Genomic DNA, 57,671 nt, shown 5'->3' with positions numbered 1-57,671 from the left:
TAAATCCGCGTTTTGCTGGTAGTACCCCATGCCCATCAAGCTAACGCTGATGTATGGTTAGAGTAGAGCTATTTCTATAAGACAACCATCCACGTTACTGAAAAAAAGGCATGCCAAATAATCCTGAAACAGGCTATTTTTTAAAAATTACGCTGCCTTCTTTTGGCACGTGGTATACTGATAGACAACACCCAAAATATCAAAGACTGTTTTTTTCTCGTATCGGTGAGATTTTCGCCCGTTTTTCTGTAGGAGGGCAAACAGGTGAAACAGGACCTTTGATAGCTCTTGGGTGCCTTTTTGTATCGATTGAAACAGTAATACAAAATAATCTTTAATGACATAAATGGCTTTATATTCGCTGAGTTCTTGTTTTTTCTTGGTGAGAAGTAGCTGCCGCATTTGAAACATGGTGGAAGAACAAAGGAGGATGGCAATTAGTTGACCATAGAGATGACATTCTAATCGCTCTTTTTTAATCTCTTTACAATGATCGATTTCAAAGAAGAATTTCCATGTTTTAAAGAGTAATTCGATTTGCCAACGTAATGAGTAAAGATCGTACGTGTTCCGTTGGAACATCTTCGGGTGATGCATTGGTTATGTATATATTCATCGCACTGAGTCGTTTACTCCGTTCCTTCATAATAATCCCTTTCTTTTTCTCCTTTAACTCTTGATTTTTCCACCGTTTTCTGGTTTGTTCTTCTGTCAGTCGATGGATAATGACTCTAGCTGGCAACTTCTGATACTGTCCAATGTAAACGTCAGAGATCTCATTGGTTTGCCCCGGTTTTAATTGATTCATAACCTCTTCCAAATCCAATAGAATATACTCTGTTTGCTTTTTGACCGTTCCATTTTTGAAGTATTCAGGTTCAGGATTCTTCAGAAAAATTCGAGTGTTTAATTTTAAGCGAGAGATATAATAGGCTTCGTTCTCATCCATTTGATGGAGATCATTCAGGTCGAAATAACCTAAATCACGTATACATAAATCACCGGGTTGTACTGTTTGTAAGCAAGTAGAACCGTAGGTTCGATCATTTTGTTTACCTGGTCCTGAATGAATGTGCATAAATTGGCCACTAAGAAGATCATATTCTAATTGAATTTTGACACCAGCTGTATGGCTACTCCCTCCAGATCCTTGGTAAGTTGAGGCAAACACATCTGGAAAGTTCGTTGCAATTCCTGAGAAAACAGAGTAAGTTCATTTAAAACCTCACTACACATAAAAAACACATCCTTTCCATGATATTACAGAAAGAATAACGTTTTTTTCGTTTGGGAGATAATGATTTGCCTTAGCTAGATAGGCATGGGGCGGTACCCCTATAGGCATATGTTAAGGCAAATCCAATAAAAAAAACCCAATTTCTCAGTATTAAAATTTGAGAAATTGGGTTTTTTATATTGGTAGGACCCAAAATTGTTTAAACCTATTACTTTGTATTAAAAGAAATTTTGATTTTTCATCGTAAAATAATAAACAAGAGTTAAAATAGCTAAAATCGAAAAGTTATAAAAGCTAAACCTTATAAGGTACATTTTACTTTTTTGTGGATCTCTCTTAATAAAAAGTTTAAATGAAATTACACTTGCGAGGGAAGCAACAATCGTACCAAGTCCACCTAAATTCACACCTACTAATAAAGGCTGCCAATTCACGGAGAATTTTGATAAAAAGATCGCAGCTGGTACATTGCTTATCAGTTGGCTTAAAATTATGGAACTGAAAAAGATAGATGTAGGACTTTTGAGATTTTCGCTTGCAAATGTGTGCACTACCTTTAATTCCGATATGTTTCCTATAAATATAAAAAAACATATAAAAGTAATAAGCAATAAATAATCAATTTTCTTCAATAATTTTATATCAAGTATACATGCGGTTCCCAATGCGATGATGAACGCAAGTTTGTAGCTTAAAACCCCTAGTATGGATGCAGATATGATGCCAAATAGAATTCCCCATACTGTTGCCTTTTTTTTATTTTTTATAGGAATATACGGAAGTTCCATTTCCAGTGTTTTACTATTCAATCTTTGATTAAGAAAGAATAACAGAATAATTCCAAGAACCACTAATAGAAGGATTGTTGTAAAAAATTGTATGGGCCTTATTCCGTAGTTAGTAAATATGAAAAGATTTTGAGGATTGCCCATAGGAGTTAGGCTGCTTCCGATGTTAGCCGCAATTGTCTCTAGTATAATAGTATCTAACATAGAAGTTTGTATAATCTTACTAATTATAAGTGTTAATGGTACAAATGTTATTAATGCCACATCATTCGTTACAAGCATGGAACTAAAAAAGCATAATAAAATTAGGATTGCTGAAACACTTTTACTATTATGACATTTACTCAGTATAGCAATGGCGAACTTATCCAATAGTTTAAGATCTTCCAGAGCCTTAACTACGAGCATAAGATTAAATAAACTGACTAATACTTTAAAATTAATATATTCTAGTTTTGGTGCATGGAATAAACAGCTTACGATTGCTAACAAGATTGATATGGTAAATACAATGTCTTTTTTTAAAATTCCAAATTTCAAGTTAACTTTTTTTTCGTTCTTCACATAAATATATTCTTTCATCAATCCCCCTCCAGTACTATCTATTCTACTACATTCCCCAGTTTCTTGCATTTGAAACCTCAATTCACCCGAAAAACACCATACTTTCCATGAAATTACAGAAAAAATAACGTTTTTTATGTGTCCCGAGGTTTCAAATGAACTTACTCTCTTTTCTCAGGAATTACAACGATCTTTGCCCCCATAAGCTCTCCAACTTGTCATTGGTAAAATGGAATCAAACATGGCTGGTTCCCCCCTTGCAAAGTAATCTTTCAGAAACTTTAATTTCAAAACAGATAAAACTTAATTTTACTTTCCTGTACAACTACTCCGTTTAAGCCACATACATTATTTCGGAATGTCATACATTGATTAAAAGCGTACTTTGCGACAAGGGTTAAGCATATCCTGCATGAAATATTAGACATTAACTTGGCAACATTATTACAACCCTTTGTTATTTTTGAACTTGAGCCCTGAAAAAGTCTTAAATGATAAGGACGTGATAGGAATGAGCAGAGAAAAGAAGTTCATCCGACGGGGAAAGGAACCCGAACTGACTGGACCGGCTACGCCAGGAATCGTGTCGCTTGCTTCGCTGCTCCCAATGATTGAAAGAGTGCTGTGAATCGAGGCCCTTGATCACCTGATAGTGAATGCCGATGCCGAATTGAAAAGTGGCGTAACTTTTGGAAGACCGAAATCTATTATTACAGAAGAGTTTAAACAAGCTTATCATCGATGGAAATGGGGAGAGGTGACAGCTGTGAAGGCGATGAAAGAAATAGGAGTTAAAAAGACAACATTTTATAAGTTAGTTAATGAGTATGAAAAAAATTGAAAAGTACCATATATATAAAATAGAAAGAAAAGCCTTTGCTTAACGAAAGCAAAAGCTTCTATTAATAGGGAATATTTTATCATTATTACAAGTTTATAAATTTATAAACTACTTACCATCAAATATTTTGACTTAACATAAGAAGTGTAGCTTATTTTCTTTTTTGTTATTGATATATCATATAGTCCAGAAATTGTCGGTATCAGTTGCCCCCGAATTGACGAAATTAATGTCCAGACACATATTGAAAAAAGGGGAGAATCACGATAATTCTCCCTCAATGGCCAGTTTGACCATGTGATCATCAATTATGCGAAATCCATTCTGTGCTCCATATAATAAACAATGAGTACATAACTTATTTATGGGCCTTGCGGCGCCCCCTGAAAAACGATGAATTTCTTCTAAAGCTCCGTCAGAAAAGACTTGCTGGTCTACTCCTGCATAATGAAGGTGCTTTGCCAAATACTCACCAACCTGAGTACGATATTAATGTCCCAATCAGAACTGAATGTCGATTCTTTGACGTTTCGCTGCGAATGATTGGAGTTTTAGACGATCCCATAATTCACTTTGCCCAACAAGAATATGGGATAATGAGAGTACTTGAAATTTTCCCTTATCAAGTCGATCTCCAAACCTTCGAATAGTGGTTGTTTTGCCTGTACCACAATCATCGGTTAAAACCATAAACAACTATCTTTCTTGCACTATAGGAGAATCACACTTCAAGATCCATAGTAATAATTTTTTGGCTTATCCTTTACCAACTTTCAATCCAACTTGTATATAATTAGCAGTATTTTCGTTACCAAAATGTTACCATTAATCCTCTAACTTGAATAATTCAGATAAGAGACTTAAGACTGAATGGACCGATAACCTCGGTATGTAATGTTTTACGCCTTACAGACCGTAGATTCCTGTTTCATTGCGAGAAGCCGCTGTACCAAAAGAACCTAAAATCTCTAAAGACAAGTAAATAATGGATAAAAAGAATCGTTATTCAACAGCTTATTGAATTTCGCCTTGTTTATTTTTCCTCCAACTCGCCACAATATTGACTTATTAGCTTAACAGCCCTAGTTTGGCTGATATTTAGTTCTTTTGCAACCTTTCTAGAGCTTTTTTGTGTTTTATAGGATTGGATCACCAGCGTTTTCTTCACATGTTCAATCGCTTGATCAAGTTCAGAAGGGAAGATGTACTGCGTTTTCGGTTTAATATTTTTTAAGATTAAATCAGGTAAGGCATTTTTTTGAATGATTGAATCACTCGTGACAACCAGTCTCTCCATGACATTTTCAAGCTGGCGGATGTTTCCTGGCCAGGAATACCAATAAAATAGGTCCAAACACTCCTGTGAGATAATTTTATTCATTTCATATTTTTTATTAAATTTATATAAAAAATTATAGGTTAACGGAATAATATCCTCCCTGCGCTCGCGCAATGGCGGCAGCTGGATATCAATAATATTAAGACGGTAAAATAAATCCTCTCGAAACAAGTTCTTTCCCACCATCTCAATTAAATCGCGGTTGGTTGCAGCGATGATCCGAACATCTACTTTTTTCATTTCGTGTCCGCCAATTGGAAGGAACTGTTTTTCTTGAATGACCTGAAGAAGCTTTGCCTGAAGCGATAAAGGCATCTCGCCAATTTCATCGAGAAATAATGTGCCTTGATTTGCAATTTCAAGCAAGCCTTTTTTTCCATACTTACTTGCGCCTGTAAATGCGCCTTCTGTATAGCCGAAAAGCTCTGATTCTAGTAAATCCTCAGGTAAAGCAGCACAGTTAATTTTTAAAAACGTTTTGTCTTGTCGCCGACTTATATCATGAATGTAATGAGCTAAAACCCCTTTACCTGTTCCTGATTCACCTTGGATTAAAATGGTTGAATCAACTTTCGCAATTTTTTCGCAAACTTTTAAGATATTTTTCATCTTTTCACAGTTTGTGATTGGGGTAGAGCTGGTATTGTTATTTGAAGATGAATTATCTTCTTTTTCCTTTTTAATACTTTTATAGTTTTGTAACTCCTGTGAGGTCGTCACGACAAGTTCGATTTCGTTTTGGTCATTTAGAATAGGGACAGCAGTTGTTAAAAGTTCCGCCCCAAGATAAGTTGTTTGCTTCATACTGACAGGTTTTTTTTCTTTGAATACTAAAGGGACTATGGAAGGTTTCCAATACCCTTTTTCAAATAATTCATCGTTATATTTCCCCACAACCTCTTCCGGTTTTAAACCGTAATGTTTTTCACAGACGCTATTAACGAAAACGATTCGTTGTTCAGAGTCGATTACAAAAATTTCGTCTGATGAATTATCAAGAATTTTTTTTAATGTCTCAACAGTGATTTCGAAGGGACTTTGTGTTCCAGAAACCATTTTAGGATTCCTCCATTAACTAGGTGAGTTAGTATTAATTCAAATGAGTTATTATCAACTCGATTTTTGAACGAAATTTGAACAAATTTCGAAAGAAAAGCGACAATATTCAAATTAATTTAGCTATTTAAAGTTTGGCATGATACTTGCATTAATTAAAAGTGAGTTTAGTTAAAAGTATCTTTCTGAGTTAATTAAACAAAATATTCATTATCTTGTAAACGCTTAATTTTTACTATTGTCACGTTGCATTTAAGAATTACAAAAGTGAATCGAAAATGATTCATATTAATAATCTGTTTTTTAGGGGGGATGGCTTTCGCATATACAAAATTGGTTTTTAGATAATAATTTTTAAATATACTATTTTACCCATTAGGAGGAAAAACGAAATGGCTACTTATAATGAAGTTCAAAATAAAGCAAATCGAACATTTGAAAGAACATTAACTTATGATTTATATACTGATCCAAAAGTACATCAGCAAGAAATAGAAGATGTTTTTGCAAAATCGTGGCAATTAGTTGGACATGTAAGTCAATTAGAAAAACCGGGACAGTTTTTCACCACTGATGTAGCGGGTGAGCCGATTATAGTTACACGGGGAACGGATGAATTAATTCGTGCATTTTATAATGTTTGTCCGCACCGTGCGACAAAGTTGGAGAAAAATGAGACCGGTCAAAAGAAAATTCTACAATGCAGCTACCATGGCTGGACATTCCATTTAAATGGAGCATTGAATAAAGCTCCTAACTTTACAGGTGAAGACGCCCACTGTGTCAGCGACCGTTGTTTAAAACCTGTAAGAATGGAAATCTTGGAGTCATTAATTTTTGTAAACCTTGATGATAATGCAAAATCTCTCAGTGAAACATATGGTGATTTCTTTGACCGTCTGGGCAAATTCCCATTCATGGGAGAACTGAAAAGAATTAATCAGAAAACGCGTGTCATTAAAGCAAACTGGAAAGCGTTCATTGACAACTATTTAGAGTGTGATCACTGCCATGTGGCCCACCCAAGCTTTGTTGCCACCTTGGATATGAAAAACTACCAAATTGTTACCTGCCAAAACTATTCCGTTCAAGGGTCAGTTGTAAAGCCGGATAAAAAAATGGGAACAACTGACTTAAATGAAGCGGAAATGCAAGGTGGGGAGTTCTATTGGTTATGGCCAAACCTAATGGTTACGATTTACCCAGGTCCGGGAAATATGGCCACTATTCAGATGATTCCAATTGACCATGAAACCACTTTAGGAGTTTACACTTATTACTTTAAAGATGAAAACTTATCACAAGAAGAAAAAGATTTGGTTGCATTTGCGGAGCAAGTGAGACAGGAAGATGTTGAATTAGTAGAATTAGAGCAAATTGGATTCCGTTCCCGTGCCTTTAACCAAGGAGTATATTCTCAATCTGAAAAGGCAATTGTTCAATTCCACGAAATGGTATTGGAGGCGTTAGGGCGATGACAAATTTAAAGGTTGCAGAAAAAAAGCATTTATTTATTAATGGCCGTGATGTAGAGGCTGACACCTATGCGCCGCTTTACTCTCCATATTCAGATGAAATCATCGTCGAGATTGCCATGGCAGATGAACAGTTAACAAAAGAGGCGATAAAAACAGCACAGAAAGCGTTTCAAGTGATTTCAAAAATGCCAGCATTTGAGAGGTCAGCAATTTTAGAAAAAATGGTAGAATTATTGAAAGAAAGAGCAGACGAAGCCGCAGAAGTAATCGCTATCGAATCAGCGAAGCCGATTTCTTTTGCCAAAGGGGAAGTATCAAGAACAATTGAAACCTATAAATTTGCGGCCGAAGAAGCAAAAAGGATTCATGGCGAAACGATCCCTTTTGATGCTGCACCAGGCGGTGTCGGAAGGATCGGTTATACCGTTCGCAATCCAATTGGGGTGATCGGGGCAATTACACCTTTTAATTTTCCTATGAATCTCGTAGCCCATAAAGTAGGACCGGCGATTGCCTCAGGGAATACAATCGTGTTAAAACCTGCTTCACAGACTCCTTTATCCGCTCTATACATCGCTGAGCTTTTTAAAGAAGCCGGCCTGCCGGATGGGGTATTGAATGTCGTAACCGGATCAGGGTCAGTAGTGGGTGAGACGATTATAAAGGATGACCGTGTGCAAATGATTACCTTTACCGGAAGTCCAGCGGTCGGAATTGGAATCCGCAATAAAGCGGGCCTAAAGAAAACCACTTTAGAGCTTGGGTCAAATGCAGCGGTAATTTTAGATAAGGATACAAATATTGATCAGGTCATTGACCGCTGTATTTTGGGAGCTTTCTCAAATCAAGGCCAGGTTTGTATTTCCTTGCAGCGCGTTTATGCCCATGAAGAGGTATATGATCAATTTGTTGAAAAATTCGTTAAAGCATCAAAGAAATTAAAGGTTGGTAATCCATTAGATCCGGAAACCTATATTTCTTCGTTAATTTCCAAAAAGGAAACGGAACGGGCTTTAAGTTGGATTGAAGAAGCAAAACAAAATGAGGCAGTGGTTTTAGCTGGGGGAAAACTAAAAGATGGTATTTTAGAGCCAACCGTAATCGTTAATGTTGACCCGATGTTAAAAGTATCTTGCCAAGAGGTATTTGCTCCAGTTGTGATTGTAAATAAAGTAAAAACAGTTGAAGAAGCAATTGAATACGTGAACAATTCAAGATACGGTCTGCAAGCAGGTGTCTATACAAAAAATATTGATCGCGCGCTATTTGCAACTGAGGCTCTTGAAGTTGGAGCTGTAATGATCAATGATATTCCAACGTTCCGTGTTGACCATATGCCTTACGGTGGTGTTAAGGAGAGTGGAACGGGCCGTGAAGGAATCAAATATGCAGTAGAGGAAATGACGGAATTAAAATTAGTTGTATGGAACAGAGGAGAAAAATAATGAGCACCTATAAAATTGCCGTTATTCCTGGAGATGGGATTGGACAAGAAGTTCTCCAGGAAGGAATAAAGGTTTTAAATAAAATAGCCGAATTGGACAATTCTCTCCAGTTCGAATACACATACTTTCCATGGGGTTGTGAGTATTACACTAAGCATGGTGTGATGATGGATGAAGATGGGATTGAAAAATTGCAAACATTTGATGCGATTTTCCTCGGTGCTGTTGGTTATCCAGGAGTTCCTGATCATATTTCATTATGGGATTTACTTCTAAAGATTAGAAAAGGCTTTGACCAATACATTAATATACGTCCAATCAAGTTAATAAAAGGTGCAACATGCCCATTGAAGGACGTGAAACGGGAAGAAGTGGATATGCTGTTTATCCGTGAAAATAGTGAAGGTGAATATGCAGGTGCAGGAGATTGGTTATTTAAAGGCCAGGAGAACGAAGTTGTCCTGCAAACAGGTGTCTTTTCCCGAAAAGGAACGGAACGTGTCATCCGCTATGCGTTTGAAACGGCTAAAAGGGAAGGTAAATCTCTAACGAGCATTAGTAAAGGAAACGCCTTGAATTATTCAATGGTTTTCTGGGATCAGATCTTTGCTGAAGTGAGCAAGGAGTACCCGGATGTGAAAACAGCGTCCTATCTCGTAGATGCTGCAGCGATGCTAATGATTACCGATCCTAAGCGATTTGAAGTCGTGGTTACTTCAAATTTATTTGGTGATATTTTAACCGATTTAGGTGCGGCCTTGGCCGGGGGGATTGGGCTTGCAGCAGGGGCGAATATCAATCCGGAGAGAAAATATCCATCGATGTTTGAACCGATTCACGGATCTGCCCCAGATATTGCGGGTAAAGGCCTGGCCAATCCTTTGGCGGCGATTTGGTCTGCCAGCCAGCTGCTAGACTTTTTAGGATATGAACATTATGGGAAACTCGTGCTGAAGGCTATCGAGGAAGTGCTTGTGGAAGGGAAGGTATTAACCCATGATATGAAGGGAAAAGCCACTACTTCCGAAGTCGGGGATCGCGCAGCAGAGATTATTCAATCGCTTGCTTCAATAAAGGCTTAATGTTCATTTCTATTTGGAGGAAAATGGTAACGAAATTTATCGATTTTATCCCCTTCTTTTCGGTTTTTCAATTAAAAGAAGGGGGACTTTTCCAAGTTGAATTATCAGATAATGCGGAAGCTGAACAATTAAAGCCACAATCGAAATGTTAAATTCTGAAAATTGCAAAATTAAAAAAGAAAAAGCAAGTAACAGGACAACAGAACAACCAACAACAGCAACACCAAACTTCACAACCAAACGCGGAGTTAGACAGAACACGGGTTGCAACACTTCCACAAAATGGTACAACTGCACTCAAATAAAACATGAGAAAAATGAGAGGTAGGGGCTATTAATGAAAGTAGAACAACGTAGTATTGATTATATACCGGACTCGGAACGGCACGGCAAAGCACGGGATTTATTTAATATTTGGTTTAGTGGTAACATGCAGCTTACACCGGTTATTACCGGAGCTGTTGCCATATCACTTGGTCTGAACGTATTCTGGGCGCTCACTGCGGTGATTCTAGGCAACTTGATTGGCGGATTGTTTATGGCGACACACTCTGCCCAAGGCCCGAAGCTTGGCATACCTCAAATGATTCAAAGCAGAGCACAATTTGGTGTCATCGGCGCTATCTTGCCATTGATACTCGTCATGGTAATGTACATCGGATCAGTATATTATAGTGGTTTACTCGGTGCACAGGCCATCCATAGTGCTTTCCCTGCAGTTCCCGTATGGCTTGCAATGGTCGTACTTAACGGTGTCACTTTGATTGTCACAACTTATGGATATGACCTTATCCATGCAATTGAGAAATATTTCGCAATTATCTTTGCGATCGTTTTCATCGTTATCACTGTCGAAGCTTTACGACTTCCGTTGCCCGCACATAGTTGGTCGGTTTCCGGTTTTAAAGTTGGGCCGTTTTTGATGGCACTAAGTGTTTGCACCACTTGGTTGTTGACATACGCACCATACGTCGCCGATTACTCTCGGTACTTACCAAGCAACACATCGCCACGAGCAACGTTTGGCTGGACATATGCAGGTGGTGTTCTCGGGACAGGATGGACGATGGCGCTGGGCGTCATCCTTATCGCATCTTCCTCCAAGTTCGGGATTGATCCGACTGGATTTCTTGCAAACTTGGTCGGTCACAGTTTGGCACCGATCGTCTATATCGTCATCGTTCTAGGGATCCTTGGTGTTAACGTGCTGAACCTCTACTGTGCATTCATGGCGACTGTTACATCAATTGAGCCTTTCACGAAAATCAAAGTGACACCATCCAAACGGTTTGCCATCCTGGCAATCTGCACGATAATTGCAACATGTATCGGCATCGTTGGTCAAGGCAACCTTGTGACCATCATGAATGATTTCATGTTATTGCTTCAGTACATCATGGTGCCGTGGAGTGCGATCAACTTAGTCGATTACTACCTCCTTCGTCGTGGGAATTATAGTATCAAAGATATTTTTGATGTAAACGGCAAATACGGAAAATTCAACTGGACTTGTATTGGCACATACCTTATCAGCGTCGTGGCACAAATTCCCTTCATGAATGTCGAGGGAATATATGAAGGACCCATATCGAAAGCCATCGGTCACGCTGACATTTCATGGTCCGTTGCCTTAATCTTACCAGCCGTCCTCTACTATTACGGGATGAAAGCCAAATTGACAGCGACAGGTGAACTTCAAGAAATTGAGCGCATCTATGCGGCAAAAAAAATTGTCAATCATTAACCTGGGTGCTCTGCCACTACCCCAAAAATAGTACTGAAAAACTTTTTGCGCTGATAAGAGACGACTTTTAAAATGCTCATTCATATTTCAGCATTTTTATTGTCACATTTTATAAATTTCAATGAAATATTAAATAGAGTATTTCTTGGTATGGTTCCGCTTGTATAACGATTACATTAGGTCAATATATGTGGCCGCACAGCATCGGACTTGGCTTTGTGAAAAAAATTGGCAATGACTTGCTTCCAACTTAGTTAGTATGCGTGATTGGGGCTGCAGGATTGCTTGCTGCCCCTATTTCTTGTTTTTTACTGATCCTGAAAGTAGCAACGCTTCTTTCAAAAAATATTTATTAACAAATGAAGCCGAATAACAATGAATAAATAGAAACGGAAACGAGCCAGTAACCATTAAAATATACTATTTTCCCCTGAGGCTTATCGACTTTTGTGATTGTATTTTTTGGTCAGAACAAGTTTTAAAACAAAACCGCAAGAAAGTGGGGGTTATAATGAAACCGTTTCAAATTATAGTTGAAAAAAACGTCCCGTGTATGATGCGCGATGGCGTTATTCTTTATGCGGATATTTACCGGCCCAATAGGGAAGGGAAATTTCCGGTTTTGGTAACAAGACTTCCTTACAGTAAAGATCATCCGTATTACTCCCACCGCTATTTGGATACGAACCGTCTTGTTGAAAATGAATTTGTCGTTATAATTCAAGATGTGAGAGGCCGCTTTCAGTCAGAGGGAGAATTTCGCTCCTTCAGACAGGAAGCTGATGATGGATATGATACGATAGAATGGGCAGCATCACTTCCTTATTCAATAGGTAAAGTAGGCATGTTCGGTTTGTCGTATTATGGATATACACAACTCTTGGCTGCAACGAAAAAGCCACCACATTTGGCGGCCATTTTCCCTGCTATGACGTTGAATGATCAAAGAACCGGTGTTTCTTACCGTAATGGCGCTTACCTGCCGGGGTTAACGGAAACCTGGACACTCGAATCGATCGTGCCAGATTTATTGAGGCGAAAATACGCTAAACCCGAGGAAAGAAAGGAAGCCATGCGAAAGCTTGCCGATTATCTTAATAGAATGGGAGATTTATACCGGTTTACCCCGGTTAATAAATGGCCTCCATTAATGGAACTGGAAGTTGCCGGCTATTTTTTTGAGGAATTGTCCCATCCGCCTGAAGATGAAGATTACTGGAAGCAGTCGAGCATTGCCGATAAATATGAAGACTTGCAGATTCCGGCCTATCATTTAGGCGGCTGGTATGATTGCTTTATCGGTCCGACCTTAACGAATTATATGGAAATGGCTAAAGCAGGACATCATCAGAAGCTGATTGTCGGGCCATGGGGGCATGGATATTTTGCCTCCGTCCAGGGAGAATCCTACTTTGGCGTCCATGCATCGGGTGATTGGATTGATCTCGAACAAGATATAACTGATCTCCATATACGCTGGTTTAATCATTGGTTAAAAGGAATCGATACCGGTTTGGAAACAGAACCTCCGGTTAAAATTTTTGTCATGGGCATCAACCAATGGCGTGATGAACTTGAATGGCCGCTTAAACGTACCCAATACACCAATTTCTATTTGCATAGCTGTGGGAAAGCCAATACGAAAAACGGTGCTGGCTTACTTTTGATGATTCCTCCTGTAGATGAGAATCCGGATTCCTTTATATATGATCCTAAAAATCCTGTACCAACAAAAGGAGGACGTACCTTGTTTGCTGGCCCGTTGACAATGGGACCGTTTAATCAACGCGAGATTGAGGAACGGCTAGATGTGCTCGTCTATTCGACTGAGCCTTTAACCGATTCAGTGGAAGTAACAGGTCCTGTGAAAATGAAGCTGTGGGCTTCTTCCGATGCTAAGGATACAGATTTTACAGCAAAGCTCGTCGATAAGGCGCCGAATGGCAAGGCATTGATTTTAGCAGAAGGAATAGTGAATTCCAAATATCGGAACGGTTTCCGTCCTGAAAAAGAATTGAAGGGTGAAGTGGTTGAGTTTGATATCGATCTTTGGGCAATAAGCAATGTGTTTCTCACAGGTCATCGAATCACACTTGAAATATCTTCGAGCAGTTTTCCTCAATATTTACCTAATCCAAATACGGGAGAATCCTTAAATGAGAGCAGTAAAACAATAAAGGCAAAACAAACCATTTATCATAATGAACAATATCCTTCACATCTAATTTTACCAATTGTTCCAATGAAGAAATCTTAACAGAGACAAAGAGGGTGTTATTTAAATAATTTCGAATAAACAAAATATCAGATTCAATTTCCCGAACCTCAAATATTTTTTTTCTGCCTGAACAAGGATGTCCACGATCAATTAGTAATATGCGGGTAAACGGCGGATTCCCTTACATTACTGTCAATGATGGGGATTATTTAAAAAATGGGGAGCTTTTACTTAAATCATGCGTATGAAGGAATAGAACTGAACTTTTCTACTTTTATATAATTCTACTTGTTCTTTTAAAGTAGTAGGAGGCATCATATAGGGAGATTATTTTCGGATTCCGATTTAATTTTCTCCTTGAAATAAAATGACCCCACTTGGTCCGCATTGTTAAGAGGCGTGTGGGGTTCTGTTAAATTAATCTTATCTTTCAGTTCAAATACTGTCAAGAAGTTCATCCATTAGGCTTTACTTGCCCCTGCTGACGAACTGCTTTCATATTTAAAAAATTAGTTCTGGAAAAATAGTTACAAATCGAAGCTGTAATCAAGGCAACTAACGGGGCTTTGCTCAGCAAGCTGCGCTGATAATGGGACGAAAGTAAATGTGATCAAAAATAATCGACAAATACTCGATATCAGCAATGTGCGACGTCCTACAATTACCGAGAAGTACACCTATTATTATGAAGCAAAAGAACAATCCAACTCTGGCGAAGAACTTACAGCTGCCATCGTAGAAATTTTTCATAAAAGCCGCCAGAACTATGGTATTCGTAAAATTAAACATGAATTAAAAAAACTAGGTATGGTTGCATCTAGGTGACTTATTGGAAGAATTATGAAAGAGATAGCGTTGTGCGTGTGGTTAAGTCAAAAAGTAGCGAGTACTTCCTTGCCTCAGCTATGTAGTTCTTTAGAATCTTTAACAGGTGTCTTGATAAGTCCTGAGGGACTTAATCAACGATTTAATCCTTCGGCTGTCAAACTTCTACAAGCAACAATATTTATTTGTATTGGTCCGCCAATAATCGCAGGCATTTGCAGCATCCTTTTCATTTAATTTTCTATTTTACCATACGATAGACTATTCTTTTACAACTGTCCTTGTTCTCCTTTCAGAAGAAAAGTTGCCGAATATGTATAATATCCTACAAAAAAGTCAATAGGGGTTAGCCACCATCACCATCAAGCTAAGGCGAGTTTGTATCCTCATAACTAAAAAAACAATGGCGCACTTTCCCTTAATAAGCTAAATCCGAAAAGGATAAGGTAAAAGTGTGCCCACTACCCCAAAAATCCTTTGAATTTGGACTATCACCCGTTAAGGCACTTTGCATATAGTGATTTTGGGAATCATACCTCTTCCAGCTACCAATTTTATATAAGGGCTCTATATAAATAGTTCACTGGGGGCTAACTTCTTACACTATGGACCCTCATTTTCTTTCTAAATTTATGTGATTATCATTTTTAACGTAAACAATAAATGGATTTAATCTTTTGAGGGGGAAAAGGAAATAAACCTTAAAAATGGAAATAGAAAAAAGTAAATTTACCTGTGTGAGGGATAGACATGAAAATTGAAGAACAACAACAATACTGTGAAGATTTGTTGGAATGGTGTAATAACATTTATTATCAATGGGAAAGTATGAAACCGAGGTTTTCAAAACTTTTTGATTTAAAAAGCTTAGAAGAATGGGAAGAGTCATGCGGCAAATTAAAAATGAAATTACAGGATGATATAAAAGCGGACCTCGATGATTATCAGACAGCTAAAAACCTATATGAACAATGGGAGCAGCTAGACAAAGAAGCTCATGCTTATAAAGAAATAGACGTTGAATCTGAAAGATGGATGAAAAATGAAGAACAACAACATTACCGTAAGGATTTGTTGGAATGGTGTAATGATATATATCATCAATGGGAAAGTATGAAACCGAGGTATTCAAAATTATTAGATTTAAAAAGCTTAGAAGAATTGGAAGGGGCATACCGTAAATTAAAAGAGAAATTACAGGATGATGTTAAAGCAGACTTCGGTGATTTTCGGACAATTGAAAGCCCCTACAGAGAAGCTCACGCTGATTATCAAGAAGAGATTGAAGTTGAATCTGATAATGTGATGAAAATTGAAGAACAGCAACAATACCGTGAAGATTTGTTGGAATGGTGTAATAACATTTATTATCACTGGGAAAGTATGAAACCGAAGTTTTCAAACCTCTTTGATATAAAAAGCTTAGAGGAATGGGAAGGGGCATGCCGTGAATTAAAAGACAAATTACAGTATGATTTAGAATCAGACTTCGATGACTATCAGACAGCTATTAAACTATATGAACAGTGGGAACAGCTACACAGAGAAATACTTGCTTATCAAGAAGAGACTGAAGTTTAAATTTAATGTGAGAAAGTATATTTAAGTATTTCATCGCCTACTAGGGTGGCGGAACTCCAAATTTACAAGGAGAACTTACTATTTTTTAATATAACCATAACTAAATTGCAGAAGCCCAGCCTCTATTGCTTAATGTACAGGTAATGGGCTTCTTCTTCATCGAAATTTAATTTAGCCTCTTCACCAGCTATCAAGACGTCTTCAACTGCTAACCTGCTTCATTAGTGGAAAAAGCAACTTATATTAAATAACCATAAATGAATAATTTTTTTAAAAAAAGCAACTCTAAATAAAAAAAGTAAAAAGGAAGTTTACATATGTTAATGAAAAATAAGTGGTTATTTAATATTACAATGGTATTACTCTCATGGATATCAATATCTTTTTTGGATTGGCGAAGTATAAAGAGATTTTTCCCAACCTTTATCTTTGTATTTTTAATAAATTGTATTGATGTTCCGATTGGAAAAAAACGTAAATGGTGGTTTTTCTATAATAAACCACATTCTTTTTTTCATAATGAATTTCCTTTTTTAATAGGTCCAATGTTGGCGGTGGCTTTATGGTCATTAAAATGGACATACGGCCATTTCAAAAACTTCATTATGCTAAATGCTCTTTTCCAATTAATATTTACATTTTTAGCTAAAAGCTTATTTCCAAAGATAAAATTATTTAAATTAGTTCGACTTAATGCATTTCAATTCTTCCTTTACTTCTTTTACAAGGCTTTTTTCTTATATGGATTTCAATACATTTTTGAAAATAAAAAGAGATTAACATAAACCATTAAAAGATAAAAGAACAAATGGTTATTACGATCAAACAAGTAAGAAAAATATAAATGCAAATTTACAAAAACTTTCATATCAATAATAACAAAAGGACCGAGATTCGGTCCTTTAATTGTTTAGCTATTAATTTATAACTCGTACTACCACGCCTTTGAAATGTTGCGACCAATATACATTGGACATACTTGCAACTGCAACACCTGTAGAGCTTTGTGAACCAATGAAGTTTCCTCCGCCAATATAAATTCCGACATGGCTATTTGATGCATAAGTATCAAAGAACACAAGGTCACCAGGCCTCATTTGACTTGCAGGTACACGTACTCCATTTCCAAGCATTGCGCCTGTATTCCAACCTAAATTTACACCTGCTTGAGCATATGCCCAATGCACAAAACCGGAACAGTCGAAAAAGCCGTTTGTAATATCGGATACTGTTCTGCCGCCGCCGAAAACGTAGACAGATCTGCCAATATATTTATACCCTGCTTGAATTACAGTGCTGATACTGCCGCTTGATGGAGCAGCAGGAGCGCTTGCGAATGAACTTATAGCTGCATCTGCAGAATGTTGTTCTTGAGCCATTAAATTTGCAAGCTGATTATAGCCATCCTGTTGCTTTTGTTGAAGAGTTGCCTGGTTAGCCTCCTGTTGTACTTTTTGGTCAGTAAGCTCTGCCTTCATTCCATCCAAATTAGATTTCAACGAAGTAAGATCTGCAAGCACTTTTTGCACAGATGCCTGTTTTTGTTCTAAAGCTTGTTTATCTGTTTCCTGTTGGGTTAACAGGTTATTATCAGCTTCTACCAACTGTGCCACTGCCCCAACCCGGTCAACAAAATCTCTAAAGCTTGAAGCATCCATTAAGACATTGATATAACTGACATTGCCGCCCGTCTCCTGAAAGGACTGAGCCCTCTTTTTTAACACATCATTTCGTTGTTCTATTTTAACTTGAAGAGCGGATATTTGTGTCTGAAGCTGGTTGACTTCATTATTTTTATCAGTTATTTCCTTCTCTGCAGCAGCTATTTTTTTATTATTTTCAGTAATAGCCTGGTTAACACGATCCATTTGTTGTTTAACAGCAGCAAGTCCGACTTTAGCTTGTGAAATATTTAAATTGGCTTGAGAAATACTTTGTTGTGTATCGGCTTTTACCGTTGGAATTGAAATTGGGCCACCTAAGCCAAGCATGATGGTCGTACTTAAAATTGCAAGCTTCTTTTTCAAAAATTTTCCCTGCTTTCTACTTGCCAAACTACTATACTCTCAATCTCAGAAAGGACAATATTCAACATAATTTGACGTAATTTTATGTATTCTAGCTGAATTAGCATCGAACAGTAAATTTCATGCAAAATTTTTAAATTTTTTTGTTTTTCTAAAGTATAACATCACTATTTGTCAAATAAATAATAGGAATATTTCATTTGAATTACAACAATTTTAATAGAAAAACAGTCTTAGTAGAAAACGTTTAAATCTCCTTTCCTTGTACAACAAACAGGAAATAAAGAATAAATTGAAAAATCCTTCTTGAAATAAACCAGCTAATGTTTGTCAACATTTTTTAATAAAAAATTAAAATACTTCATGCTATACTAAAAAAGCGAATGCCACCAGTTTTTTTGGGTGATTAACCGTATGCATTTTGGAGACGTTCATTTTAACTTTAGACCTTCAGATAGAGTACGAGATAGGGAGAGTTAGTTTTAAGGAATTTGTTGTTTGCTATACTTTAGAGAATGATATTAAACGAGAGAAAATAGAGAAAAATCTGGATGTTCAGATGGAAGAGGTTGTACTAGAAATATTAGAAAAGATCGAACAGCGTAAGTACTTTATTTTGAAAGGCGATTAAGGGGATTATTGGATCATTACTTCTTTAATCCGTTATATACGTGTTTTGAATGAAAAGTAATGGTCTAAATATCAACTCATCAATCAGTGATAAGTAAGTGATAAAAGATTCTTATTTTAAATCAACTTTAAGTAACTTACACATGGGAGAGAAGATGAATGTCAGAAGAAACGTATCGTTATCGTCAGGAACGAAAACAAGCTGAAAACATAAGACAAAATCAACAAAGAAGTAATAAATCGCCAAAAAAAGGATCCTTATTGAAAAAAGTGTTAATTGCCTGTTTGCTGCTTGGAGTTGTTTCAACAGGAGCAGGAGCTATTACGTTCGCTGCTATGATTAAGGATGCGCCTAAATTAGATTCTTCAAAACTAGTAGATCCGCTTTCGACGAAATTTTATGATAAAAATGGAAACTTGCTCTATGAATACGGGAAGGAAAAGCGAACAAAAATTACGTATAATCAAGTTCCAAAAGTGTTGGAACAAGCATTTATTGCCACGGAAGACGCACATTTTTATGAACACCATGGCATTGATATAAAAGGAACTGCTAGAGCAATATTCGAGAATATTACAGGGCATTTCGGAGCCCAAGGCGGGAGTACGATTACACAGCAGGTGATTAAAAATTCATTTTTGTCACCTCAGAAAACATTAAAGCGAAAAATACAGGAATGGAGTCTCGCCTATCAGCTGGAACAAAAGTATTCCAAGCAAGAAATTTTAATGATGTATTTAAATAAGATCTACCTTGGAGACGGGTCCTACGGAGTGGCTGCTGCCGCGAAAAGCTACTACGGAATCGATGCAAATAATCTAAATAAATTGACGCTTCCTGAGGCTGCTATGTTGGCAGGGCTCCCACAAAGTCCAAGTAATTACGATCCTACCAAACCAGAAGACAAAAAAGCTGCAACCGATCGCCGAAATCTTGTCTTAAGCTCTATGCAAAAACAGGGTTATATTACGGAGAAACAAATGCAGGATGCAATGAAAGTTCCAATAACGGAAGGGCTTGTGCCGAAAATCAGTCAGCAAGTTATGCCCTATGAAGCGTTTTTGGATGCTGCTGTAAAAGAAGTGGAAGGAAAACTTAAGAATGTAGACATTAGCACTGACGGCTTATCTATTTATACGACTTTGGATCCGAAAGAACAGGATTATGCGGACAAAATGCTGAACACAAATAATATTATTGCTTATCCCAATCCTAAGTTTCAGGGAGCCTTCGTATTCCTAGATACAAAAACGGGTGAAGTAAGGGCAATTGGAAGCGGTCGAAATGATTATAAAGCAGCATTTCGAGGTAACAACTTTGCGATCGATATCAATCGCCAGCCGGGTTCATCTTTTAAACCGATTTTTGATTATGGTCCTGCCATTGAAAATTTAAAATGGTCGACTGCTCACCAAATTAATGACCAGGAGACTACGTATACAAATGGTCAACCTATTTCAAACTGGGATCATCAATATCACGGAATGTTGTCCATCCGAACGGCACTCCAATATTCTTATAATATTCCTGCTCTTCTAACGTTACGAGAAGTAGGAATGGAGAAGGCAAAGAGTTTTGCAGAACATCTCGGAATAACTTTTAAAAACAACCAAGTGTATGAATCAAACGCGATTGGAAGCAATACGGTTAATCCTTTAGAGATGGCAGGAGCCTACAGCGCCTTTGGAAATAACGGAGTATACAATACACCTCATTTTGTCCAAAAAGTTGTCTTTCCAAATGGCAAAGTTGTGAGCTTTACACCGCAGCCAAAACGTGTTATGCATGATTACACAGCCTATATGGTGTCGTCTATGTTATGGACAGTCGTAAACTCTGGTACCGGTACGACAGCAAATGTCCCTGGATTAAATGTTGTCGGAAAAACGGGTACAACCAATTTTGACGACAAGACCAGTGCGCAATTTGGATACCCATCCAACGCGACTAACGATAGCTGGTTTGCGGGTTATACTCCGCAATACACGATGGCTGTTTGGACCGGCTATGTGCAAAATGGTCAAGGCAACTATATGATTGGAGATACTACGAAAATCTCGCAACTAATGTTTAAAGCAATGATGCAAGCATTTGGAACAGACTCAACCAGCTTTCAGCAGCCAAGCGACGTTTATAGTGTGAATAATGAACTGTACATTAAAGGCGGAATTCCTGACGATGTTCCAAACCAGAATAACGAAAACCAGTCTAATTATATTCAAAATAACAACAATCAGAATAATGATATCCAGAATAACGACAATCAGAATAAAGACAACCAGAATAATGGAAATGTGATGAATCCTCCTGATAAACGTGGAAATAAAGCGAAAGAGAAACATAATCATGGTTAAAGATGGATATTTTCCTTACCATCGTTCCTCTTTCATGACAGGGTTATTTAACATACTAAGACATTAGTTAATCTGAAAATCTCGTTAGTTCAAAAGGAGACTTTTACAGATTGCATACTAATATGAGCGTACGATGATTATATGAAATAGAAGAGAAGGTGCTTGTTCAACTACCGGGTGCTTGAGTTTAAAAAAGGGGCTGCGGCGGCACCTGCATAATAAATGGTTTGCCGGCTACTTTTCTTACCATCAACCTAAATATGCACTAGTTGCGGTTAATTAGGATGTGACTGGCAATGAAAAAGGGGCTTAGCAGTTGTTTTCCGAAATGGTTAAAATGCTTTATGAAAGGTATCAGTAAATAAAGATAAGGTACCAAAATATGGAATATTGTGATAAAATACTTCAAATTTTTCACCACACATGGTAGAATGTTGAAATCCTCAGTTTTGGGAGAGTGGTTATTTTGTATAATTTTCAAAGCAATTCACGTGCAACGTCCAGAGCAAAAAGAAAAAAAACCAATATCATTTTAAACGGATCAATTGTAATCGTACTTATACTTATTGTATTTGTTTCATATTCGATTTTTTCGTCGGGAGATAACAAGGCAGCATCCCAAAAAAGTGTTCAAGCCTCATCCGAAAAACAATCAGTTCACAACATAAAGAAGGATAAGCCAGCTGCGAAAAAGAGTTCAACAAGCAATCAAACAAATAACGACTCATCGTCCCAAGATCAAACTCAAAATGATCAAACGAATAGTGATACAGCATCAGCAGGCAATTCATCCTCATCTTCTTTGGGTAGTTCGCAGTCAAGTTCAACAACATCACCAGCACCGGAAACACCGGCACAAACGGGTCAGCAGCATGTTACAAGCTATGATTCAAGTTCTCAAGATTGGCAGGAGATGCTGCAGACAATCTCTTCTGCTGCTGGAATAGATCAAAGCAAGATGACTGTATGGTTTTTAGGGAGCGACAAAAGCAACCCAGGCGGCTCAGTCGGGACTGTATCAGCAAAAGCAAAAGGCTCGCAAAAATATCGTGTGTATCTCCAATGGGATGGATCAGGCTATAAAGCAACAAAAGTTGAACCAGCTTCATAAAAAGGAAAATAGGATGTACCTAAGGGACATCCTCAGGCTGTCGAGAAACACTCGACAGCCTTTTATTTCGCTTGTTTTCTTTAATAATTTACTGCGTTAATTTGTTATAATATATATATATTACGGATTTACTTTTGAGTTAAACGTTTGTTTGCCGTCTTTGTATTCCAGAATAACCGCCGATTTGATCGGGTCATGGTTTTGGTCAAGTGTTACGTTTCCGGAAACGAGCGAAAGATTTTTCGTTTCAGAAAGTGCCTTTTGAATTTTCTGCGGATCGCTTGAGCCGGCACGTTTGATGGCATCCGCAATAAAATAAGCGGAATCATATCCGAGTGCGGCAAAAGCGTCAGGTGACTTTCCGCCGTATTTTGCCTGGAAGGCTTTCACAAAGCCTTGAACCTTCGAATCAGAGTCACCGGAAGAATAGTGATTAGTAATATAGGTGTTATTTAAAGGAGCGGCACCAGCAATATCAACAAGCTTAGGTGAATCCCAGCCATCTCCGCCCATAAATGGAATATTCAAGCCAATCTCGCGAGCCTGCTTTAAAATTAGTCCCACTTCTTCATAATATCCAGGAAGGAAAACAAAATCAGGATGCTGGGATTTAATCCTGGTAAGCGTAGCATGGAAATCAGTGTCTTTTGCCACATACGCTTCTTCAGAAACAATTGTTCCGCCGTTTTTCTTAAAGGCAGTTTTAAAAGCATCCGAAAGACCTTTTGAATAGTCACTCGAGCTGTCAATCAGAACAGCGGCGTTTTTAACTTTCAAGGTCTTATTTGCAAAGTTTGCAGCAACGGTACCTTGGAATGGGTCAATAAAGCACGCACGGAATACATAATCATTTACTTTGCCGCCCTTGACCGTTACCGCCGGGTTGGTTGCCGTCGGAGACAATAACGGAATTTTATTATCATCCGCAATTTGAACTTGCGCTAGCGTGTTGGTGCTGGTAGCGGAACCGATGATGGCAGAAACTTTATCCTGACTGACCAATTTGATTGTACCGTTTGTGGCTTCAGCCGCATCCGATTTATTGTCGACTTTCACTAACTCCAATTTCTTACCGTTTACCCCATTTTTATTGATTTCTTCTAATGCCAATTGAAGACCTTCGTCAACGGATTGACCAAACGAAGCCGTACCGCCTGATAATTCAAGGTTCGCTCCAATTTTAATCGTAGATGATGAATCGCTGTTGCCATTGCCTCCGGCGCTGCCACTCGATGAAGAACTACAGCCAGATATGACGCCTGCGGCAATCAAAAGCGAAGCCATGATACCTGTCATTTTTTTCTTGTTCATGTGTTACCCCCTATTATTTTCTGTTTATTTTGATTCTTCTGTAAATATTGTACACAATTTTAATAGGGCATGTCTAGAGAAAATGGAAACTCTCAAAAATTCAAAAAAACAAATTGAGGAATTGCTCTATTTTTAGGAGATATAAAAAACAGAGGGTTGTTTATAAATATCGGGTTTCGTTACCTATCACAAAAATTAAAACGTAATGTAAAATGACTATTGAATTGTATATCGATTTGATAGTCATTTTTTGTTGCTATAGAGCCATTTATATGTGTTTTTTGTTAGAATTTGTATAGCAAATTATTGAAGAAGGAATTAAGAGCTTAAGAGTTATAGTGTTGGCTAATAAGGCAAGAATTATTGCTAGATTTAACCAATAGCGGAACAGGGAATATATTTAGTATGAGATATTTTAAAGTTATCAGATTAGCCTCTAAAATAACAGAAAGATTAAAATCGTATTAGTAGGTTATATTAAAGAAATAATATTGTTTCTTTGATGGGGGCTTTAAAATGAATTATTTTGAAGTATTATATGATACCTTTAAACCTTTTTTAGATGATGAAAAAAAACCATTGAATACATTAGAAGTAAGTAATATATGGTTATATGCAGGAATGGGTACAAATACATTACGGCTTGAAGAGGTTTGGATTAACTCAATCCAAGATAATGAATTGAAAGAAAAAGTTAAGGATGTATTCCTTGTTCATAAAGAAATTGTAAAAGAGTTGAATGAGTTTCTCTTGAATGAAGGTATACCATTACCGAAACCTAGTGCACCTAAGCCAATAGGTGATTATAAAGGTATTCCGGAAGGGGTGAAGTTTACTGACGAAGAAATCGCTAATTTATTATCTTATAACCTTCTAGTTGCTATGATGCATGGAATGAGAGTAATGACGGAATCAATTCGTGCAGATGTGGGGTTTATGCTCTCAAAGTTTTTAATTAAGCATTTAACTATTTCAATACCATTAAAACAACTTATGCTAGAACGAAATTGGATTCAAGAAGCTCCACCGTATATAAATAATGCTAAGTGATAAATCCTTGTTGTACGAACGGGTGCAAGAATTAAACAAAGCAACGCTTAATTTCACCCTTGAAAAAACCACCTATTTTCGTGAAGGTTTGTTATTTTTACTACTTAATTAAATTTTAGATTGTGAATAATTGGTACTAAAACTAACGGATGTTTAAGTTAAAGAATAAATATCTTCTATGTCTATTTTAAGACGCCCTTTGTATATTTACATCTGTTCATTTAAAATACCAAAATTGTTTGATCAAAAAAACTGTTATATCAACCAATTTTTAAGGTAACAAAATTCCTTGTTCGGTAAGTTCCGACCCTTAGGTGTACGAATTGGACACTGTTTAAAAGTTGCACCTTAAAACAGAACTATTAATAAAAGGGGGAGGGCTTATTTAACTTCCCTTAAGCCCTTCCCTTCATGAATCTCTTGAATACCTTCCTCACAAACTCCATATGAACGCCAGGAACAAGTTTCACACACAATTTGAATATCGGAGGGGACGACAAACTTTTGGATGCATGACTCAATGTCCTCCCAATTCAGAATCTGTCCGATTTTAAGCTCCATTTTCTCTAAAATAGCGGCATCTCTTTCATAAATATTGTCGTCTTGGCAGTGGTATTTACCTGAGTTGGGGTATTTTTCACACAATTGATCAGGTCCCTTTACAAGTTGAATTAATGTCTTGGGGTTATCTCTCAAGGTTTGATGCAAACGCGTCATATTTTCCACGTATTCTTCGGAATAGCCCATTCCCCGATAGCCCAGAAGGCAAAAAAGATGATGACCTCGCAGCTTATACATAATTCTCCCCCAATTTACAGGTTCAATTAAATTTAAACGTTAACTAAAAGGGGTTATTAGTTAACACTTCATATTCATCATACCATACCACACCTGATCAATTGGGTACTTTTTTGTTTCACTTACGGGTGCGATGCGTAAACAAGGCATAATCCTTTTTTGGTTTGCTTTACCAAAGCGGATTTGTTAATTATTATACTTAAAGGACGGGTGCTTATGTTGAGATCAAAGCTGCCAACCTACTGGTGGCTTTTCTTATTGAGGTAACGGGAAGGTTAGTTCACCAAGGAAATTTTTGATAAAATTTAATAAGGAGAACTTAAGGGGGGAGTTAATGATATTGGTGAGTTCCTGCTTAGCAGGATTACAGGTGAGATATAACGGTACGCACAGTTTAAATAATAAAATAAGTAAACTAGTAGAAGAAAATAAAGCTATTACAATATGTCCAGAATTACTTGGTGGATTTTCAACTCCCAGAGAACCAGCTGAAATAGTAGGTGGAAACGGAGAAGATGTACTGGATGGAAACGCTAAAGTAGTTGATAAATCAGGTAAAGATGTTACGGAACTTTACATAAAAGGAGCTTATGCTACTCTAGAAAAAGCTAAAGAAATAAATGCGACTATAGTGGTTCTAAAGGAGGATAGCCCATCTTGTGGCAGTTCTAAGATTTATAACGGCGAATTTATTGGTAAAAAAATTGTTGGGATTGGAGTAACTTCTGCTTTACTAAAAAGAAATGGATTAAAAGTGATCTCAGAAGAACAATTTGCTGAAACCTTCTTTTAGTGTGAACAGGTGCTTATGTCAAAGATGGAGTTAATGCGGCGAACCCCTTTTTTATTGAACGAATGGAGGAATTTAGTTTAAGTTCATTTCTTCATATAAACTCTATTTTAACAATATAATAATAGATACTTTTTTGGAACATATAATCATTTCAGGATGCTAGTTATGAGAGTGCAAAGAAAGCATTCGCAAAATCTCTGGAACGATTACAAGTAGATTATTTAGATTTATATTTGATTCATCAACCAATTGGTGATGTATATGGTTCATGCGTGTTATGATAAGTAAAGGGGAAATTAGAGGGTGGCGGTTCACTGGTAACGGCAAACCAAAGCATCAACCCTTGCAAGCGTAAAGGGTTAAGGCCTTGGTTTTTGTGTGTTCCTAGGACCTTATGGACGGACTTCTCACTTCTTACCAGCTTTATAATAGCTTATAACTATCATAATAATAGTAAATAAATATTTTAATCTACAAATAATAGTGATATACTATTATTAAGTTATTATTGAATAGTGATATACTATTATTAGATTACAATCAAATAGTGACATACTGTTATTTGGATATAATTGATGCAGAAAAGGTGTGTGATTAGGTCGCGCCCTGGCTTGCTGTAATGCCTAAGCAGGAGCGCCTACATCCTTGCTGCAAACTAGGGATAAGGATGGGAAAAATGAGTAACATACAAACTAGAACAGACGTTATCTTAATTGGTGCCGGAATCATGAGTGCGACTTTGGGGTCACTGCTGAAAGAATTAGAACCGAACTGGAAAATTACAGTGTTTGAGAAGCTCGCAAACGTAGGAGAGGAAAGCTCTAACGAATGGAATAATGCGGGAACGGGGCATGCGGCCCTGTGCGAGCTTAACTACACCGTCGAAAAACCGGACGGATCCATAGATATTAGTAAAGCTATAAAAATTAATGAACAGTTTCAGGTTTCAAGGCAGTTTTGGTCTTATCTTGTAAACAGAAATCTGATACGTAATCCGCAGGACTTTATCATGCCATTGCCTCATATGAGTTTAGTACAAGGGGAAAAAAATGTAAAGTTTTTAAAAAAACGTTTTGAAGCGCTTTCAAACAATCCTCTGTTTCAAGGGATGGAATTTTCCGATGACCCGGGAAAACTGATGGAATGGATTCCGCTTATTATGAAAGACCGTACATCGAATGAACCGATAGCGGCAACAAAAATCGACTCTGGAACGGATGTCAACTTTGGCGCTTTAACGCACATGTTGTTTGACCACTTAAGGAGTAAAAACGTCGATATAAATTTCAAACATAAGGTTGATGATATTAAACGTACTAGCGACGGTTCGTGGGAATTGAAAGTACGAAACGACAGCGGTAACGTCGAACGCCATACTGCAAAATTCGTCTTTATCGGCGGCGGGGGAGGAAGCCTACATTTACTGCAAAAATCCGGTATTCCTGAAGGAAAACATATTGGAGGATTCCCGGTAAGTGGAATATTTATGGTGTGTAATAATCCGGATGTTGTAGCGCAGCATCATGCAAAAGTATACGGCAAAGCTAAGGTTGGAGCTCCGCCAATGTCTGTTCCGCATCTTGACACAAGATTTATCGACAATAAAAAATCGTTGCTATTTGGACCATTTGCCGGCTTCTCACCAAAGTTCTTAAAAACTGGTTCAATGTTCGATTTAGTAACTTCCGTAAAACCGAATAATGTCTTAACTATGTTGGCGGCAGGCGCAAAAGAGATGTCATTGACAAAATACCTGATTCAGCAAGTTATGTTATCGAAAGAACAGCGTATGGAAGAGTTACGCGAGTTTATCCCGAACGCTAAAAGCGAGGATTGGGATTTAGTAGTAGCAGGCCAACGTGTGCAAGTTATCAAAGATACTGAAGCTGGCGGCAAAGGAACGCTTCAATTTGGTACAGAAGTGATTACAGCCGCTGATGGCTCGATCGCAGCATTACTAGGCGCTTCTCCAGGTGCTTCTACTGCCGTTCACGTAATGCTTGAGGTATTCAAAAAATGCTTCCCGCAACATATGAAAGAGTGGGAGTCGAAAATCAAAGAAATGATTCCTTCTTATGGCGTGTCACTAATGGAAAACCCAAAGCTTCTGCACGAAATTCATTCTTCAACAGCCCAGACACTTGGTCTAAGCGAAAAAGAGTTGGTCTTTAGTTAATTCTTTAGATGTAGAAACCAAGGTATTGAATGAAAAAGTTACTTTTGGAATTTTACATCTGTAATGTCCTGTTGACACGGAATTATGTTATTGCAGGTAGTCCTCCACTAACATAAATATGTACAAAGGATGTATATGTAATTTGCTTGAAATTTGACAATAAGCAGTGTAGAGGAGGAAATGAAATGACAAACAAGAAATTGAATAGGGGCTTAGGTACACGCCATATTCAGATGATTGCTTTGGGCGGAACGATTGGTGTAGGTCTATTTATGGGATCTTCCAGCACAATAGGCTGGACGGGTCCATCGGTAATGCTCGCTTATGCAATTACAGGGATTTTTCTATATTTAATTATGCGTGCCATGGGCGAAATGCTCTATTTGGAACCAAGTACAGGTTCATTCGCAACATTTGGCTATAAGTATATCCATCCAATGGCGGGATATATGACAGCCTGGAGCAACTGGTTCCAATGGGTAGTTGTCGGCATGGCGGAAGTTATCGCGATCGGCACATATATGCAGTATTGGTATCCAGATCTTCCTTCGTGGATTCCAGGCCTTATCGCAATGGTTATCCTTGGGACAGCAAACTTTATTTCTGTTAAATCATTTGGTGAATTCGAATTTTGGTTTGCTTTGATTAAAGTAGTTACGATTGTATTGATGATTGTTGCAGGTTTCGGCCTGATTTTCTTCGGCATTGGCAACGGAGGACATGCAATCGGCCTATCAAACCTCTGGAAAAATGGCGGCTTCTTTACTGGCGGAGTTAAAGGATTCCTCTTTGCCCTATCACTAGTTGTTGGTGCTTATCAAGGTGTAGAGCTTATTGGTATTACAGCTGGTGAAGCGAAAGATCCTCAGAAAACAATAACGAACGCGATTCAAAGTACAATTTGGCGTATCCTCATTTTCTATATTGGCGCAATTTTTGTTATTGTCACAGTTTATCCTTGGGATAAATTGACTTCTATCGGAAGCCCGTTCGTAGCAACTTTTGCAAAAATTGGTATTACAGCTGCGGCCGGAATCATTAACTTTGTTGTTATCACTGCTGCGATGTCTGGCTGCAACAGCGGTATCTACAGCGCAGGGCGCATGCTTTATACTCTTGGAGTCAATGGACAAGCTCCCAAAGCGTTTGCGAAGATTTCAAGTAACGGGGTGCCTTTATTCGGTACAATTGGCGTACTGATCGGCCTTGGCGTTGGTGTTGTTTTAAGTTATATTGCACCACAAAAACTGTTTGTGTACGTCTATGCTGCAAGTGTTCTTCCTGGGATGGTTCCTTGGTTTGTCATCCTGATCAGCCAAATCAAGTTCAGGAAAGTCAATGCTGCAAAAATGGCCAACCATCCATTCAAAATGCCTTTTGCGCCAGTCACTAACTATCTGACAATTGGCTATCTGGTAGCGGTGCTTATCGGTATGTGGTTCAATGACGACACTCGTGTATCACTGATTGCGGGTATTGTGTTCCTGGCTATTGTGGCAATCAGCTATTATGCTTTCGGAATAAACAAGCGTGTACCTGCGGATCTTCAAGAAGAGGATCTAACAGAGAGGAAAGCGCTCTAAACTCCTGATCTGTGTAGGAGAAACGGAAGTGTATAAGGAAGCTATTAATATAAGAAACAATTAATAGGGACAGTTTTCATAAGTTGTCCCTATTTTTCTTGAAGGCTGCATGCTAAGAAAGCAAATGTAACATCTATGTAGAGAACTAAGGGCTTGCGAATAGCAAGTCTCTTTTTTTGTCCTATTTTTTTCGAAATTCCCGTTTTTAGCATCTATAATGAACATTTATACTTTATTTATAAATTCAAGATATCCTTCCCTTCTAAATTCAATTTTAAAATAATAGCACAGTATTATTAATAAAAAATAAAATTTTTATTAAAATTAAATAATGTTCATCCGCAACTATATGGATTGGATTATAATAATTAGGGTAAGGCATATGTGAGATTTTGATTAGAAAGTTTTTTAGCTGTTAGTCTCAAGAACACTATACTTACATTTGAAAATTTATGGCTAGTTTCGTCATTAAGTTGTACAACCAGTGGGGAGAATAGATATGAAAACACAATTAGCTATCTGGGCAGGGAAGACAGCAGGAACAGCGAGTCGCATGATAGGTAATGGAGGAAGCACTATATCTGGAATTGTGGCAAGAAAAATAGATGTTCAATTTTTACGTCACTTAAGAAGTAATGCAAAAGAAATCATCTATATAACAGGAACTAATGGAAAAACTACTACTGCGAATTTGATTGCTCATTTACTAGAAACTTCAGGCAAAACGGTGTTAGCCAATAGCGAAGGTTCTAACATGGTTACCGGAATCTCAGCAACTATTGTTCGCAATGCTCCTTTTATTGGGTTCATGATGAATGATGTAGCAGTAATCGAAGTGGATGAAGCAAGCCTTCCAAAAGCAATATTGGAGTGTCAACCTGACTACCTAATCGTAACAAATTTCTTTCGGGATCAACTGGACAGATACGGTGAACTTGACTTACTTATAGAAAAAATGAAGGACAGTCTGAAATCAGTTGATGTTAAATTAATATTAAATGCTGATGATCCGTTTGTTAATAGGTTTTCAAACCTTCAAACTAAAAACATTTATGTCGGCCTTGATAAAAATGCAGGCCGGTTTCAATCATATACGATGGGTGAATCGAAATATTGCCCAATCTGTCAGAAAGAATTCAAATACACCGCCGTTCATTTCGGTCAGCTAGGACATTATCAATGTACCTGCGGCTTTACACGTCCTCAAACAACCCTTTCTGTCGAAAAGGTTTATCAGGGGAAAAAAGGGATTCGACTTACCGTGGATGGAGCGGACTACCCGACGACCTTAAAAGGAATGTACAATGCATATAATGCAATTCTTGCCATTTGTGCTTGTCAAGAAATGGGTTTGAACACAAAGGAGATCCGCGAGGGTCTGATGTTATATCATAAAATAAACGGAAGAATGCAAGATTTTCTCATTGGTGAGGATACTTGGAAGCTTAACCTAGTGAAAAACCCTGCAGGAGGAAATGTTACACTATCTGAGTATTTACAAACTAATGAAAAGAAACAACTGATTTTTTGCTTAAATGACTACCTTGCTGATGGGGAAGACATCTCATGGATATGGGATATCGACATGGAAATAGCGAACCGTGAAGAGGTGGAGACGTTTATTGCAAGTGGAAAAAGGGCACATGATGCAGCACTCAGGATGAAATATGCAGGCATTCCAGAAGAAAAAATCATCATTTTACCGGAAATGAAAGAAGCAGTCCTATATGCCAAAAAGAAGGGGTATCCTGCTTATATTATGGCTACTTACACTTGTCTTTCTCCAATGGTAACCATCCTATTAAAGGAAGCAGAAGAGCAGAAAAAAGGAGATAAGTACCTTGGAACTTTTACTATACCATTTTTGTCCAGACACCCTAAATCTGTATGGGGACAGGGGAAATATCATATGCCTAAAAAAACGGTGCGAATGGAGGGGAATCTCTCTTCGAATCGAAGAAATCAAAAACCCTGATGATGCGAGTAAATCTGGTTGTGATCTATTCATGATCGGTGGGGGGAGCGATCGGGAACAATCCATCGCAACAGAAAGACTTACCCCCCTCGTGAAGGAAATCAAAGCATGGGTAGAAGACGGGGTATCCGCCCTAACTATCTGCGGAGGATACCAATTTTTAGGGGATTATTATGAAATGAAAAACGGAGAAAAATTAATAGGAATGGGTATCCTTCCGTTTTACACCAAAGCGGGTGATGACAGACTCATGACGAATCTTTTAGTGGAATCCGAGCAATTTGGGAATGTGGTTGGCTTTGAAAATCACGGTGGAAAAACCTATCATAACTTTTCTACCATTGGAAAAGTGATTAACGGTTACGGGAACAACGGTGATAGTGGTGAAGAAGGACTTCATTACAATAACCTTATTGGAACCTATCTTCATGGCCCCATTCTCCCCAAAAACCCGAGAATCGCTGATTATCTGATTGAAAAGGCTTGTGAACGAAAAACAGGAAGAAAACTGGATCCGCTCGAAGATGCTATGGAAATCGAAGCGAACCAAGCAGTTTGGGAGAGATTTAGACACAGTAAACGAACAAAATATAAAAATGAAGCTTAAAATTTCACACCTTGAATTAAAAATAGCTGCTTTCCTAACCAAAATAATCAAAGAATGAATTAATATTTAATACCAGGTACTTTAAATGAAAGCTGAAATTAATTAAAGAGCGTAAAAAATACGGTCATAGAACCTGGGTTAAGTTAGTAATAGGGATTATCCAAAAAGGATAGTCTTTTTTTGTTAGTAAAAAGTTGGAGTTTGCAAAATTAAGTCTAAAAAACGACCGTTTTATGAAAGATTTTAAATGAAATCAAACCATTGGATAAATATGGGTGAATTTGTATATGGATGGCTAACCGGCAGTTTAGCTCAATGAAATTGGTATGACAGTCCAAAAAGACATTCCTGTTAAGAATGTCTCGTAGTTAACTTTTTCAAAGGATAATGAAACTCATTTAGGCGGTATAACACCATTCAGAAGATCCCATGTATTTAATCCAAATGTATATTGAAAATGCGGATAATCAACTATACTCTTAAATGTTCCTCCCCATTTAAGACCTAGTTGCTCTCCTAAATGTCCCATAGTAAAATATTTCCGAATATCATTTGATATTTGACCATTTTCAATAAGTGCGGCATCAAAGGCTAATCCCCAGTTGTGATAAGAGTCACCTCCCCTGGCATTTGAAACAATCGGTCCCGGGGTTGTTCTTCCTTGGGCAAATAATCTGTCTGATTCATCCCAACTTCTAAATGCTGTTGTGATCCGAACATCTATATTATGCGTTCTTGTCAATTCCAGAAATCTTTTTGCAAGCATTGCAACGTGTGGATGGAGTGAATTTAAGTCATTTGAACTTGGACGCTTTTCAATAGTATCCTGTGGATGAGGATTAAATAATTTCCTTCGTGTTCTTGGGTCGACAATTCCTAACGGTTGCAAACCATGATTTTGCTGGAATCTTTCAACGGCGCTTGTTGTCGATGCCCTATACCATCCATCGGGGTAACCAACATGATATCCATGTATATTTAACTGCTTTTGGACATGCTTGACCTGTTCTATTAATATACTCCATGTATGCGCCTCTACAATGCCGTTACTTTCCATTTCAAACCGGTCCTGAAATTCTTTAACCACTGCCATTGTCTTTGCATCATACGTACCGTTGATTGCAAAATTGTTATAATTAAGAGCTAATCCATTTAGATTCATTTGCAGTAATCTTACATATTCGCCTGTAGAACCTAGCCTAATCGTAGGTAACTCTGGCATACCTTCCCCATCCTTTCATGATGTTAAACATGATATACTCTAACAAAAGTGTATGGGGATAGAATTTGTCCTGTTCCAACAAGAATACCCGATCCAGCATTTTCAAGGATAACATTGCCCAAAGTTAATCTAGTGCTAATTGGGCGGCTGTGAATAATGAATCTATTACAAGTTAAATATTCCTGCAGGACAATTAGGATACTAATAGATTCGTGACTATTTCACTTATATTAACGGGGGCGATACTTTAATAAGGCACCGCCTTTTCCTTGTTAAACTATCGAAGCAGAAGAGTTTAAGTAAGTACAAACTAATCATAATGGAATAAGAAAAGTTTTTAGAATTTAATAGTCCTTTTAATACAACATAGTTATGTAATGAGACCGTAAAAAAAACGGTCTATTTTACTAAAAAAACGATTAATTAAACATTTCAATAAAACCAAGTATAATTAACAAAATACCTGCAATTAATGGAGCATATTTACCTAAAAACTTCCCTAATACATTTTTGCCAATTGATTCTCCGAAGATAATTGTCAGAATACTTATGATAAATGTAGAGATGACTGTTAAATAAATATTTACCCCTGTTATACTTGCAGCTATCCCAGCACCTACATTGTTAAATGTTAATCCAAATGCCAATATAAATGCTTCTTTAATATCAATATCACCTGATTTATCAAAATCTGAGTTTTCTGCATACACGAACATTTCTGAAAGGTCATTTAATGCAAGTTCTTTTGAATTGGTATTATGGGTAAATTTTATTATACTTTGTATTACAAAATATATTCCCAAAATCACAATAATTCCAGCACCTAAAATATTTGATACTGATTGAGGTAAGAATTTTGATATATACATACCAAGTGACATTGATAAAAATGTTCCTGTTGTTGTTACAACTGCAATAATTAGATTGGCAATTATTCCTATCTTAATTTTCTTAATTCCATAAGCCATTCCTACAACTACATTATCTAGGCAAGAGGATATACTAAACAATAAAGCTGACAAAATCATCATCATCTGGAACGACCTCCATACATAATTAACAAACCCTCATGATACTTTCTTTCCACATCAGGTTTTGCATACTATGCATATCGAAGGAAATAGGTTAAATATTTTTTAAATTGTAATTGATATTTCTTTACAAATATTAATGGAATTGTAGTCCTATTGTTTAGCTTATTAAAAAGTATTGATAAAAATGTTTTAATTATGAACGGTAAAACCTATCTGGAGCCAGAGAACAAAAAAAGGAGATGAATAAACATCCCCTTTCATATTTTTGTGAATAATTAATTTGGTTGTTTTGCTATTTTGGAAGGGGGACACCTCGCTTTTCTGTATAGTACATTTTCTATTATATGGTAAAACAAGGATAAGGGGGCTGATAGGCTCCATTGCCTGATATAACAGGTGCTTCAGCCTTGCAAGGTGAATCGTACCCACAGGAGTCTCTAATTCAAGTACTTAGTGTAATCTTGTTACATCAAAGCCATTTGGACTATGCACCTTTTGAGTAGTAACTGACATACGGTTGCTTCATTGTTAGTATATCCCGTTGGGCTTGGAAAGACCGTCAGTTGATTTTCTCTTGTATTTACTTTAATAAAATTTTTCGGAAATGCGATTTTATATAATTGATTTATAACCACTTTTTCTTCTTAAAGTAAACCACCATAATCAAGATTAAAACGATCATTATTCCCCATACATAGACATAGCCAAAATTCCAATTATATTCGGGAATTCCTTTCAAATTCATCCCATAAAGGCCGACCACAAAAGACAATGGCAGAAAAATTGTGCTCCATATCGTCAAAGTCTTCATAATTTCATTCATTCGATCGCCTTTCATGGAAATTTGCATATCAAGCAGACCAGTCAGTGAATCACGAAACATATCAATCGAGTCAACTACTCTCGAGATATGGTCAAACACATCTACGAAATATACATCCGCTTCTGGAATTGTATAGGGAAAGTGTTGATGGCTAATATCGCCTAATACCGTTCTTTCCTCGATAAATATCTTCCTTAGCGCATGAGTCGTCCTCTTAAGTCGAAAAACATCTTGGGCAATAGATGAATATGGATTATTATGGATGGCTTCCTCCCATTCTTCAATCTTATCTTCTAAATGATCAACAACATTCATATATTCGTCCACACATTGGTCCATGATATGGTATAAGATTTGAGCGGGAAACTCCATTTTCCCCTCAATACTTTTAAATTGCTCATACAAGTCATCCAATACCGGTATATCATGTTTATATATAGATACAACATAATTCGCTCCAACTACCAACGCAATCTCGATTGGCTCGTGCTGCTGGTCGATTGCAAAAAAGGATATAAAGATATGATCCCGATACCGATCCATTTTGGGACGTTGATTCAACTTGATGCCATCTTCAACGACTAGTGGATGACATTTAAGTAAATCGGAAAGAACATGCTTAACCTCACTTGGCTCTGGATCTCGAAGACGAATCCACACAACCTCGTGCTCAGTCGGTTTTCTAATTTTCTCCGTAGTGGTTTGTTTTGAAGTATGATCATACACTAGCATTTTAAATCTCCTCTCATAAAATCGCTATTCTCATTATAATTGATATATATAGCCTGATGAAACACATGGCTTAATTCTTATTATCCATAAATTTGTCACGAATGTATCGTTCGAATTTGATTTTCGTGAGATAGGCTGAATTTTAGGAGTCAATTAATTTTAATTCAAATTAATATATAAAAAAAACGAAAGATGTACTTTTTGAATTCATTTTATTTTTGTAGTATAATAATAGTAACTCTCTCTTATAGAAAGGAGATTTGATTATGAAAAAATTGATTATGGTTTTATTGATTATGTTTGCATTCGTTTTGCCAAGTTTTGCTGAAGCAAAAGGATTTAGCGGAGGTCATAGTTCGTCGTTTAGTTCTCATTCTTACAGCACTCCTTCTAGCGGAACGTATCATTCTGGATATAAGTCACCATCAAGTAATGTCAAAGGATTTACATCTAATTCACAGGCCCATACATCCTATAACCAACAGCCATCTAGAACGAAAAGCTTTTGGACTCACGCAGCCGCTTTTGGAGCAGGAACATTTTTGGGTAGTATGTTCCATCCATTCGGAGGACATTACTATGGACCAAATGGATATAATGGTGCAAACGGTTTTTCCTTTTTTGGACTTCTCGTTGATGTACTCGTTATTGTCATCATCATAAGGGTAATTAAAGCCATCTTCACCAGAAGAAGATATTAAGGAGAAATTCTGTGGAATTACTATTTAATGAACAAGATCTTATCGATAGTGTTTGTGTATTCACGGCAAGAAGGGAAAACGTAAGACCTGAGCAAGTAGAAGTGGACTTAGAATTTAATCCTTCTTTTGGTTTTGCTGCTTCCGCTTTAGTCTATGGACGTACACTGCGATTAAATGAACAGGACGTGATTGATGCTGTTGCAGTATATTTGCAAGACTATCATCAATTCGTTCCGAATAGTTTACTCATTAATTTATCCTTTTCTGAAAAAGAAAGATTTACAGCATCCATCCAGGTTAGAAATGATTATTAATCATAAAAAGCCTTATCTAAAACTAATGGATTCTCTTAATGGCGTGTTTTCACCATAATAACAATAAAAATAAACCTATTCAATTTGACATTATCCCTCTTGTGTGACAGTTGGAAAAAATCCATCCTGTTTGCATTAGAGGGATTTCTTTTGGTTAAAAAGGGACAATTTTATCGCCACATCCTCAATAATTCCAAACCTCCAATAATAACCATGCCTATGAATTCCGTGAGAAGTACATTTACAATTAGGACACACTTTTAATATAGGAAAATCGTTTTCTTTTTCCCTTATTACATATTCCTTAAGACCAGTTCCAAAATCATAAATAATGATTATAAAAAACTCCCCCTTTTAATATCCAAAAAATTTAGCACATTATCTCAGGAACGTATAGGTATCGTCCGAAGGAATTTGAAAAAAACTTTTTCTTCTGACAAGAAAGAAAGTGATTGTTTCCACGATTACTACAAAAGTGATCCACTTTTTTTCTAATGCAGCTGGTTTATGCTCTTCATGTACCATTAAGCAGAAACTAAGTTTAGGTTTAAATATTGCTAAATTAGGGTATTTAAACATAAAGGAGATGAGTTGAAAATGAAACAGAGTTTGATTTTAAAACTTGCTTTTCTCTCTCTTTGTGTAACTTGTTTGGCTCCCAAGGCATTAGAGATACTTAGCCAAAAGACAGTCATTGATTATGGACTTTCAAAGTTGTATCCGAATGTTCCAGATGTTGTGGTTGTAGCCCATCGCGGCGCATCTGCATACGGACCAGAAAATTCTTTGGCAGCATATAATCAGGCAATTCTAATGCACGCGGATTATGTAGAGCTTGACTTGCAAATGACCAAGGACGGTCACCTCATCGCCATGCACGATGAATCCCTTGAAAGAACTACCAATGCAAAGAAACTTTACCCACAATGTGCACCCTGGCTTGTGAGAGATTTTAACCTGCGAGAGATTAGACATCTTGATGCCGGTTCATGGTTTAATAGAAAATATAAGAAAGAGGCACGTCAAGAATATAAAAAGCAGCATGTTCCTACACTCAAGGAGGTCATTCAATTTGTACAGAAAAAGGGAAATGGAAAGGTTGGACTCTATATCGAAACAAAGGCACCAAATGTCTATCCAGGAATGGAAGAGACATTAGTTGATATATTGCGAAAAAATGGTGTTCTTAATAAAAACAACCTTATTTTGGGATCATTAAGCGAGTCCAGCCTTCGTAAATTAAAAACACTAGCTCCTGGCGTAGAGGTGGTTCAACTATACTCTAAGAACATGCTTGAAGGTATAGATGTGAAAAAGGAATTCAAGCGAATCTCTGGATATGCTACCGGAGTAGGACTTAGTAAAGAACTAGTTGTTCCTAAGCTACTACAGGTTGCTCATCAAAACGGTCTTTTTGTCCATTCATGGACAGTTAATAAACAGAATGATATGGCAGCGCTTCTTTCGTTAGGTGTCGATGGGGAAATCACGAATAAACCAGATTTATTCGCCGAATTGCTTGAAAAGCGCTAGAAGACCATTAAATAATAAGAGGTTTTAAAAATATTTCAATGTTTTTTTCTTATTTTGTTACATAGCTTTAAAAATTTCAATAAAAATGAATGGTGTTACATGTCGAAATTTATAGATTATTTAGTTGTTAAGTTCCTTTGTTATAATATTCAAACCATTCATATGGACCATTTTTTAGAAATTGGATATACTAAAAGTATTTAAATGAAACGGAGTGATGAATGATGGGAAAGTTAATTAGTTTTATTCATAGCGAGGCAAATATGAAGGGACAAGATATGGAGTAATGCTTCATCATTGTCCTTTATAATTTAGGAGGACAAAATGAATTTAAAGCAATTAGGGTGGAAAGAAGCGTTCGGTGAACTAAAAGAAAATACGATTGTTGCTCGAGTTATTTCTGAGCAAAGACAATTCTATAAATTACATGATGGTATACATGAATTAATTGGAGAGGTTTCTGGTAAATTTCAATTCCAAGCAAATGTAAAAAGTGATTATCCATCCGTAGGCGATTGGGTAATAATTGAGCCATTAAAGAATGAAAATAAAGCAATCATTCAAAAAGTACTACCTAGAATTAGTCAATTTTCAAGACAATCTGCTGGTGATAAAACAGAAGAACAAATTGTCGCAGCTAATATTGATTTTGTTTTTTTAGTAATGGCATTAAATAATGACTTTAATATACGAAGATTAGAGAGATATTTATTAGTTGCATACGATAGTGGTGCCAGTCCAATTATTGTATTAACAAAAAAAGATTTATGTAATGATTTATCTGCTAAGATTGCAGCGGTTGAAGAAATCGCTTTCGGAGTACCAATTTTTACTGTGAATAGTACAAATGGTGAAGGTATCGAGGACATAAAAAACATCGTATCAGAAGGTAAGACTGTTTCTTTACTTGGATCATCAGGTGTAGGTAAATCAACATTATTGAATGCATTACTTGGAGAAATGAAGCAATTAACTCAAGGTGTACGCGAAGGTGATGACCGAGGAAAACATACAACGACACATCGTGAACTATTTTTCTTACCTAATGGTGGAATGGTTATTGATACACCTGGGATGCGAGAACTCCAGCTTTGGGGTGGAGAAGAGCATATTAGTTCAACATTTTCAGATGTTGATGAACTAGCGAAATTTTGTAAATTCTCTGATTGTACTCATGAAAGTGAACCAGGTTGTGCAGTCAATTTAGCGTTACAAAATGGTGAACTGGATCAAGTGAGACTAACAAGTTATCGAAAACTGAAGAGAGAACTAGCTTATGTAGAACGAAAGCAAGATGCTTCATTAGCAAGACTTGAACGAGAAAAGTGGAAAAAAATTCATAAAATCATGAATACGAAATCTTATAAATAGGACTGTCTCAAAACGGCAAATTCATAGAAATTAAAGAATCAGAAACATTGATATTTCAACGTTTCGATTTTTAAAAGGGGCGTCTCCAAGCCAAAAAATCGACTTATGAGAGAGCCCCATTCGTACTTAAACTAACGAGGGCTTTTCTTCCATTTTTAAAATTATATTAGCCGAAAATATACAAGTTTTTATTCACCACTTGTACATTTTCGGCTAATTTTCATTCAAAAAATATACTGTAATAACCAGCATTATTTAATTGCCAAATAATAAATATTAAGCTGATTGCTTTTGGTTTCTTCTTGCTCGACTTTCCTTTTTATTTGATTTTGATTTTGCTCTTGATTTATACACTCTAAATAATAGTACAAATCCCGCACTCAACATTAAAGCCCAAACAAGTGCGAATTTATTATCACTTAAATATATACCTATAATAGGTATCAACAGAAGTACGATGCTTTTCAGGTAATAATTTACTTTAGGATTAATGACCATCAAAACTGATATCATAACAAGCAACGAAGTTTTGATATTATTCCCCAAAAAGGAGTGATTAGTGTAATTTACGTAGAAGTAATACCCAAACGATCCTAAAATTGCAAATAAGGAAAGATAAAATCTCATAAACGAACTTTTATAAAACAGAATCCAAACGGCAATAAAATTAATACCTGAACATATTCCAAGTACAAATAATGTACGATAAAACGTAAAATTACCAATAGGATCTTTCATAAAGTTCCAAATGAATTTGAAGTTGTAAAAAACAGCTGCTACTACAAATATCTTAAAGACTAGTTTTAATGAGAACATTTCCCCTTTCTTTTTCTTATTTGACGATCTGGATCTGGATGGCGAATATTTTCCTGCTTCGCCCTCTTCATTTACTTTTTTCTTTTTCCTTCCCATAATCCATTGTTTATATCCTCTTTCTTCCGGTTCCCTTTCTCCTTTGTATCTAGTAGCGTACTCTCTTTCTTTATATTCTTTATCATCAACTTTTTCTACTTGTTGGTCTGAATTTGAATAAAAATCCAATGCCTATTCACCTCAAAAATATTTTTTACTTATTATAACTTATTTTGATATAAGTAGTGATTTCTAAGCTCATTTTTTAATAGAACCTTACCTCAAGTGTACCACTATTAATTTAGTTTATAAGGTACAATATTATTTTCAAGTAGATATATGCGTCATTACATATGTAAAATTTTTTACTATTAAGAACAAAATTTGACCAAAACCATATGCTAACAATAGGTAGTACACCAAAAAAAGACCGTGACTCGATCGGCACGGTCTAATAAACAACTCCAGAATTAAATAAAAAATCCATCCTCGTCGGCAAACAGTGGGTGGATTATTCTTTTGATTGATCTAATTACTAAAGTGGAAATCACCTGCATATAAATTTTTTTGGTGTTATGATGAAGTGTATTAAACTTAGAGCCAATATTCTTACTTACGGCAATTGAATCGATTTGATGTGCACTAAATTTCGATACACGGTTTCGCCTTCAACCGTTATAAGAGTTGTTTTGTTATTTCGAACCTTTTGGAGAAAGCCTATTTTTTCAGGGTTGTCGCCACCATCTAATATAACTAGTTGATTTTCCAATTTTTTCAACTGTTCTTCAAAACTTCGAGCTAGAGGAATAGACGCTGGCTTAAGCGGCAGATTTTGATTATTTAACGAATACGGTGTTGTATTTGATGGATATGGAATTACCCATTTTACATGATTCATCGAAATAAACATGGTTTTGTAAACAGGGGAGTGAAAAACAAAATAATCGTTCATGATACTGGTTAAATAGCCATGAATGGATTTATTTCCTGTTACATAAACCTTTACAAACATACCTTTAGCAATTGTTAATATTTTACGAAAGGATATGGCATCTGTATCTATCGGTTTCTCTGAAGGAGGGTCATAATAGGTATTTTCTTCAATACTGGTTTCTTTCAATCTTTGAATATGAACAAATGGAATGTAGAGGAATGAATTGGTCCTGCCATCGTGTATAACAATGATGTCCAACCCAGCAGCTATTAGGGTACCTTTATGGAAAACACCTCCCGAAATTTCCACTTCAATATATTTTCCTACTAAATCTTGAAAATCTATAAGCATCATCATTCTCCTTTATTCTCATATAGTCTTATCTTTGAAGGACATTACCAAAAAGACTTGAAACCCAATAATATAAAACCACTAATGTGAATAAGACAGTAGGCGGTATAACGACACCTGTGATTTTTATATATTCCCACCAAGTGATTCTTACTTTTCCACGTTTTACAATGTGCATCCACATTAGTGTAGCAAGTGTTCCCATTGGAAGAAGTAACGATCCCATGTCACTGCCAACAATGTTAGCAAGATAAGCGATTTTCAAAGAAAGTAGATCTAGATGCATATTCGTTAACGTGAGCGTTCCAACCATAAGGGCTGGGTGATTATTAAATATATTGGATAGTACGGTCAGTAGTACCCCCATCAGTACACTCGCATGCAGCAGGCTTCCAGAAACCATAGGTTGCATGGTTCCAATTAGCCAGTGCGTTAAACCAATGTTATTTAGTCCGTATATAATGGTATACATACAAAAGGCGAAAATGATAATATACCACGGCGTTTTTTTCAACATATCGCCAGGAGGTATTTTTAAATAAACCCATCTCCATCCTAAAAGGACAAGAGAACCAGTTACAGCCACGATTGAGATAGGAATGGAAAAAAAGGAAGCAACAAAGAGGCTGACACGGATAGCAAATACGAATAGAAGGACGTTCCACATAAACCTTGAACGAGCTTTCTCCGACGCATATACAGGACCTGGCTTGAGCGGATGGTAAGAAGGGTTTGTGAGACCCGATACGTCAGTAGGAACGGTTTTCGGCAGGATTTTGCGAAAACGAAGGAACAGTAGCCCAACTAAGAGTAGTAAACCAAGCGTTGCGGGTACAAACATCATCGCCGTATGCATATACAAAGTCATATGAACGATTTTTAGAGCAATCAGATTTACAATGTTACTTACACCGATTGGTGCACTCGATGCGGTTGCAATTAAACCTCCAGACAGCAAATACGGAATTTTTTGATGGTTTTTTAAACCCATATTGTTTAATAACATGACTAAAATGGGGGTTGTGATTAAAATACTTCCATCGTTATTAAAAAAGAGTGTCATGAGAAAGCATAATAGATTGACATACCAGAATAATCGAATCCCTGACCCCTTTGCTTTGGCTGCGAGCTTCTCTGCCACCCAGTGGAAGAACCCAAAGCTTTCTAAAACAATCGCCAAGACGATTGTTGCCAAGATAGTTATCGCAGCACCGCTAATTGTATCTGTAATGATACCCAAGTCCGATAATGAAACACTTCCACTTAGTAAGACAATAGTTGCACCTATCACTGCGGGTATGGCTTCATTAATGCCTCTAGGCCTCCAAAGAATAAATACAAGTGTACCCAAAAATGTTAAAATGGTAATCCAAACCATTGGTTGAAGCATAAATTTCCCCTTTCTTCAAGCAGGTTTTTCATGATGTTCATGAAGAGCCCGTATTCCCCCGTGAGTTTGTCCTCTTATGTCCCTCCCTTCCGTCCGTCCCTGTTGTGTAGTTGTACTGTATTTATATGTATCTCGAATAAGACAGGCTTTAGGTTTGTACACATTTTTCCATAATTTCCGCTTGAATCTATCAACAAGTGTTTCTAGTAATTAGTTATTAGATTTTAATTGCAAAAAGAAAAAGCGAAGTTTAGAAACTCCGCTCAATATTGTTAAAATATTTTGTCTAAAAAAACATTTTATTTATGATGGGTTTCGGTAGCGATAGCGATTACTACCTAAAAGTTATAAAGAGTTTCTACAAACAAAAAATGGTTGCCTTTCATATTTCTTGAATCAATAGAAAAGTGACATTATTCACGGAATTTAAATAATAAATAAATTAAAATGAATTTTAGTTATTCAGCTATGGTTGTTTCATTAAAAACACATATTCTACTTAATCAAATGACGAAATAGGGGAGGATGGAAAGGTGAAAAAAAATGATTTACCTATTGTATATTCATGTTCTGGATGTTCATCAGCTGCACAAACAGCTAACATGATTGCTATAAAAATGGATCGAGAAAAATTAGCTGAAATGTCCTGTATCGCTGGTGTTGGGGGTGATGTCAAACCACTTGTCAGAACAGCAAAATCAGGAAGAGATATCATTGCAATTGATGGTTGTCCCTTATCCTGTTGCAAAAGTTCTTTAGCTAGACATGAAGTTCAACCCAAACATCATTTTGTACTTTCTGACTTTGAAGTGCCAAAGATAAATGGTAAAGACCCTGACCCTAACCTTTATATAAGTGTTTACAAACGTATTTTAGATCTTACCAATAATCATTCTTAATCTTGATTTTATTTCTTGTAACTTTTGATACTGACCAATGTAAGAGCTTAACTGCGGATGGGTTAAATCGTTGGTTGAGTCCTTAGGGACTTATCAAGACTCCCGTTGAAGATTCTAGACAACTACGTAATTGAGTTAATGAAGTGCATGCTATTTTTTGGCCTAACCATATGCATAACGCTATTAAACCTTTAGCTTGAAACTTACTACTTCTTTGAATAAAACTTACCTCTTTAGCCGACTTTTTGTGGCATTTATAAAAAGTAACATAATGCACTCCTTTTCGGTACTGCCGTGTAAGGGGTGCATTTTTTTTAACTAGTGTATGGGTTGACCAAGACAAAAAAATCCAGGATCATGAAAGAACCATTTTTTTACTGGAATAATATACATAATCACTAAGTTGGGGGCGGAATGCAGCATCGCTGATTTTTTTGAACATATAGAGTTAGTTATTGTGGCGATTTGGGTGTCAGGTCCGTTTATCAAAATCTCAGTATATTATTATGCACTTGTTCTAGGTACAACACAATGGTTGAATCTTTCTAATTGCCGACCGGTCGTATTTCCACTTGGATTTCTATTAATACTGTTTAGTTTTTGGTCCATCCCTAGCTTGTTGGAATTGATTCATTTTTTGAGAATCGTACCTTTTTATAATATGACAATCGAAATGATTATCCCAATTTTCTTGCTACTTATCGCTGTCTTACGGAAAAGAAATCGACAGAAATCCAGTTAACATTAAGTTGTCCATTAATTTTCTTAACTTGATGGGCATGCGATTCAAGAGGAGTTAATGCGTTGATCCCTTTTTGTGATTGAACGAACGGTGCAGTTGAAGGAGAAAATCAAATAGCATAGCAAACAAAAAAGAAAGCAAAATAAAATTGTGGGTGCCGATAACGAAAATGAAAAAATTCTACTCCGATATTTTTATTTAGTGAATTTATAATAGTTGGCATCCTTGAAGGAATACCTAAATTAAACTACAAGGGTGGTGAAAAAATGGGTAAAAATAAGAATAACCAATTGAATAATAAAAATGCTCCACCAACAAAAGCAGATACAGAAATTGCAGGAGAAAATGGACTTGAAAAAATAGCATTAAAAGCTCAAAAAAGTAAAAATAAGTAAACAATTTGGGACAGTAAACCTGTCCCTCTCTGGCTAACCTTATATTACGAACGGGTGCAAGATACAAAAAAACCCATCCTTTTTCTATAAGGATAGGTATGAGGGGGATTGCCAAGTCCTTGGGGTTTTAGGTTACTTGGTTCATTTTCATTATGGGGAAAATTTTTTCAAAAAATTCACTTTAATTATTAAAAAATTGTAAAAAATTTGTAAATAATTCCTTGAAGAGGTGTTGAAAAAAAACGATAGTTACTTTTTTCTTATAATGGGGGCATTTACGTGAAAATTATCTAATGCAAACCAAAAAATAAATATTGATATAATTCCTAATACAATAATAGTAATTCTACTGATATTGGTTGTAACCATAATAACAGCAATAAACAATGAAATTATTACGAGCAAAATTGTTATTGCATTCCTCAGAACGCTAAATGATGAAGATATCTTTTTGACCTTATCATTCGTTGGTAACGGTTTCAAATTATGATAATCCATCCTATCAATCTCCATTCTAGTAATTTTTAAAAATTATACAAATAAAGTATTACAGTTACTATCCATTAGGAGAAATGTTTACTTTATTTACAAAAAGTTAACAAAAGAATTATTGGCAATTAAGTGTTTTTTTATAGATTAACGGGTTCGTTTCTGTAATAAGCAGGAACGCTTTGTTACAAACGGGGTTTAATAACTCACTAAAAAAACCGTTCTTTTCAGAACGGTTTTTATCATTACATATTTACCTTTTGATTTTTTTGTTTTAATAAAGAAAAATATCTCAAGAATGGAATTTCAGCTAATAACATACCAATCAGAATCAATAGGCATCCCATGATTGAGCGAGTGCTCAGGGTCGTTCCATTCCATAGATAGTCAGCAAGTGCAGCAAATACGGGTTCCATTGAAAATATTAAAGCTACTTTTGATGGACTAGCAGACTTTTGAAAAAAGGTCTGGGCGATATAGGCAAAGGCAGTGGCAAAGATACTTGTAATTAATAATGCAACTATTACCGCTGAATTTGACAAAGTTTCTAAACGAAGGATAGGTTCATAAATGAGAGCAAAAATTCCACTCAATACCGCTACTGTTAGTAATTGAGCCAAAACAAGATATAAAACGGAGGTTTGGGATGAATACTTTCCTGTATAAACTAGTTGAAGACCAAATGCAAAGGAGCATAGAAGTGCAAACAAATCTCCCAGATTTATTGTGGTCACCCCTGTAAATGCCAATAAGTAAAGACCATACACTGCTAATATAACGCCTATAATTCCTTGATATGTTGGTTTTTGACGTAAAATAAAATAAGAAATAATGGGCACTAGTGCAACAGCTAATCCTGTTAAAAATCCCGATTTACCAGGTGTAGTGTGTAATAAACTAAAGGTTTGTAAAGCATATCCAAAAAACAATAATAACCCTAGAAAAGAGCCAACTTTAAGTTGTTTGAACAAAGGTTTTAGAGTAAATTTTTCTTTCTTATTGAATAATAAAAATAAAAAGATTAGTAAGGCAGCTAAACCGAATCGTAAAAAATTAAAAGTAAATGGTGCGATCCTTGATATGGCTTCTTGAACCACTACAAACGTTATCCCCCAAATAAATGCAATACCAAGCAATGCGGTATTAACAAGCCAATGATTACGAATCAACTAAAACAACTCCTTTATTTATTGGAATATTTTAAAGAGGAATTCTTAGTATCACTTTTCTAAATGTATTTGATGGGTCATAATGAACTTAGAATTCTAATAGTAGTATATATGAAAAATATTTTGTTGTAAATGCAACAAAATGATTTTAAGGGGTTTGTTATTATGAGAGAGATTCTTCGAGAAATTGGAATGATAGCAAGGGCACTTGACTCGATAAGTAATATTGAATTTAAAGCATTAGACCTAACAAAGGGTCAGTATTTGTACTTGATTCGGATATGTGAAAACCCTGGTATCATTCAAGAAAAACTTGCTGAAATGATTAAGGTTGATCGAACAACAGCCGCCCGTGCGATTCAAAAACTTGAAATTCAAGGATTTATTGAAAAGAGAAACGATGATGAAAATAAAAAAATTAAAAAGCTCTTTGCTACGGATAAAGGACTTGAAATTTATCCCTTTTTAAAAAGAGAGGGAGATTATTCAAATAAGGTAGCACTAAATGGGCTATCTCAGGAAGAAATAGAAACCATTTTTCATCTTCTTCATAGGGTAAGGAGAAATATTGACGTTGAATGGGATTATGTAAAAAAGGGAAACAAGAGAGAATATTGATTGATTTGCCAATAGTCTTTATTTAACAAACGGGTAGCGATACTTTAATAAGACATCACATTTTTCCTTATTCGACTAACAGATTAGTTTAGGGAATAATTGCTACGTGATAACAAAGCCGAAAGGAGTTATATAGGCATACAAAAATTTCATGTCTTTTTAATTTAAGGAAAAATTAATCTTGGTAGTTTAGAATAATTCTGTTAATTCTTATGATTATACTGATTTTGAAAAAAGACCTCGGGTGATAATGAATGGTTTGTGTTAGTGTAGGGTTTTTAAGAATGTATGTGAATTTGAAGGGGGTTAAATAAGAACCAAAATTGATATATTTCATTGTTTATACAAATTGTGACAAATTTCTTCTGTCCATTCTTCTATAATAGGGTTAATTTAAAAAAAGACAAAATAATCCAAAATTTAAATTTCAAAACCACAGGTAACATCGAAAAACAGGCCTAGGTTACCAGGTAAACGGAGGCAAGGGTTATGGAAAATGCAGCACGTGAAGTAGTCGAAGAAATGGGGAATAAAAGGGCAGACCTGCACAAAGGGCCAGTAAAATGGAAAATTGGAATTGGCAGTGCAGTTGTGGCTGGAGCACTCGTATTGGCGGGCATCTCTTATTATCAAACAACCCGATTCAATTCTCATATTACAATTAATGGCACAAACGTCGGTGGAATGACGGCTAACCAAGCATTACAAAAGTTAGGATCATCTGTATTAAAAAACGAAGTCTATGTTGGTCAAGAAAAAATTTTCGATGGAAAAGATACGATATTGGGATTGACGAATAATGATTTGTCTAGCGTCAAGAAAATATTAAAAAGCCAAGCGACGGTTTGGCCTTCCTCGAAGGCAAGAAATTATTCGTTGACACCAAGCAAAGCGGATCCATACATAAGCGAAACGATGAAGAATGAAATAGAAAAAAAACTTTTATTTAAGAATAAGAGTTTGAAAGCACCACAAGATGCAGAGGCCCATTTGGTACAGGGCAAAATTGTGGTTTCCAAAAGCAATAATGGAAATCAATATGATGTCCCTAAAATGGTAATAGATTATCAGAAACAGGAATATAAAAGTGTAATTCATCTGAATGCCGAATACATACAGCCTGCTAAAGAAAACAGTCCGATTGTGCAAAAAGAAGAGAAAACACTGCAAGAACTTCTTCAACGAACTGTTAGTTATTCGGTTCAGAGCCAGGTGTATTCCTTAAAAGCCAGTGATTTAATCAAAAATGCATCCTTGTCGAAAGAGGGACAGTTTACCATTGATCCAAGCGATATTAAAAACGAGATTGCTAAAATCAATACTTCTCAATCAACTTTAAATAAAAATTTCCAATTTAAGACCCATTCAGGTTCGGTCATTTCCGTAAAAGGGCAAACCTATGGGTGGGCACTTGATGCTAGTAAAGAAACAAATCGGATTCAGGAAGCCTTTGAAAAAGGAGAAAATTCAGTCGTAGCTTCTAATGTTTATGGGAATGGTTGGGATAATGTTGCTATTGGCTTTAACAACACGACGAACAATGGAATCGGCGACACCTATGCGGAAGTGTCCATTCAAGAACAACGGATTTGGATTTATAAAAATGGACAATTAGTACTCACAACTAATGTCGTGACAGGTAGACATGACGTAGGTGAAGATACACATCCGGGAGTATGGTATATTTTGTATAAACGTTCACCAGCCATACTCGTGGGCAGCGAAGTTGGAATGGCAAACTATAGAGTACCAGTGAATTATTGGGCTCCTTTTACAAATGATGGGGAAGGGTTTCACGATGCAAGCTGGCGGAAAAACTGGGCTAACACTGCCTACTTAACTCAAGGTTCAGGTGGATGTGTCAACACCCCGCCTAGTGTGATGAAATCAGTATATGATAATCTCAATACTTACGAGCCTGTTGTTGTTTATTGAGGAATAGCAACATCCCCTTTAGCAACACGTTCTTCCGATTTAGCTGTAAGCAGGAAATTGTTACTGATTTCCTGCTTTTTCTTATTAACTAAAGGAGTGCAATTACTAGGAAAAAGGGTAATACAAAAGCCCTCATAGATGCATATGAGGAAGTAGAGAACCAGGTTTTTGTCTTGATTACCCATAACCTGTTAAAATTAAAACATATACTACTAGTGATGAAACACATATTGGAAACCCTTTGGATTGCCAAGGGAGAAATATGAAGGTGATTGGGGTGAAGAACGATGAAGAAGCGGTCAAGGTTACGTAAAAGGATTCGGGAATGGCTAAACAAGAGGAAACTATGGAAAGAAAAGAATCAGAACCCACTCCCGAGTTTTGCAAACAATTGGAGAAATCGCCATCAGGAACAATTGGAAAAGCCAAAAGAATTTTATCAAAATGAAAGAACAACCGAGGAATAATGACAGATGCGATGCTTCAATATCGAAGGATCGCTTTTTTCTTATTCAAGTTCCTAATAAGGGAGTTCTTCTTGTGATATATGTAGTATATTATAAATTACTCCACTCATTTCTTTTAATTTGCTTAATTCGCTTAAAAAGTAAAACACATCGTACTCCCATTTATCTGGATTATAAATAACTATATATTCTGTATTATCAATCGTTGGAATACCTTCTTCTATTTTATCTTTTAAGTTATTTAGACTTTGTTGTGGTTGTATTTCTCTTGTGATTTGAAATAGATATTTATTCTCTCTGATTTTAGATGAAGTTGTATCGATTAATGGTATTCCGACATTTACTCGTTGCCATCCAAAAGAGTTTAGTATATTGTCATAAAATCCATTAAATAAAAACTTGTTTAGCCCGCTGCTACCTTTCCAAAGATATAATGGACAATAACTATTTTGTAAATTATTATTGATTCCTTTTTCTGTTACCAAATATAGTTTAAATTTTAGATCATCAAATCCGTCTGTTTTATGACCATTATTTCTTACTCTGTCTTTGATTATATTCATATCATAATCACTTGGTAATGTAATCTTGTATTGGGTTGCAATCATTTAATATTTTCCTCCTTATAACAAATATGGGAATATATAAGATTATTGCTTTATATTTCGGAAACTACTGCCCTTTATAATTTTTTAATTCTTCCGGCTTTTTTTGCTGCATCTTTTAATATTACCTCGATTTGGGTGTTAACACTTCTGAGTTCATCAACCGCCCATTTTTCCAGCACTTCGTATAATTTAGGGTCGATTCGAAGCGGAAATCTAACTTGTTTTCTAATACTGGCTTTTCTTTTTGTATGTATTTCTCCACTTGTTTCTTTAAATCTTTCAACTCATCCTGCATTCGTCTATTTTTGTCTAAATGATAACCCATTTGTCTGCAAAGCAGTCCTAAGTTGGTCCCATACCGTGAAATTGCAAAATCTCGTCTTCACTAAAGTTTGAGAGCTGTTGTAAAGAAGTTATCCCATTGTTTTCTAATGCTCGTCTGGCTGGTGCCGAGAGTAGTGAAAGAAATCCGTTGTCAGGTTTCCGTTCTTTCTCACAGATCGGGCAGGTCGGACAATCACTACTTTTATAGTATTTGTGTCCTTTGTTGCAAGTCCTTAAACTTTTCTTTGAAGTTGTCATTTTAAAGTCCCCTTTTTTGACATTCCGTTAGTTGAATTATCAATATGGATAACGCAAACCCCTTACATTATATTTTAACATAATATCCCATTAACCTTGTATCTAGAATTGGCCACAATAATTGAAACTGTCGATAGGATTAAACACTGATATATTTCGGAGTCCGTGATATAATAAAATTTATTATCTTGTCAAATTTGAAGATCTATACAATTCGACGAAGAAGTGATGTGTTGTAATGAATAAAGCAGAACTGAAAATTAAACATAAAACTGTTTTTTTCTTAGATAAATATTTTACGGGAGAATCGATCGACTATAAACAAATAATCGCGATCATCATGCCCATATTTGTCGATCAGGCTTTTTTAGTATTAATGAGTTTTTTAAATACCGCCATGATCAGTTCAGCAGGAGTGGCTGCCGTCAGTGCGGTAAGTATGGTAGATTCATTGAATATTTTCCTGGTCAATGTTTTTATTGCGGTTGCAACAGGCGGGACCGTCATAGTGGCGCAATATAAAGGCAGTGGAAACACGGAAATGGTATCCAAAACGGCCACACAAGCAATATCTGCTGTGACGATATTTTCTATATTAATCAGTGGTCTCGTCATTCTTTTTCATATGCCGACCTTAAACATTCTCTTTGGTAAAGCGGAAGCGGATGTTTTTCAAAATGCAAAAATGTATCTCATAGGCAGCTGTATTTCCTATCCGTTTATTGCCATATTTGAAGCTGTATGCGGCTCTTTGAGAGGGGTTGGAGAGACGAAACCATGCTTGAAATTATCATTAGTAATGAATTTAACGAACACATTCTTAAATGTTTTATTCATTACCATGTTTCATATGGGTGTAAAAGGACTCGTGATTTCTATCATTCTAGCAAGAATTCTGGGGATGGCAGCTTCATTACTCTATATCATCAAATTTAATAAGGCCTTTCGGTTCCAAATAAAAAAGGCCTTGCACGTTGATTTTTCCATTTTAAAGAAAGTTATGTTTATTGGTCTTCCCTTTGCAGCCGAACAGATATTTTTCAATGGCGGAAAGCTGCTAACGCAAACGTTTATTGTCCAATTAGGGACACTGGCGATGACGTCCTATGCCATCGGTAATTCGATTGCCGTGTTATTTCAAATTGGTCCCAACGCGCTCGGTATTTCTACCGTAACGGTTGTTGGGCAGTGTATCGGACGAAGGAACGTTGAGGACGCAAGGAAATTTATTATATCATTGATCGGTCTGGCGTCGATCCTCTTTGTGATTGCCGATGTTCTATTATTGCCATTTTTTCCGTTAATGGTAAAAATGTTCCATCCACCTGATAAAATCATTCCAACCATATTTACGATGATTTTAATATCTGCCATTGGACAACCGATTTTGTGGTCACCAAGCTTTATAATGCCATCAGCATTACGAGCAGCCGGAGACTCGAACTTTACTTCAATTGCATCTTTATTGTCTATGTGGCTGCTGCGGGTAGTCCTTGGTTATATTTTAGGAATTACTTTAGGATTTGGTATTATAGGTGTTTGGGTGGCCATGATTGTGGAGTGGGGAGCTCGAGGAATAATCTTTGCTAGGAGATTTAAAGGTAAGAAGTGGTATGCTCATAAACTCGTTTAGGAAAATAAAATTGTTGTTTACTTAATTTGCAAAGCATTACAAAGAAGTAGTTTTTCACAAATAAAAGTGGTTTTTTCGCAAATGGAAGTTGGTTTTTTCGCAAATGAAACTGTATATCCGCCAGTAAATCAGGCTATTACGTCAATTAATCCTTCCTCTCGACCTGAAAATAAATTAGTTTTGTAAAAACAAAAATGTTTACTAAAACAGACTTAAGTAAAAATAGAAAAGTAGGTCGAAATGATTTCCAATAGTTCATTCCTCCTATTCAACAATTCGAGGAATAGTAAGTAATTCTGAATCCTAGATAAATGTTTAATAAATTAATCAATTTTAAAAGAGGAGAAGAGGATTTGGCTGTCACTATTTGCTATATTAATCCCTCACTGCCATTAAATTTAAAGTTTACTGGGAAAGTTCTGGATCAATGAAATACTGTTACTAGTCCTAGAGATGCAGGGAGAGCAGACTATCCTAAACCACCAAAACATGTACAGATACAACAGCCAAAAATGATAATGAGCAATAGCCTGCCTGTCCGTTTAAAACAATAGTCTTTCCTTTTTTTAAAATTAGGCTCTGTTAAACTATAGTGTTGATTTTTTTTGAAAATAAGAAGCCAATCTACTCAAAAAGAGATTGGCTTCTTATTTTCATTTAAGCTTAATTTACTACGATTTATGAATCAAATTTACTTTTTGCTGTGAATGAAATTCATCGATCCCTTTGTCTCCATTAGAGTAAATTGCAAGTGCAAAATCCTAAAAGCGAATTTAAATACGTAGCTTGGTATTTAGTCGTTTTTTGGGAAAATCGTTTGTAAATTTGATCAATTAAGTACTTTTCCTCGGTTTTAGTAAACTTTAAATTGTCTTTTTCTTTATCAAGAACATCATAATCTCCATGAGTAAGTTGTTGATTAATGAGATTCCGTGGTGAATTCATCAATATTCAAGTCTATTAAGGAACTTGTAAACAGAGAAACTCTAAAACAGTGGCAGCTGCAAAATGACCACGATAAAAAAATGTACTTATTGCAGTTACACTTGAATACCTTTTAACTTGAAAATCTTTTAATTGAAGGCCTTTTTTTAGCAATCTTTTTTGAGGCAATTTTTGTAAACATTGTTGTTTTTACAACACTAAATCAAATTCAAGTCGATAAGCTACCGTTAACTTGTGAATATGCAGCTTTTATTTGCGAAAAAACCATTTTCATTTGCGAAAAAGGGAGTTCCATTTGCGATAAGCTTCAACCTCTAGAAAAGTGCCTTTATTAATGAGATAAAATGATCAAATCAAAGGAAATTAGGAGGATTATTTATGAAAGCTATAGTTTATAACAAATATGGTCCACCTGATGTCCTTGAATTAAAAGAGGTTGAAAAACCTATTCCTGAGGACAATCAAGTTCAGGTGAAAATTCATGCAGCATCCGTGAATTATGGGAATCTGGTTCTTTTGAAAGGGGAACCGTTCGTAGCCCGCTTTGCGTTCGGTCTTCTAAAACCAAAATACTCCATACCCGGAGGTGACATTGCAGGTCGGGTGGAAGCGGTAGGCAAAAATGTTAAGCAGTTTCAACCTGGCGATGAGGTGTTTGGCGACCTTTCCGGTTGTGGTTGGGGTGGATTTGCCGAATATGTATCTGTTCCCGAAAATGTATTAGCACCAATACCATCCAATATGTCTTTTGAAGAAGCTGCTGCGGTTCCGATGGCGGCAGTCACGGCCCTGCAGAGTCTACGGGATAAAGGCAAGATTCAGTCGGGGCAAAAGGTTTTGATTTATGGTGCCTCCGGTGGTGTGGGGACTTTCGCTGTACAGATTGCCAAATCATTCGGGGCTGAGGTAACTGGAGTGTGCAGTACGAGAAATTTAGACATTGTTCAATCGATTGGTGCTGACCATGTCATTGATTATACGAAGGAAGATTTTACTAAAAAAACGATGCGTTATGACCTGATTCTTGCTGCAAACGGATATCAACCAATTTCAGTTTATAAGCGTGCCTTAAATCCCAATGGAATTTTTGTTCACGTCGGAGGTTCCGGGGTTCAAATGTTCCAGACATTGGTCCTGGGACCTTGGATTTCAATGACCGGGAGTAAAAAAATGGGTGGATTTTTACAAAGGCCAAACCAAAAAGATCTGATTTTTATGAAAGAACTTTTTGAAGCAGGCAAAGTAAAACCTGTTATTGATAGACGTTATAAGTTGAGTGAAGTTCCCGATGCTTTCACGTATTTTGCAGAAGGTCACGCTCAGGGAAAAGTGGTCATTACTATTTGAAGAGTGAATCCGAGTTTTCTAATATAAACGTCTACTGCCTGGCAGCTGACATAAATCGTTAGCCGTATTATATAGAAAGTTTAAGAGATCTTTATTTTTTTACACCAGCACGCAATGTAGTGCCATATCACTCTATACATGTAGAGTGTGTTTGTGTGTTCTATAGGTCTGATTAAAGATTAGACTTTGTCATTGATGTGATAAAATGGAAGGAGAAAAACCACAAAGCGGTGAAAGGTTTGAGTGTAAATCATGAAGAATTGAAGCGAATGATTGATCAAATCTCTGAACAAGATGTTCTTGAGGTGTATGATTGGATATTTAAACATGAAACGGGAAAAATTAACTCTGCATCAGATGGATGTTGAAAATCTTGCAAGAGATGGGGATCTAATACGTTAAGTTCAAAAAAATCGAGAGGATCGTAGAAATAGACGTTTTTACAGCAAAGAACAGGGGCTTGAGTATCGTGTAAAAGAATCAAGGAGTCTTAAGTATGAAAAAAGAATATAGTGTTACTTGGACGCAAATAGCACTAGAAGAATTAAATAATTTACTCGCATACACTTTTGAAGTAAAGTTTGGAATTCGTTTAATCGGTTATCGTATGCACCTACTCTAACAGCAAATAAAATATCGAACGGTATCTTGGAGGGTATTGGGTAAAACTTGGTCACTATAAGGTTATCCTTGTTTTTGTGGTAATGAAGAAGCTAAGGTTTGGATAGACGGTATTAAACATAAGAGGAAAAATTTATATTGGAAAAATAAATAATATGAGTGATATATAGATCATCTGCATAAAACGCAGGTGTTTTTTTGTTGTTATTGAAAGGTTTCAAAACAATTTTACTAACTTTTTCGCATATGATTTTCACAGAGTAATTCTAAAGGATAGAAATAATTATTGGTCAGAATGTGAATTTAGTGTAATTTAAGGTGTGACTTCAACCTAGTATTTAAAGATATATTGCAGATATTGTATAGCGAATACGGGGCTTATTCGGACAGGACATGCAGGAAATTGCCTGAGATAGTCCAATACCTGGCTGAAGTGTGCATGAAAGACGGATTAATTCAGGAAGAAAGTGAAATCAGCCTTTTTACTATCAAGGTTTAATTCATTTTCTTTGCATATGTTTTCTTTATTAAAACAATCATATTTTCCAATGTTAAGAGGGTTTGCGGTTAGTCAAACTATTAAATTTCAAATTAATAATATGAATTGTGGAAAAATAAAAACCTTTTATTTATTAGGAATATATTGAAAACGCATACATCATATAATAAAATAAAATTAAAATTTCACCTTTCAGTCCCTTTCTGGACATCATTATTAGATCGATCTAATAAAAATAAGAGTAAATACCAATTGTCTAGATTGATTTAAACCTGAAATTATAAGGAGGATAAATAATGAAAAAACAATTTTCCTTAGCGTATCTGACAGTACTTGGTTGTCCGCCGCCGGAGATGACATACATCGCTGCGCGAGCAGGCTATGATTATGTCAGCTTAAGGCCTATTTACATGGGGCTGCCAGGGGAGCCAGACTTTTCATTTGCAGAAAACAAGGAGCTGATGCGGCAAACGAAAACCGCACTTTCCGAGACTGGCGTCAAACTTCTGGATATTGAACTGGCAAAGATCTTTGATGGCCTCGATCCGAAAATCTATTTATCGGCTATGGATTCAGCTGCCGAACTTGGTGGAAAACATGTTCTCAGCAGTATCTGGACAGACGATCGTAATTTTGCAATCGAACGTTTTTCGGAACTTTGTGAGCTGGCTAAACCATTCGGCCTTACTGTAGAATTGGAGTTTGTTCCGATTGCCAGCGTCAAAAACCTTGTTGGCGCACTAGATGTTCTTCGTAATGCAAAGCAGGATAATGCTGGTCTGATGATCGATTTTCATCATTTTCATCGCTCAGGGGATAAAGTGGAAGATTTGGATGCAGTACCACGCGAA

46 protein-coding genes and 8 pseudogenes (1 of these 54 running past the window's edge) are annotated in these 57,671 nt (G+C 36.4%); 34 read left to right on the top strand and 20 right to left on the bottom strand.

What is annotated here, in order from left to right:
- Positions 1-147: 147 nt before the first annotated feature.
- The 5 genes and pseudogenes from J2S10_RS21965 to J2S10_RS21945 form a co-directional block, all read right to left on the bottom strand.
- A pseudogene (locus tag J2S10_RS21965) lies at positions 148-1,177 on the bottom strand (IS4 family transposase); the annotation flags it as partial.
- Between the two features lie 278 nt (positions 1,178-1,455).
- On the bottom strand, positions 1,456-2,607 hold the full coding sequence (locus J2S10_RS21960) for an SLC13 family permease (protein ID WP_307412463.1): 1,152 nt from the start codon (positions 2,605-2,607) through the stop codon (positions 1,456-1,458).
- Positions 2,608-3,691: 1,084 nt separating this feature from the next.
- The gene (locus J2S10_RS21955) at positions 3,692-3,895 is read right to left on the bottom strand and encodes a hypothetical protein (protein WP_307412376.1); all 204 of its coding nucleotides are present in this window, start codon (positions 3,893-3,895) and stop codon (positions 3,692-3,694) included.
- A gap of 36 nt (positions 3,896-3,931) precedes the next feature.
- Positions 3,932-4,120, bottom strand: a complete 189-nt coding sequence (locus tag J2S10_RS21950; protein ID WP_307412375.1) for a hypothetical protein — start codon at positions 4,118-4,120, stop codon at positions 3,932-3,934.
- A gap of 343 nt (positions 4,121-4,463) precedes the next feature.
- Positions 4,464-5,825 carry a sigma-54 interaction domain-containing protein gene (locus J2S10_RS21945; RefSeq protein WP_307412373.1) on the bottom strand — a complete coding sequence of 454 codons (1,362 nt, stop codon included), beginning with the start codon at positions 5,823-5,825 and terminating at the stop codon, positions 4,464-4,466.
- A 392-nt stretch (positions 5,826-6,217) separates the two neighbouring features.
- Here J2S10_RS21945 and J2S10_RS21940 point away from each other — a divergent pair, with 392 nt between their 5' ends.
- The 3 genes from J2S10_RS21940 to J2S10_RS21930 are packed head-to-tail and all read left to right on the top strand — an operon-like array spanning position 6,218 to position 9,830.
- Positions 6,218-7,303 carry an aromatic ring-hydroxylating oxygenase subunit alpha gene (locus tag J2S10_RS21940; RefSeq protein ID WP_307412371.1) on the top strand — a complete coding sequence of 362 codons (1,086 nt, stop codon included), beginning with the start codon at positions 6,218-6,220 and terminating at the stop codon, positions 7,301-7,303.
- Entirely contained in the window at positions 7,300-8,748 is a 1,449-nt protein-coding gene (locus J2S10_RS21935; RefSeq protein WP_307412369.1) for an aldehyde dehydrogenase family protein, read from the top strand. Before J2S10_RS21940 ends, J2S10_RS21935 begins: the two co-directional genes overlap by 4 nt.
- Positions 8,748-9,830, top strand: coding sequence for a tartrate dehydrogenase (locus tag J2S10_RS21930; protein WP_307412367.1), 1,083 nt, complete (start codon positions 8,748-8,750; stop codon positions 9,828-9,830). Before J2S10_RS21935 ends, J2S10_RS21930 begins: the two co-directional genes overlap by 1 nt.
- 45 nt (positions 9,831-9,875) lie before the next feature.
- Here the strand turns inward: J2S10_RS21930 and J2S10_RS21925 are convergent, their stop codons facing one another.
- Positions 9,876-10,109 (bottom strand): hypothetical protein, encoded by a 234-nt coding sequence (locus J2S10_RS21925; protein ID WP_307412366.1) that lies wholly within the window; start codon positions 10,107-10,109, stop codon positions 9,876-9,878.
- A gap of 58 nt (positions 10,110-10,167) precedes the next feature.
- Here J2S10_RS21925 and J2S10_RS21920 point away from each other — a divergent pair, with 58 nt between their 5' ends.
- Positions 10,168-11,574, top strand: a complete 1,407-nt coding sequence (locus J2S10_RS21920) for a purine-cytosine permease family protein (RefSeq protein ID WP_307412364.1) — start codon at positions 10,168-10,170, stop codon at positions 11,572-11,574.
- 511 nt (positions 11,575-12,085) lie between these two features.
- Positions 12,086-13,831, top strand: coding sequence for a CocE/NonD family hydrolase (locus J2S10_RS21915; RefSeq protein WP_307412362.1), 1,746 nt, complete (start codon positions 12,086-12,088; stop codon positions 13,829-13,831).
- Between the two features lie 10 nt (positions 13,832-13,841).
- Here J2S10_RS21915 and J2S10_RS21910 read toward each other — a convergent pair.
- Positions 13,842-13,928, bottom strand: a pseudogene (locus J2S10_RS21910) (SpoVR family protein); the annotation flags it as partial.
- A gap of 19 nt (positions 13,929-13,947) precedes the next feature.
- On the opposite strand from J2S10_RS21910, the pseudogene J2S10_RS21905 reads away from it, so the two are divergent.
- The 5 genes and pseudogenes from J2S10_RS21905 to J2S10_RS21885 all read left to right on the top strand — a co-directional run.
- Positions 13,948-14,056, top strand: a pseudogene (locus tag J2S10_RS21905) (SpoVR family protein); the annotation flags it as partial.
- A 300-nt stretch (positions 14,057-14,356) separates the two neighbouring features.
- Positions 14,357-14,614 (top strand): annotated as a pseudogene (locus J2S10_RS21900) (IS3 family transposase); the annotation flags it as partial.
- A 27-nt stretch (positions 14,615-14,641) separates the two neighbouring features.
- Positions 14,642-14,788 (top strand): annotated as a pseudogene (locus J2S10_RS21895) (IS4 family transposase); the annotation flags it as partial.
- Positions 14,789-15,367: 579 nt separating this feature from the next.
- Positions 15,368-16,198 (top strand): hypothetical protein, encoded by an 831-nt coding sequence (locus J2S10_RS21890; protein ID WP_307412359.1) that lies wholly within the window; start codon positions 15,368-15,370, stop codon positions 16,196-16,198.
- Between the two features lie 317 nt (positions 16,199-16,515).
- The gene (locus J2S10_RS21885) at positions 16,516-16,983 is read left to right on the top strand and encodes a hypothetical protein (protein ID WP_307412357.1); all 468 of its coding nucleotides are present in this window, start codon (positions 16,516-16,518) and stop codon (positions 16,981-16,983) included.
- A gap of 132 nt (positions 16,984-17,115) precedes the next feature.
- Here the strand turns inward: J2S10_RS21885 and J2S10_RS21880 are convergent, their stop codons facing one another.
- Positions 17,116-18,225: a coiled-coil domain-containing protein gene (locus tag J2S10_RS21880; RefSeq protein ID WP_307412355.1), complete on the bottom strand. Its 1,110-nt coding sequence runs from the start codon at positions 18,223-18,225 to the stop codon at positions 17,116-17,118.
- Positions 18,226-19,014: 789 nt separating this feature from the next.
- Between J2S10_RS21880 and J2S10_RS21875 the strand changes: the two genes are divergently transcribed.
- A complete protein-coding gene (locus J2S10_RS21875) occupies positions 19,015-21,210 on the top strand; it encodes a transglycosylase domain-containing protein (RefSeq protein WP_307412354.1) in 2,196 nt (731 codons plus the stop codon).
- A 466-nt stretch (positions 21,211-21,676) separates the two neighbouring features.
- Positions 21,677-22,321: a YrrS family protein gene (locus J2S10_RS21870; RefSeq protein WP_307412353.1), complete on the top strand. Its 645-nt coding sequence runs from the start codon at positions 21,677-21,679 to the stop codon at positions 22,319-22,321.
- Between the two features lie 120 nt (positions 22,322-22,441).
- On the opposite strand, the gene J2S10_RS21865 is transcribed toward J2S10_RS21870, so the two are convergent.
- A complete protein-coding gene (locus J2S10_RS21865; protein ID WP_307412352.1) occupies positions 22,442-23,632 on the bottom strand; it encodes an ABC transporter substrate-binding protein in 1,191 nt (396 codons plus the stop codon).
- A 516-nt stretch (positions 23,633-24,148) separates the two neighbouring features.
- On the opposite strand from J2S10_RS21865, the gene J2S10_RS21860 reads away from it, so the two are divergent.
- Positions 24,149-24,682, top strand: a complete 534-nt coding sequence (locus J2S10_RS21860; RefSeq protein ID WP_307412350.1) for a DUF3231 family protein — start codon at positions 24,149-24,151, stop codon at positions 24,680-24,682.
- A gap of 381 nt (positions 24,683-25,063) precedes the next feature.
- Here the strand turns inward: J2S10_RS21860 and J2S10_RS21855 are convergent, their stop codons facing one another.
- The gene (locus J2S10_RS21855; RefSeq protein WP_307412348.1) at positions 25,064-25,480 is read right to left on the bottom strand and encodes a DUF1284 domain-containing protein; all 417 of its coding nucleotides are present in this window, start codon (positions 25,478-25,480) and stop codon (positions 25,064-25,066) included.
- 334 nt (positions 25,481-25,814) lie between these two features.
- On the opposite strand from J2S10_RS21855, the gene J2S10_RS21850 reads away from it, so the two are divergent.
- The 6 genes and pseudogenes from J2S10_RS21850 to J2S10_RS21825 all read left to right on the top strand — a co-directional run bounded on the left by J2S10_RS21850 (position 25,815) and on the right by J2S10_RS21825 (position 32,614).
- Complete coding sequence (locus J2S10_RS21850) at positions 25,815-26,273, top strand: 2-thiouracil desulfurase family protein (RefSeq protein ID WP_307412346.1); 459 nt, start codon at positions 25,815-25,817, stop codon at positions 26,271-26,273.
- Between the two features lie 152 nt (positions 26,274-26,425).
- Positions 26,426-26,542: pseudogene (locus J2S10_RS21845) on the top strand (aldo/keto reductase); the annotation flags it as partial.
- Positions 26,543-26,949: 407 nt separating this feature from the next.
- Positions 26,950-28,449, top strand: a complete 1,500-nt coding sequence (locus J2S10_RS21840) for a malate:quinone oxidoreductase (RefSeq protein ID WP_307412344.1) — start codon at positions 26,950-26,952, stop codon at positions 28,447-28,449.
- Positions 28,450-28,634: 185 nt separating this feature from the next.
- The gene (locus J2S10_RS21835) at positions 28,635-30,032 is read left to right on the top strand and encodes an amino acid permease (protein WP_307412342.1); all 1,398 of its coding nucleotides are present in this window, start codon (positions 28,635-28,637) and stop codon (positions 30,030-30,032) included.
- A 499-nt stretch (positions 30,033-30,531) separates the two neighbouring features.
- On the top strand, positions 30,532-32,007 hold the full coding sequence (locus J2S10_RS21830) for a Mur ligase family protein (protein WP_307412340.1): 1,476 nt from the start codon (positions 30,532-30,534) through the stop codon (positions 32,005-32,007).
- Positions 31,916-32,614: a type 1 glutamine amidotransferase gene (locus tag J2S10_RS21825; RefSeq protein WP_307412461.1), complete on the top strand. Its 699-nt coding sequence runs from the start codon at positions 31,916-31,918 to the stop codon at positions 32,612-32,614. Before J2S10_RS21830 ends, J2S10_RS21825 begins: the two co-directional genes overlap by 92 nt.
- Before the next feature lie 394 nt (positions 32,615-33,008).
- Here J2S10_RS21825 and J2S10_RS21820 read toward each other — a convergent pair whose 3' ends face one another.
- The 3 genes from J2S10_RS21820 to corA all read right to left on the bottom strand — a co-directional run bounded on the left by J2S10_RS21820 (position 33,009) and on the right by corA (position 36,425).
- Entirely contained in the window at positions 33,009-33,836 is an 828-nt protein-coding gene (locus J2S10_RS21820; protein WP_307412339.1) for a peptidoglycan-binding protein, read from the bottom strand.
- 419 nt (positions 33,837-34,255) lie between these two features.
- Positions 34,256-34,870 (bottom strand): sporulation membrane protein YtaF, encoded by a 615-nt coding sequence (gene ytaF / locus J2S10_RS21815; RefSeq protein ID WP_307412338.1) that lies wholly within the window; start codon positions 34,868-34,870, stop codon positions 34,256-34,258.
- Between the two features lie 625 nt (positions 34,871-35,495).
- Positions 35,496-36,425, bottom strand: coding sequence for a magnesium/cobalt transporter CorA (corA, locus tag J2S10_RS21810; protein ID WP_307412336.1), 930 nt, complete (start codon positions 36,423-36,425; stop codon positions 35,496-35,498).
- A gap of 266 nt (positions 36,426-36,691) precedes the next feature.
- Between corA and J2S10_RS21805 the strand changes: the two genes are divergently transcribed.
- The 4 genes from J2S10_RS21805 (at position 36,692) to rsgA (ending at position 40,344) form a co-directional block, all read left to right on the top strand.
- Positions 36,692-37,126 carry a hypothetical protein gene (locus tag J2S10_RS21805; protein WP_307412334.1) on the top strand — a complete coding sequence of 145 codons (435 nt, stop codon included), beginning with the start codon at positions 36,692-36,694 and terminating at the stop codon, positions 37,124-37,126.
- A gap of 11 nt (positions 37,127-37,137) precedes the next feature.
- Positions 37,138-37,440: a DUF2653 family protein gene (locus J2S10_RS21800; protein ID WP_307412332.1), complete on the top strand. Its 303-nt coding sequence runs from the start codon at positions 37,138-37,140 to the stop codon at positions 37,438-37,440.
- 597 nt (positions 37,441-38,037) lie between these two features.
- Entirely contained in the window at positions 38,038-38,973 is a 936-nt protein-coding gene (locus tag J2S10_RS21795; RefSeq protein ID WP_307412330.1) for a glycerophosphodiester phosphodiesterase family protein, read from the top strand.
- A gap of 324 nt (positions 38,974-39,297) precedes the next feature.
- Positions 39,298-40,344 carry a ribosome small subunit-dependent GTPase A gene (gene rsgA / locus J2S10_RS21790; RefSeq protein WP_307412328.1) on the top strand — a complete coding sequence of 349 codons (1,047 nt, stop codon included), beginning with the start codon at positions 39,298-39,300 and terminating at the stop codon, positions 40,342-40,344.
- Positions 40,345-40,620: 276 nt separating this feature from the next.
- Here rsgA and J2S10_RS21785 read toward each other — a convergent pair whose 3' ends face one another.
- The 3 genes from J2S10_RS21785 to J2S10_RS21775 form a co-directional block, all read right to left on the bottom strand.
- Positions 40,621-41,385, bottom strand: coding sequence for an MFS transporter (locus J2S10_RS21785; RefSeq protein ID WP_307412326.1), 765 nt, complete (start codon positions 41,383-41,385; stop codon positions 40,621-40,623).
- Positions 41,386-41,809: 424 nt separating this feature from the next.
- On the bottom strand, positions 41,810-42,487 hold the full coding sequence (locus J2S10_RS21780; RefSeq protein WP_307412324.1) for a DUF2642 domain-containing protein: 678 nt from the start codon (positions 42,485-42,487) through the stop codon (positions 41,810-41,812).
- Positions 42,488-42,509: 22 nt separating this feature from the next.
- The gene (locus J2S10_RS21775) at positions 42,510-43,871 is read right to left on the bottom strand and encodes an arsenic transporter (RefSeq protein WP_307412322.1); all 1,362 of its coding nucleotides are present in this window, start codon (positions 43,869-43,871) and stop codon (positions 42,510-42,512) included.
- A gap of 533 nt (positions 43,872-44,404) precedes the next feature.
- Between J2S10_RS21775 and J2S10_RS21770 the strand changes: the two genes are divergently transcribed.
- On the top strand, positions 44,405-44,770 hold the full coding sequence (locus tag J2S10_RS21770) for a putative zinc-binding protein (RefSeq protein ID WP_307412320.1): 366 nt from the start codon (positions 44,405-44,407) through the stop codon (positions 44,768-44,770).
- A 4-nt stretch (positions 44,771-44,774) separates the two neighbouring features.
- Here the strand turns inward: J2S10_RS21770 and J2S10_RS21765 are convergent.
- Positions 44,775-45,008: pseudogene (locus J2S10_RS21765) on the bottom strand (IS4 family transposase); the annotation flags it as partial.
- 165 nt (positions 45,009-45,173) lie between these two features.
- Here J2S10_RS21765 and J2S10_RS21760 point away from each other — a divergent pair.
- Both J2S10_RS21760 and J2S10_RS21755 read left to right on the top strand, forming a co-directional pair.
- Positions 45,174-45,512: a GerAB/ArcD/ProY family transporter gene (locus tag J2S10_RS21760; protein ID WP_307412318.1), complete on the top strand. Its 339-nt coding sequence runs from the start codon at positions 45,174-45,176 to the stop codon at positions 45,510-45,512.
- 266 nt (positions 45,513-45,778) lie between these two features.
- On the top strand, positions 45,779-45,907 hold the full coding sequence (locus J2S10_RS21755; RefSeq protein WP_307412316.1) for a hypothetical protein: 129 nt from the start codon (positions 45,779-45,781) through the stop codon (positions 45,905-45,907).
- A gap of 734 nt (positions 45,908-46,641) precedes the next feature.
- Here the strand turns inward: J2S10_RS21755 and J2S10_RS21750 are convergent.
- On the bottom strand, positions 46,642-47,532 hold the full coding sequence (locus tag J2S10_RS21750) for a DMT family transporter (protein WP_307412460.1): 891 nt from the start codon (positions 47,530-47,532) through the stop codon (positions 46,642-46,644).
- Positions 47,533-47,730: 198 nt separating this feature from the next.
- On the opposite strand from J2S10_RS21750, the gene J2S10_RS21745 reads away from it, so the two are divergent.
- From J2S10_RS21745 to J2S10_RS21735, 3 genes are all read left to right on the top strand, one after another.
- Positions 47,731-48,183 carry a MarR family winged helix-turn-helix transcriptional regulator gene (locus J2S10_RS21745; protein ID WP_307412313.1) on the top strand — a complete coding sequence of 151 codons (453 nt, stop codon included), beginning with the start codon at positions 47,731-47,733 and terminating at the stop codon, positions 48,181-48,183.
- 489 nt (positions 48,184-48,672) lie between these two features.
- Positions 48,673-50,118, top strand: coding sequence for a L,D-transpeptidase family protein (locus J2S10_RS21740; protein WP_370876255.1), 1,446 nt, complete (start codon positions 48,673-48,675; stop codon positions 50,116-50,118).
- Between the two features lie 287 nt (positions 50,119-50,405).
- Positions 50,406-50,585, top strand: a complete 180-nt coding sequence (locus J2S10_RS21735; protein ID WP_307412311.1) for a hypothetical protein — start codon at positions 50,406-50,408, stop codon at positions 50,583-50,585.
- 53 nt (positions 50,586-50,638) lie between these two features.
- Here the strand turns inward: J2S10_RS21735 and J2S10_RS21730 are convergent, their stop codons facing one another.
- Both J2S10_RS21730 and J2S10_RS21725 read right to left on the bottom strand, forming a co-directional pair.
- Complete coding sequence (locus J2S10_RS21730) at positions 50,639-51,193, bottom strand: DUF4865 family protein (RefSeq protein WP_307412309.1); 555 nt, start codon at positions 51,191-51,193, stop codon at positions 50,639-50,641.
- Between the two features lie 299 nt (positions 51,194-51,492).
- Positions 51,493-51,775: pseudogene (locus J2S10_RS21725) on the bottom strand (RNA polymerase alpha subunit C-terminal domain-containing protein).
- A 238-nt stretch (positions 51,776-52,013) separates the two neighbouring features.
- Here J2S10_RS21725 and J2S10_RS21720 point away from each other — a divergent pair.
- From J2S10_RS21720 to J2S10_RS21700, 5 genes are all read left to right on the top strand, one after another.
- A complete protein-coding gene (locus J2S10_RS21720; protein ID WP_307412306.1) occupies positions 52,014-53,408 on the top strand; it encodes an MATE family efflux transporter in 1,395 nt (464 codons plus the stop codon).
- Positions 53,409-54,731: 1,323 nt separating this feature from the next.
- Complete coding sequence (locus J2S10_RS21715) at positions 54,732-55,700, top strand: NAD(P)-dependent alcohol dehydrogenase (protein WP_307412303.1); 969 nt, start codon at positions 54,732-54,734, stop codon at positions 55,698-55,700.
- 230 nt (positions 55,701-55,930) lie between these two features.
- The gene (locus J2S10_RS21710; RefSeq protein WP_307412301.1) at positions 55,931-56,068 is read left to right on the top strand and encodes a hypothetical protein; all 138 of its coding nucleotides are present in this window, start codon (positions 55,931-55,933) and stop codon (positions 56,066-56,068) included.
- Between the two features lie 128 nt (positions 56,069-56,196).
- Positions 56,197-56,322 carry a hypothetical protein gene (locus J2S10_RS21705; RefSeq protein ID WP_307412299.1) on the top strand — a complete coding sequence of 42 codons (126 nt, stop codon included), beginning with the start codon at positions 56,197-56,199 and terminating at the stop codon, positions 56,320-56,322.
- A gap of 794 nt (positions 56,323-57,116) precedes the next feature.
- Positions 57,117-57,671: the 5' portion of a sugar phosphate isomerase/epimerase family protein gene (locus J2S10_RS21700; protein WP_307412296.1), read on the top strand. 288 nt of this gene lie beyond the right edge of the window; the window shows 555 of its 843 coding nt (coding positions 1-555); the start codon lies at positions 57,117-57,119; its stop codon lies off the right edge, out of view.

The sequence above is a fragment of the Neobacillus ginsengisoli genome (genome assembly GCF_030813055.1).
This window is presented reverse-complemented; position numbering and strand designations above follow the sequence as displayed.

Excerpts from the sequence above, each read along its gene's own strand:
- J2S10_RS21960 (WP_307412463.1), bottom strand. The coding sequence starts at position 2,607 with ATGAAAGAATATATTTATGTGAAGAACGAAAAAAAAGTTAACTTGAAA.
- J2S10_RS21950 (WP_307412375.1), bottom strand. The coding sequence starts at position 4,120 with ATGGTTTTAACCGATGATTGTGGTACAGGCAAAACAACCACTATTCGA.
- J2S10_RS21945 (WP_307412373.1), bottom strand. The coding sequence starts at position 5,825 with ATGGTTTCTGGAACACAAAGTCCCTTCGAAATCACTGTTGAGACATTA.
- J2S10_RS21940 (WP_307412371.1), top strand. The coding sequence starts at position 6,218 with ATGGCTACTTATAATGAAGTTCAAAATAAAGCAAATCGAACATTTGAA.
- J2S10_RS21935 (WP_307412369.1), top strand. The coding sequence starts at position 7,300 with ATGACAAATTTAAAGGTTGCAGAAAAAAAGCATTTATTTATTAATGGC.
- J2S10_RS21930 (WP_307412367.1), top strand. The coding sequence starts at position 8,748 with ATGAGCACCTATAAAATTGCCGTTATTCCTGGAGATGGGATTGGACAA.
- J2S10_RS21920 (WP_307412364.1), top strand. The coding sequence starts at position 10,168 with ATGAAAGTAGAACAACGTAGTATTGATTATATACCGGACTCGGAACGG.
- J2S10_RS21915 (WP_307412362.1), top strand. The coding sequence starts at position 12,086 with ATGAAACCGTTTCAAATTATAGTTGAAAAAAACGTCCCGTGTATGATG.
- J2S10_RS21890 (WP_307412359.1), top strand. The coding sequence starts at position 15,368 with ATGAAAATTGAAGAACAACAACAATACTGTGAAGATTTGTTGGAATGG.
- J2S10_RS21885 (WP_307412357.1), top strand. The coding sequence starts at position 16,516 with ATGTTAATGAAAAATAAGTGGTTATTTAATATTACAATGGTATTACTC.
- J2S10_RS21875 (WP_307412354.1), top strand. The coding sequence starts at position 19,015 with ATGTCAGAAGAAACGTATCGTTATCGTCAGGAACGAAAACAAGCTGAA.
- J2S10_RS21865 (WP_307412352.1), bottom strand. The coding sequence starts at position 23,632 with ATGAACAAGAAAAAAATGACAGGTATCATGGCTTCGCTTTTGATTGCC.
- J2S10_RS21860 (WP_307412350.1), top strand. The coding sequence starts at position 24,149 with ATGAATTATTTTGAAGTATTATATGATACCTTTAAACCTTTTTTAGAT.
- J2S10_RS21855 (WP_307412348.1), bottom strand. The coding sequence starts at position 25,480 with ATGTATAAGCTGCGAGGTCATCATCTTTTTTGCCTTCTGGGCTATCGG.
- J2S10_RS21850 (WP_307412346.1), top strand. The coding sequence starts at position 25,815 with ATGATATTGGTGAGTTCCTGCTTAGCAGGATTACAGGTGAGATATAAC.
- J2S10_RS21840 (WP_307412344.1), top strand. The coding sequence starts at position 26,950 with ATGAGTAACATACAAACTAGAACAGACGTTATCTTAATTGGTGCCGGA.
- J2S10_RS21835 (WP_307412342.1), top strand. The coding sequence starts at position 28,635 with ATGACAAACAAGAAATTGAATAGGGGCTTAGGTACACGCCATATTCAG.
- J2S10_RS21830 (WP_307412340.1), top strand. The coding sequence starts at position 30,532 with ATGAAAACACAATTAGCTATCTGGGCAGGGAAGACAGCAGGAACAGCG.
- J2S10_RS21820 (WP_307412339.1), bottom strand. The coding sequence starts at position 33,836 with ATGCCAGAGTTACCTACGATTAGGCTAGGTTCTACAGGCGAATATGTA.
- ytaF (WP_307412338.1), bottom strand. The coding sequence starts at position 34,870 with ATGATGATGATTTTGTCAGCTTTATTGTTTAGTATATCCTCTTGCCTA.
- corA (WP_307412336.1), bottom strand. The coding sequence starts at position 36,425 with ATGCTAGTGTATGATCATACTTCAAAACAAACCACTACGGAGAAAATT.
- J2S10_RS21805 (WP_307412334.1), top strand. The coding sequence starts at position 36,692 with ATGAAAAAATTGATTATGGTTTTATTGATTATGTTTGCATTCGTTTTG.
- J2S10_RS21795 (WP_307412330.1), top strand. The coding sequence starts at position 38,038 with ATGAAACAGAGTTTGATTTTAAAACTTGCTTTTCTCTCTCTTTGTGTA.
- rsgA (WP_307412328.1), top strand. The coding sequence starts at position 39,298 with ATGAATTTAAAGCAATTAGGGTGGAAAGAAGCGTTCGGTGAACTAAAA.
- J2S10_RS21780 (WP_307412324.1), bottom strand. The coding sequence starts at position 42,487 with ATGATGATGCTTATAGATTTTCAAGATTTAGTAGGAAAATATATTGAA.
- J2S10_RS21775 (WP_307412322.1), bottom strand. The coding sequence starts at position 43,871 with ATGCTTCAACCAATGGTTTGGATTACCATTTTAACATTTTTGGGTACA.
- J2S10_RS21755 (WP_307412316.1), top strand. The coding sequence starts at position 45,779 with ATGGGTAAAAATAAGAATAACCAATTGAATAATAAAAATGCTCCACCA.
- J2S10_RS21745 (WP_307412313.1), top strand. The coding sequence starts at position 47,731 with ATGAGAGAGATTCTTCGAGAAATTGGAATGATAGCAAGGGCACTTGAC.
- J2S10_RS21740 (WP_370876255.1), top strand. The coding sequence starts at position 48,673 with ATGGAAAATGCAGCACGTGAAGTAGTCGAAGAAATGGGGAATAAAAGG.
- J2S10_RS21735 (WP_307412311.1), top strand. The coding sequence starts at position 50,406 with ATGAAGAAGCGGTCAAGGTTACGTAAAAGGATTCGGGAATGGCTAAAC.
- J2S10_RS21730 (WP_307412309.1), bottom strand. The coding sequence starts at position 51,193 with ATGATTGCAACCCAATACAAGATTACATTACCAAGTGATTATGATATG.
- J2S10_RS21720 (WP_307412306.1), top strand. The coding sequence starts at position 52,014 with ATGAATAAAGCAGAACTGAAAATTAAACATAAAACTGTTTTTTTCTTA.
- J2S10_RS21715 (WP_307412303.1), top strand. The coding sequence starts at position 54,732 with ATGAAAGCTATAGTTTATAACAAATATGGTCCACCTGATGTCCTTGAA.
- J2S10_RS21705 (WP_307412299.1), top strand. The coding sequence starts at position 56,197 with ATGAAAAAAGAATATAGTGTTACTTGGACGCAAATAGCACTAGAAGAA.